The 55,426-nt window shown below is 67.3% G+C and carries 54 protein-coding genes and 1 riboswitch (2 of these 55 running past the window's edge); of the genes, 21 read left to right on the top strand and 33 right to left on the bottom strand.

The window, feature by feature from the left end:
• Nucleotides 1-822, top strand: partial view of an NADPH:quinone oxidoreductase family protein gene (locus DV704_RS02490; RefSeq protein WP_114797952.1) — the 3' portion only. The gene continues 150 nt to the left of window position 1, outside the view; 822 of the gene's 972 nt are visible here — the last part of the coding sequence; its start codon lies beyond the left edge, outside the window; its stop codon occupies nt 820-822.
• On the opposite strand, the gene DV704_RS02485 is transcribed toward DV704_RS02490, so the two are convergent.
• Nucleotides 806-2,179 carry an acetyl-CoA hydrolase/transferase family protein gene (locus tag DV704_RS02485; protein WP_114797951.1) on the bottom strand — a complete coding sequence of 458 codons (1,374 nt, stop codon included), beginning with the start codon at nt 2,177-2,179 and terminating at the stop codon, nt 806-808. The two genes, DV704_RS02490 and DV704_RS02485, sit on opposite strands and share 17 nt — an antisense overlap.
• Nucleotides 2,180-2,181: 2 nt before the next feature.
• The gene (locus tag DV704_RS02480; RefSeq protein ID WP_369910842.1) at nt 2,182-2,790 is read right to left on the bottom strand and encodes a thymidine kinase; all 609 of its coding nucleotides are present in this window, start codon (nt 2,788-2,790) and stop codon (nt 2,182-2,184) included.
• 70 nt (nt 2,791-2,860) lie between these two features.
• On the opposite strand from DV704_RS02480, the gene DV704_RS02475 reads away from it, so the two are divergent.
• From DV704_RS02475 to DV704_RS02455, 5 genes are read left to right on the top strand one after another with little or no spacing between them, the layout of a single operon-like run.
• Entirely contained in the window at nt 2,861-3,529 is a 669-nt protein-coding gene (locus tag DV704_RS02475; RefSeq protein WP_114797950.1) for a response regulator transcription factor, read from the top strand.
• Nucleotides 3,530-3,535: 6 nt separating this feature from the next.
• Complete coding sequence (locus DV704_RS02470) at nt 3,536-4,495, top strand: sensor histidine kinase KdpD (RefSeq protein WP_114798023.1); 960 nt, start codon at nt 3,536-3,538, stop codon at nt 4,493-4,495.
• A gap of 15 nt (nt 4,496-4,510) precedes the next feature.
• On the top strand, nt 4,511-5,173 hold the full coding sequence (gene phoU / locus DV704_RS02465) for a phosphate signaling complex protein PhoU (protein ID WP_114797949.1): 663 nt from the start codon (nt 4,511-4,513) through the stop codon (nt 5,171-5,173).
• A 39-nt stretch (nt 5,174-5,212) separates the two neighbouring features.
• Complete coding sequence (gene ubiE / locus DV704_RS02460; protein ID WP_114797948.1) at nt 5,213-5,941, top strand: bifunctional demethylmenaquinone methyltransferase/2-methoxy-6-polyprenyl-1,4-benzoquinol methylase UbiE; 729 nt, start codon at nt 5,213-5,215, stop codon at nt 5,939-5,941.
• Complete coding sequence (locus DV704_RS02455; RefSeq protein WP_114797947.1) at nt 5,931-6,464, top strand: hypothetical protein; 534 nt, start codon at nt 5,931-5,933, stop codon at nt 6,462-6,464. The genes ubiE and DV704_RS02455 overlap by 11 nt, the downstream gene beginning before the upstream one ends.
• Here the strand turns inward: DV704_RS02455 and DV704_RS02450 are convergent, their stop codons facing one another.
• A complete protein-coding gene (locus DV704_RS02450) occupies nt 6,465-6,935 on the bottom strand; it encodes a peptidylprolyl isomerase (protein ID WP_114798022.1) in 471 nt (156 codons plus the stop codon).
• Between the two features lie 99 nt (nt 6,936-7,034).
• On the opposite strand from DV704_RS02450, the gene cysK reads away from it, so the two are divergent.
• Nucleotides 7,035-7,976 carry a cysteine synthase A gene (cysK, locus tag DV704_RS02445; RefSeq protein WP_114797946.1) on the top strand — a complete coding sequence of 314 codons (942 nt, stop codon included), beginning with the start codon at nt 7,035-7,037 and terminating at the stop codon, nt 7,974-7,976.
• Here the strand turns inward: cysK and DV704_RS02440 are convergent.
• Nucleotides 7,966-8,244, bottom strand: coding sequence for a hypothetical protein (locus tag DV704_RS02440; RefSeq protein ID WP_114797945.1), 279 nt, complete (start codon nt 8,242-8,244; stop codon nt 7,966-7,968). The genes cysK and DV704_RS02440 overlap by 11 nt on opposite strands.
• 162 nt (nt 8,245-8,406) lie before the next feature.
• Here DV704_RS02440 and DV704_RS02435 point away from each other — a divergent pair, with 162 nt between their 5' ends.
• Nucleotides 8,407-9,507 carry a type IV pilus twitching motility protein PilT gene (locus tag DV704_RS02435; protein ID WP_114797944.1) on the top strand — a complete coding sequence of 367 codons (1,101 nt, stop codon included), beginning with the start codon at nt 8,407-8,409 and terminating at the stop codon, nt 9,505-9,507.
• Here DV704_RS02435 and DV704_RS02430 read toward each other — a convergent pair.
• Nucleotides 9,504-11,603, bottom strand: coding sequence for an ATP-dependent helicase (locus tag DV704_RS02430; protein WP_114797943.1), 2,100 nt, complete (start codon nt 11,601-11,603; stop codon nt 9,504-9,506). The genes DV704_RS02435 and DV704_RS02430 overlap by 4 nt on opposite strands.
• Nucleotides 11,604-11,656: 53 nt before the next feature.
• Between DV704_RS02430 and hisA the strand changes: the two genes are divergently transcribed.
• Genes hisA through DV704_RS02415 form a run of 3 tightly spaced genes read left to right on the top strand, consistent with a single transcriptional unit; the run spans nt 11,657 to nt 14,663 of the window.
• A complete protein-coding gene (gene hisA / locus DV704_RS02425; RefSeq protein WP_114797942.1) occupies nt 11,657-12,370 on the top strand; it encodes a 1-(5-phosphoribosyl)-5-[(5-phosphoribosylamino)methylideneamino]imidazole-4-carboxamide isomerase in 714 nt (237 codons plus the stop codon).
• On the top strand, nt 12,367-12,675 hold the full coding sequence (locus DV704_RS02420) for a LapA family protein (protein ID WP_114797941.1): 309 nt from the start codon (nt 12,367-12,369) through the stop codon (nt 12,673-12,675). Before hisA ends, DV704_RS02420 begins: the two co-directional genes overlap by 4 nt.
• Nucleotides 12,672-14,663 carry a DHH family phosphoesterase gene (locus DV704_RS02415; protein WP_114797940.1) on the top strand — a complete coding sequence of 664 codons (1,992 nt, stop codon included), beginning with the start codon at nt 12,672-12,674 and terminating at the stop codon, nt 14,661-14,663. The genes DV704_RS02420 and DV704_RS02415 overlap by 4 nt, the downstream gene beginning before the upstream one ends.
• On the opposite strand, the gene pdxS is transcribed toward DV704_RS02415, so the two are convergent.
• From pdxS to DV704_RS02380, 7 genes are read right to left on the bottom strand one after another with little or no spacing between them, the layout of a single operon-like run.
• A complete protein-coding gene (gene pdxS, locus DV704_RS02410; protein ID WP_114797939.1) occupies nt 14,621-15,502 on the bottom strand; it encodes a pyridoxal 5'-phosphate synthase lyase subunit PdxS in 882 nt (293 codons plus the stop codon). The genes DV704_RS02415 and pdxS overlap by 43 nt on opposite strands.
• Before the next feature lie 44 nt (nt 15,503-15,546).
• Complete coding sequence (locus tag DV704_RS02405) at nt 15,547-16,710, bottom strand: polysaccharide deacetylase family protein (RefSeq protein WP_233498211.1); 1,164 nt, start codon at nt 16,708-16,710, stop codon at nt 15,547-15,549.
• Nucleotides 16,711-16,719: 9 nt separating this feature from the next.
• Entirely contained in the window at nt 16,720-17,436 is a 717-nt protein-coding gene (locus tag DV704_RS02400) for a glycosyltransferase (RefSeq protein WP_114797938.1), read from the bottom strand.
• A gap of 9 nt (nt 17,437-17,445) precedes the next feature.
• Nucleotides 17,446-18,513 (bottom strand): phosphoglucomutase/phosphomannomutase family protein, encoded by a 1,068-nt coding sequence (locus DV704_RS12260; RefSeq protein WP_114797937.1) that lies wholly within the window; start codon nt 18,511-18,513, stop codon nt 17,446-17,448.
• A gap of 25 nt (nt 18,514-18,538) precedes the next feature.
• The gene (rocF, locus tag DV704_RS02390; RefSeq protein WP_114797936.1) at nt 18,539-19,438 is read right to left on the bottom strand and encodes an arginase; all 900 of its coding nucleotides are present in this window, start codon (nt 19,436-19,438) and stop codon (nt 18,539-18,541) included.
• 4 nt (nt 19,439-19,442) lie between these two features.
• On the bottom strand, nt 19,443-20,180 hold the full coding sequence (locus tag DV704_RS02385; RefSeq protein ID WP_114797935.1) for a 2-phosphosulfolactate phosphatase: 738 nt from the start codon (nt 20,178-20,180) through the stop codon (nt 19,443-19,445).
• Between the two features lie 9 nt (nt 20,181-20,189).
• Complete coding sequence (locus tag DV704_RS02380; protein ID WP_114797934.1) at nt 20,190-20,867, bottom strand: Crp/Fnr family transcriptional regulator; 678 nt, start codon at nt 20,865-20,867, stop codon at nt 20,190-20,192.
• Nucleotides 20,868-20,960: 93 nt separating this feature from the next.
• Between DV704_RS02380 and DV704_RS02375 the strand changes: the two genes are divergently transcribed.
• Genes DV704_RS02375 through DV704_RS02355 form a run of 5 tightly spaced genes read left to right on the top strand, consistent with a single transcriptional unit; the run spans nt 20,961 to nt 24,245 of the window.
• On the top strand, nt 20,961-21,545 hold the full coding sequence (locus DV704_RS02375) for an ABC transporter ATP-binding protein (RefSeq protein ID WP_233498210.1): 585 nt from the start codon (nt 20,961-20,963) through the stop codon (nt 21,543-21,545).
• Between the two features lie 41 nt (nt 21,546-21,586).
• Entirely contained in the window at nt 21,587-21,868 is a 282-nt protein-coding gene (locus DV704_RS02370; RefSeq protein ID WP_114797933.1) for a hypothetical protein, read from the top strand.
• 3 nt (nt 21,869-21,871) lie between these two features.
• On the top strand, nt 21,872-22,654 hold the full coding sequence (locus DV704_RS02365) for a nitroreductase family protein (RefSeq protein WP_114797932.1): 783 nt from the start codon (nt 21,872-21,874) through the stop codon (nt 22,652-22,654).
• A complete protein-coding gene (locus tag DV704_RS02360) occupies nt 22,651-23,679 on the top strand; it encodes a type III polyketide synthase (protein WP_114797931.1) in 1,029 nt (342 codons plus the stop codon). Before DV704_RS02365 ends, DV704_RS02360 begins: the two co-directional genes overlap by 4 nt.
• Complete coding sequence (locus DV704_RS02355; protein WP_114797930.1) at nt 23,673-24,245, top strand: isoprenylcysteine carboxyl methyltransferase family protein; 573 nt, start codon at nt 23,673-23,675, stop codon at nt 24,243-24,245. Before DV704_RS02360 ends, DV704_RS02355 begins: the two co-directional genes overlap by 7 nt.
• On the opposite strand, the gene cimA is transcribed toward DV704_RS02355, so the two are convergent.
• The 14 genes from cimA to metX form a co-directional block, all read right to left on the bottom strand.
• Entirely contained in the window at nt 24,184-25,767 is a 1,584-nt protein-coding gene (cimA, locus tag DV704_RS02350; RefSeq protein WP_114797929.1) for a citramalate synthase, read from the bottom strand. The two genes, DV704_RS02355 and cimA, sit on opposite strands and share 62 nt — an antisense overlap.
• A 13-nt stretch (nt 25,768-25,780) precedes the next feature.
• Nucleotides 25,781-27,340 (bottom strand): 2-isopropylmalate synthase, encoded by a 1,560-nt coding sequence (locus DV704_RS02345; RefSeq protein ID WP_114797928.1) that lies wholly within the window; start codon nt 27,338-27,340, stop codon nt 25,781-25,783.
• A gap of 8 nt (nt 27,341-27,348) precedes the next feature.
• Nucleotides 27,349-28,365: a ketol-acid reductoisomerase gene (gene ilvC, locus DV704_RS02340; RefSeq protein WP_114798019.1), complete on the bottom strand. Its 1,017-nt coding sequence runs from the start codon at nt 28,363-28,365 to the stop codon at nt 27,349-27,351.
• Between the two features lie 37 nt (nt 28,366-28,402).
• Nucleotides 28,403-28,912, bottom strand: a complete 510-nt coding sequence (gene ilvN, locus DV704_RS02335; protein WP_114797927.1) for an acetolactate synthase small subunit — start codon at nt 28,910-28,912, stop codon at nt 28,403-28,405.
• A gap of 9 nt (nt 28,913-28,921) precedes the next feature.
• Nucleotides 28,922-30,607 carry a biosynthetic-type acetolactate synthase large subunit gene (ilvB, locus tag DV704_RS02330; RefSeq protein WP_114797926.1) on the bottom strand — a complete coding sequence of 562 codons (1,686 nt, stop codon included), beginning with the start codon at nt 30,605-30,607 and terminating at the stop codon, nt 28,922-28,924.
• A 179-nt stretch (nt 30,608-30,786) separates the two neighbouring features.
• Nucleotides 30,787-31,710 carry a peptidylprolyl isomerase gene (locus DV704_RS02325; protein WP_114797925.1) on the bottom strand — a complete coding sequence of 308 codons (924 nt, stop codon included), beginning with the start codon at nt 31,708-31,710 and terminating at the stop codon, nt 30,787-30,789.
• Nucleotides 31,711-31,782: 72 nt separating this feature from the next.
• Nucleotides 31,783-32,139: a winged helix-turn-helix domain-containing protein gene (locus tag DV704_RS02320; protein WP_114797924.1), complete on the bottom strand. Its 357-nt coding sequence runs from the start codon at nt 32,137-32,139 to the stop codon at nt 31,783-31,785.
• Nucleotides 32,139-32,822: a 5'-methylthioadenosine/S-adenosylhomocysteine nucleosidase gene (mtnN, locus tag DV704_RS02315; RefSeq protein ID WP_114797923.1), complete on the bottom strand. Its 684-nt coding sequence runs from the start codon at nt 32,820-32,822 to the stop codon at nt 32,139-32,141. Before mtnN ends, DV704_RS02320 begins: the two co-directional genes overlap by 1 nt.
• Nucleotides 32,823-32,825: 3 nt before the next feature.
• The gene (locus tag DV704_RS02310) at nt 32,826-33,299 is read right to left on the bottom strand and encodes an S-ribosylhomocysteine lyase (protein ID WP_114797922.1); all 474 of its coding nucleotides are present in this window, start codon (nt 33,297-33,299) and stop codon (nt 32,826-32,828) included.
• A 16-nt stretch (nt 33,300-33,315) separates the two neighbouring features.
• Nucleotides 33,316-34,791 carry a TrkH family potassium uptake protein gene (locus DV704_RS02305; protein ID WP_114797921.1) on the bottom strand — a complete coding sequence of 492 codons (1,476 nt, stop codon included), beginning with the start codon at nt 34,789-34,791 and terminating at the stop codon, nt 33,316-33,318.
• 4 nt (nt 34,792-34,795) lie between these two features.
• The gene (locus tag DV704_RS02300; protein ID WP_114797920.1) at nt 34,796-36,280 is read right to left on the bottom strand and encodes a TrkH family potassium uptake protein; all 1,485 of its coding nucleotides are present in this window, start codon (nt 36,278-36,280) and stop codon (nt 34,796-34,798) included.
• Nucleotides 36,255-37,592, bottom strand: coding sequence for a Trk system potassium transporter TrkA (trkA, locus tag DV704_RS02295; protein ID WP_114798018.1), 1,338 nt, complete (start codon nt 37,590-37,592; stop codon nt 36,255-36,257). Before trkA ends, DV704_RS02300 begins: the two co-directional genes overlap by 26 nt.
• A gap of 113 nt (nt 37,593-37,705) precedes the next feature.
• Entirely contained in the window at nt 37,706-39,046 is a 1,341-nt protein-coding gene (rimO, locus tag DV704_RS02290; RefSeq protein WP_114797919.1) for a 30S ribosomal protein S12 methylthiotransferase RimO, read from the bottom strand.
• Nucleotides 39,047-39,099: 53 nt separating this feature from the next.
• Complete coding sequence (gene metX, locus DV704_RS02285) at nt 39,100-40,239, bottom strand: homoserine O-acetyltransferase (RefSeq protein WP_114797918.1); 1,140 nt, start codon at nt 40,237-40,239, stop codon at nt 39,100-39,102.
• A 179-nt stretch (nt 40,240-40,418) separates the two neighbouring features.
• Nucleotides 40,419-40,593: riboswitch (SAM riboswitch) on the bottom strand.
• Between the two features lie 126 nt (nt 40,594-40,719).
• Between metX and DV704_RS02280 the strand changes: the two genes are divergently transcribed.
• The gene (locus tag DV704_RS02280; protein WP_114797917.1) at nt 40,720-41,589 is read left to right on the top strand and encodes a helix-turn-helix domain-containing protein; all 870 of its coding nucleotides are present in this window, start codon (nt 40,720-40,722) and stop codon (nt 41,587-41,589) included.
• On the opposite strand, the gene DV704_RS02275 is transcribed toward DV704_RS02280, so the two are convergent.
• The gene (locus DV704_RS02275; protein WP_158539590.1) at nt 41,586-42,080 is read right to left on the bottom strand and encodes a hypothetical protein; all 495 of its coding nucleotides are present in this window, start codon (nt 42,078-42,080) and stop codon (nt 41,586-41,588) included. The two genes, DV704_RS02280 and DV704_RS02275, sit on opposite strands and share 4 nt — an antisense overlap.
• Nucleotides 42,081-42,151: 71 nt before the next feature.
• Between DV704_RS02275 and DV704_RS02270 the strand changes: the two genes are divergently transcribed.
• On the top strand, nt 42,152-44,455 hold the full coding sequence (locus DV704_RS02270) for a GNAT family N-acetyltransferase (protein ID WP_114797915.1): 2,304 nt from the start codon (nt 42,152-42,154) through the stop codon (nt 44,453-44,455).
• On the opposite strand, the gene DV704_RS02265 is transcribed toward DV704_RS02270, so the two are convergent.
• A complete protein-coding gene (locus DV704_RS02265) occupies nt 44,452-44,946 on the bottom strand; it encodes a DUF2939 domain-containing protein (RefSeq protein WP_114797914.1) in 495 nt (164 codons plus the stop codon). The genes DV704_RS02270 and DV704_RS02265 overlap by 4 nt on opposite strands.
• A 15-nt stretch (nt 44,947-44,961) precedes the next feature.
• On the bottom strand, nt 44,962-46,464 hold the full coding sequence (locus tag DV704_RS02260; RefSeq protein ID WP_114797913.1) for a carboxypeptidase M32: 1,503 nt from the start codon (nt 46,462-46,464) through the stop codon (nt 44,962-44,964).
• Between the two features lie 66 nt (nt 46,465-46,530).
• Between DV704_RS02260 and paaZ the strand changes: the two genes are divergently transcribed.
• On the top strand, nt 46,531-48,567 hold the full coding sequence (paaZ, locus tag DV704_RS02255; protein ID WP_114797912.1) for a phenylacetic acid degradation bifunctional protein PaaZ: 2,037 nt from the start codon (nt 46,531-46,533) through the stop codon (nt 48,565-48,567).
• Here the strand turns inward: paaZ and DV704_RS02250 are convergent.
• The 4 genes from DV704_RS02250 to pgeF are packed head-to-tail and all read right to left on the bottom strand — an operon-like array spanning nt 48,564 to nt 53,912.
• Nucleotides 48,564-49,922, bottom strand: a complete 1,359-nt coding sequence (locus DV704_RS02250; protein ID WP_114797911.1) for a dipeptidase — start codon at nt 49,920-49,922, stop codon at nt 48,564-48,566. The two genes, paaZ and DV704_RS02250, sit on opposite strands and share 4 nt — an antisense overlap.
• An 18-nt stretch (nt 49,923-49,940) precedes the next feature.
• A complete protein-coding gene (locus tag DV704_RS02245; RefSeq protein ID WP_114797910.1) occupies nt 49,941-52,595 on the bottom strand; it encodes an ATPase, T2SS/T4P/T4SS family in 2,655 nt (884 codons plus the stop codon).
• Between the two features lie 36 nt (nt 52,596-52,631).
• The gene (locus tag DV704_RS02240; RefSeq protein ID WP_114797909.1) at nt 52,632-53,165 is read right to left on the bottom strand and encodes a YqeG family HAD IIIA-type phosphatase; all 534 of its coding nucleotides are present in this window, start codon (nt 53,163-53,165) and stop codon (nt 52,632-52,634) included.
• A 24-nt stretch (nt 53,166-53,189) separates the two neighbouring features.
• On the bottom strand, nt 53,190-53,912 hold the full coding sequence (gene pgeF, locus DV704_RS02235) for a peptidoglycan editing factor PgeF (protein WP_233498209.1): 723 nt from the start codon (nt 53,910-53,912) through the stop codon (nt 53,190-53,192).
• A 49-nt stretch (nt 53,913-53,961) separates the two neighbouring features.
• Between pgeF and DV704_RS02230 the strand changes: the two genes are divergently transcribed.
• Both DV704_RS02230 and gap read left to right on the top strand, forming a co-directional pair.
• Nucleotides 53,962-55,110 (top strand): A24 family peptidase, encoded by a 1,149-nt coding sequence (locus DV704_RS02230; RefSeq protein WP_114798016.1) that lies wholly within the window; start codon nt 53,962-53,964, stop codon nt 55,108-55,110.
• Nucleotides 55,111-55,235: 125 nt separating this feature from the next.
• A protein-coding gene (gene gap, locus DV704_RS02225) for a type I glyceraldehyde-3-phosphate dehydrogenase (RefSeq protein ID WP_114797908.1) crosses the window boundary here: on the top strand, nt 55,236-55,426 show its beginning. It continues 802 nt past the right edge of the window; only the first 191 of its 993 coding nucleotides appear in the window; its start codon is at nt 55,236-55,238; the stop codon falls past the right edge of the window.

Below are 55,426 nucleotides of genomic sequence, written 5' to 3'. Positions count from 1 at the left end.
TACCTGGTGCGCACCCGATACCCCACCGTGCCCGGCATGGAGCTGGCCGGGGTGGTCGAGGCCCTGGGCGAGGGGGTGGAAGGCCTCAGGGTGGGCCAGCGGGTGGCCGCTTTGGTAGGGGGTGGGGCCTTCGCCGAGTACGCCCTGGCCCCCGCCCGTTCGGTCCTGGCTGTCCCCTCCCAGATGAGCCCTTACGAGGCCGCCGCCTTCCCCGTCTCCTACTTCACCGCCTACTTCGCCCTGGTGACCCAGGGCCAAGCCCGGCCCGGGGAGTGGGTGCTCATCCAGGCTGCCGCCGGAGCCCTGGGCACCGCGGCCATCCAGGTGGCCCGGGCCCTGGGCCTGCGGGTGGTGGCCCTGGCCAGCCAGGAGGAAAAGCTGGCCCTGTGCCGCCGCCTGGGGGCCGAGGTTACCCTCCTCAGCACCCAGGACGACCTGGTCAGGGCCGTCCGGGAGGCCACCGGGGGCCATGGGGTCGACATCCTGATGGAGGTGGTGGGCGGGGACGGCTTCGCCCAAAGCCTCAAGATGCTGGCCTACCGGGGCCGGCTGCTGGTGATCGGCTCGGCCTCCCGCACCCTGGCCCAGATGCGCCCGGTGGAGCTCATGAAGGGCAACCAAAGCGTGATCGGGGTCTGGCTCACCCCTTTCCTGAACGACCCTGCGGCCCTGCAGGCCGCCCAGGCCTTCCTCACCCCGCTCATAAGCTCGGGCCAGATCCGCCCGGTGGTGGGGGAGCGCTTCCGGCTGGAGGAGGCCGCTCGGGCCTTCGAGTTCATGCTGAGCCGAAGAAACACGGGAAAGGTCATCCTCGAGCCGTAGGCCCAAACCCCGGGTAGCCCCGGGGTAAAAGCCCCCGCTCGAAGGCTGCCTGGCTCAGGGCCTCGCGGTAGCTGGGATGGGCAATCTGGATGAGGGCCTGGGCCCGCTCGCGCAGGCTCTTGCCGAAAAGCTCGGCCACCCCGTACTCGGTCACCACGTAGTGCACGTCGGCCCGGGTGGTCACCACCCCTGCCCCCGGCTTGAGCATGGGCACGATCCGGCTCAGGCTGCCCCCCTTGCCGGTGCTGGGCAGGGCGATGATGGGCTTACCCCCGCGGCTGGCGGCGGCCCCTCGGATGAAGTCGAGCTGGCCCCCGAAGCCGGAGTAGATCCGAATACCCAGCGAATCGGCGCAGACCTGGCCGGTGAGGTCCACCTCCAGGGCCGAGTTGACGGCCACCATCCGCTCGTTGCGGGCGATTACGAAGGGGTCGTTCACCCAATCGGCAGGGCGCATCTCAAAAAGGGGGTTATTGTGCACAAAGCGGTAAAGCCGCTCAGAACCCAGCACGAAAGTCCCCACCACCTTGCCCGGTAAGAGGGTCTTGCGCTGGCCGGTGACGATGCCCCGCTCCAGCGCTTCCATCACCCCGTCCGAGATCATCTCGGTGTGAATGCCTAGGTCCTGCCGGCCCGAAAGATGGGCCAGCACCGCGTCGGGAATGGCCCCGATGCCGAGCTGCAGGGTGGCCCCATCCTCGATGAGGTCGGCCACATACCGGCCGATGCGGGCCTCCACCTCGCCGTAGGGGTCGCGGGCTAGGGTGGGCAGAGGGAATTCCACCTCCACAAAAGCGGCAAACTTCGAGATGTGCACGAAGGCATCCCCCAAGGTGCGGGGCATCCGCCGGTTGACCAGGGCGATGACCCGCCGGGCTGTCTCGATGGCAGCCTTGGTGGCGATAACCTCCACCCCCAGGCTCACAAAGCCAAACTCGTCGGGGGGGGAGACCTGGACCAAGGCGTAGTCGAGCGGCAACACCCCCCGTTTGAAGAGCCAGGGAACCTGGTGCAGCGAGATAGGCACATAGTCGGCCCGGCCGCTGTTGACCGCTTCGCGGTCGGCGGGGCCCACAAAAAGCGAGCGCCGGCGGAAATGCCCCTCCATCTCGGGGGACAGAAAGGGGTCCGGCCCGAGCTGGAGCACATGCACGAGCTCCACCCCCTCCAGCTCGTCCTTGCGGGCGGCCAGGGCCTCCAGGAGGGGGGTGGGGGTGGCGGCGTTGCCTGAGACGTAGACCCGGGTGTGGCTTCGCACCATCCCCACGGCGGTCTCGAGGTCCACCCGCTTGCTGCGGTAGAGCTTCTGCACCTCGCTGCGGCCCAGGGCCTTGCCAGTACGGGAAAGCTTCTTCATACCTAGAGAATCTCCTGCACCTCCGGCGCCACCACCACGTGGCAGCGGCGGCAGCGGGGCTCGTAGGTCTCGGCCGCCCCTACCTGGATCACCGGGTCGTCGTAGCGGGCGGGCTTGCCGTTCACAAAGCGCTGGGTACGGGTGGCCGGGCCACCGCATACCGGGCAGACCGCGAAGAGCTTCTGCACGTACTCGGCCCGGGCCAAAAGCTCGGGCATGATGCCAAATGGCTCCCCACGGAAGTCCATGTCCAGCCCGGCGCAGATGACCCGCACCCCCTGGTCGGCCAGCCCCAGCAGCAGCTTCACCAGGCCGGCGTCGAAGAACTGGGCCTCGTCCACCGCCACCACATCGGGCAGCGGCTCGCTCAGGTGGGCCCTGAGCTCGGCCGAGTCCCGCACCGCAATGGCCTCAGCGCGCCTTCCATCGTGGCTAAAAACGTCGCTGATGTGGTAGCGGTCGTCCAGGCGGGGCTTGAAGACCATCACCCGCTGGCGGGCAAACAGGGCCCGCTTGACCCGGCGGATGAGCTCCTCCGACTTGCCCGAAAACATGGGGCCGACCACCACCTCTATCCAACCCGGATGGTGGGGCAGATGCGGCAGGCTCATGGAGGCCTAGCATACCAACCCGAGCGAGGCATGACACTGGGTTGACCGGGCCGGCGCTAGACTGTAGCTGATGTCAAAGCTGCTCCTGGTTGAGGACGAGCCCTCCGTGCGGATGGGCCTGCGGCTTTCACTCTCCAAGGCCGGTCACCAGGTGCTGGAGGCGGCCTCGGTGGGCGAGGCCTGGGAAAAACTGGCCCTGGCCGACCTGGTTATCCTGGACTGGATGCTACCGGACGAGCCTGGCATCCGGCTCCTGGAGCGGCTCCGGCGGGACGGGCGCTACGAGCACCTGCCGGTGCTGATGCTCACCGCCCGGGCCGGGGAGAACGACCGGGTGGAGGGGCTGAACCGCGGGGCCGACGATTACCTGACCAAACCCTTCTCCACCCCTGAGCTCATCGCCCGGGTGCAGGCCCTCCTGCGCCGGGTGGGCAAGAGCGGGCGGATCGAGCGGGGTGCGCTTTCCTTGGACCTCGAGCGGCACCAGGCCTTCCTAGAAGGCCACCCCCTGGAGCTTACCCGGCGCGAGTTCGACCTGCTGGCCTTCCTAGCCCGGCACCCCGGGCGGGTATACACCCGGGAGGAGCTCCTGGAACGGGTCTGGGGCCAGGAGTTCTTGGGCACCGTGCGCACGGTGGACCAGCATGTGGCCCAGCTCCGCGACAAGCTGAACGAGGACCCCAAGAACCCCCGCTTCCTCGAAACCCTGCGCGGGGTGGGCTACCGCTTCAAGGAATAGCGTATGCTGGGCACCCTCCTGCATAACGCCTGGGAAGCGGCGCGGGAGGGGGTGCTGCTCTTCCAGGAAAACCGGGTGGTCTACCTGAACCCGGTGGCCGCCCACCTTCTGGGCGTCGAGCGGGAAAAGGTGGTGGGCCGCCCGCTTCTGCTGGCCTTGCGCGACCACAAGCTGGAGGCGCTGTGCCGCGTGGGGGGAGAGGCCACGGTGGAAAGCCGGGGCCGCACCCTTTGGATCAAGGCCCGGCCGGGCATCCTCCTTTTGTGGGACCAGACCGAGGAGAAGAACCGCCTGGAGGCGCTGGAGGAGTCGAGCCGGGTCCTGGCCCACGAGTTCCGCACCCCTGTGGCGGGGATGCTCTCGCTGCTGGAGGCCCTGCAGGGGGGGCTTAGGGGGGAAGAGGCCGAGGAGGCCCTGCAGCTTCTGTACCAGGAGACCCAGCGGCTCCGCCGGCTGGTGGAGGACCTGCCCCTCACCAAGCACCCCGGCCTGGAGCGCACCTTCGCGCTGGAGGAGCTGCAGGGCCGCCTCGAGCGCTTTCTAGCTCCCCTTTTGGCCGAGAAGTCGGCCTGGATTCGCTGGCAAACCCCCCACACGGTGCGGGCCAACCCCGATGCGGTCTACCAGGCTTTGCTCAACCTGCTCGACAACGCGCTAAAGTACGGCAGCGGAAGGGAGATACAGGTGGTGAGCGAGGAAACCGCAGAGGGCATACGGCTCGAGGTCCGCAACGAGGGGGAACCGCTGAAGGAGTTCGAGCGGCTCTTCCAACCGGGCCAGCGCGGGGTGCACGCGGCCAACGTGCGGGGCACGGGGCTGGGGCTGGCCCTGGTGCGGCGGCTGGCCGCTAGCTGGGGAGGGCAGGCCTACGGGCGGCCTTTGGAGGGGGGGAATGCCTTCGGCTTCACCTTCCCCCTCCAGGCCGAAAGCCGAGGCCAGCAGCGGGCCACCTCGAGGCCCGTGTAAACTAAGGAGAAAGCTATGCGCGAAGGACTCGACCGCGAACTAGGCCACATCACCGAACAGACCATCCGCATGATCTCGATAGTGCGCGAGATGGTGGAAAAAAGCGCCAAGGCCCTGGCCGACCAAGACTCCGGGCTCGCCCAGGAGGTCATCGCCCAGGACAAGCAGGTGGACGCCCTGGAGATGGAAATTGAGTCAGAGGCCATCGCCATCATGGCCCGCCAGGCCCCGGTGGCCTCTGACCTGCGCTTCACCTTCACCATCATCAAGGCCCTGACCGACCTCGAGCGGGCCGGCGACTATGCGGCCCACGTGGCCGAGGATGTGGTCATCCTGACCAAGGAACCCCCCCTCAAGAACTACATCACCCTGCCCGACATGGGCCGCCGGCTTACCCTGATGCTGGACCTCATCTCCAAGGCCATCGCCGAACGCGACCTGGAGGCGGCCAAGGAGGTCTTCCGCCGCGACGACGAGATCGACGGGCTTTATGAGGAGGTCTCGCGCGAGCTGCTCACCTACATGATGGAGGACCCCCGCACCATCACCAAAGCCCTCACCCTAGGCCGGGTGGCCCGCAGCTACGAACGCCTGGGCGACCACCTGGAAAACATCTCCGAGCGGATCATCTACTGGCTCACCGGCAAGATGGAGAAAAAACCCGAGGACGTCTACTAGCACCTATACCACCTGCCCCAGCCGTGCTAGACTCTCCCCGTGTCGCGCGAGGAGAAGGCCCAGGCTGTGCGGCGGATGTTCTCCGAGATTGCCCCCCGCTACGACCTGCTCAACCGCATCCTTTCAGCAGGCATCGACCGCCGCTGGCGCCAGGCCCTGGTCAGGGCCGCCTTGGAAAAAGCCCCCCAAAGCGTCCTCGACCTGGCCACCGGTACCGGCGACGTGGCGCTCCTGCTCAAGCGGCAGGCCCCCCAGGTTGAGGTGGTGGGGGCCGACTTTGCCCCGCCCATGCTCGAGCGCGCCCGCCAGAAGGCCCGAAAAGCAGGCCTGGATATCCTCTTCTTGGAAGCCGACGCCCTGGCCCTGCCCTTCCCCGACGGGCGCTTCGAAGCGGTGACCATCGCCTTCGGCTTCCGCAACTTCGCCGACCACACCAAAGCGCTGGAGGAGCTCCACCGGGTGCTGGCCCCTGGGGGGCGGCTCTGCCTCCTCGAGTTCCCCCCGCCCCCCAAGACCGGGCTGGGGCGGCTCTACCGCCTCTACTTCACCCGCCTGCTGCCCCTCATCGGCGGCCTCGTCTCCGGCAACCCCCAGGCTTACCGCTACCTGCCGGAGTCGGTGGAGCACTTCCCCGACCCCCCCACCCTGGCCGCCATGATGGACCGGGCCGGCTTTGATACCCGCTACCAGCTCTTCACCGGCGGTATAGCCGCCCTCCATATCGGGGAAAAAAGATGGCCCCGTCGCGGAGGTATTCATGCCGCATAACCTGGAGATAGACCCCCAGCCCCTCCTTCTGCAAAGCCTGGAAACCGGCGAGCTACCCGACCTAGAGGGGATGTCGCTGGCGCGCGAGTATGCCCGCGAAAAGGCCCAGGGCCACGCCGGGGAAAACGAGATTGTGCGCTGGTCGCACGGGCCTGGGGGGTTCTACTACGAATTCAAAAAGCTCCCCGCCGCCTTCTATGCCCGGCTGGGCCCCATCCAGGGGCAGTATCTTAGCGCGAAGGAGGCCCAGGAGCTGGTCTGGGAGGCCCTGGTGCGGGCCGAAAAGGAACCGGTCGAGCTGGTGCTCTTCTACACCCCTCAAATGCAAGACCCCCAGGACTTCTACCTGGCCTACAACCTGGGTCACACCCGCATCGAGCGGGGAGAACCCCGCTACGCCCTGCCGCTTTTCCTGCGCCTGAAGGACCACCAGCAGCTTTGGGTGATGCTGCGGGATAAAAACGCCTTCCTGCTTTTTCGGCTCGAGCAGGGCCAGCCCCTGCTGGGCGGGCTTGGAGCCTGATCAGTGCGGGTGGCCGTGCAGGTCGTGGACGTGGCCGTGCTCGAGCTCCTCCGGGGTAGCCGGCCGCACTGCGGTCAGGGTCACGTCGAAGTCAAGGGTCTCGCCGGCCAACGCGTGGTTGAAGTCAATGGTCACGCTGTCGCCATCCACGGCCAGGACGGTGAAGGGCATGGGGTTCCCCTGCGCGTCCTCCGCGTAGAACATGGCCCCTTCGGCCAGCTCGGCATCTGGGGGGAAGGCCGCCCGGTCCACCACCTGCACCCCTTCGGGGTCGTAGAGGCCGTAGCCCTTCTCGGGGGGCACCGAAACCACCACCCGCTCCCCCACCGCCTTGCCCTCCAGGGCCTCCTCCAGCCCCGGCACGATGTTGTGGTAACCGTGCAGGTAGGCGAGCTCGCCCTGGTCCACGATCTCCTCGTCCACGCGCAGGGTGTAGCGGATGGAAACCACCTGGCCTTTGCTTGCAGTCATACACACTTCCTTTCTCCCGAGAAACCCCGAGATGCCCAAGTATAAACCCTGGGGATGAAACCGGCCTAAGCCGGGGCTATACTGCCCCCGGGAGGCGTCATGTTTGTCGAAGATGTGATTGGCAAAACGCCCGTGGTGAGGCTGCGGCGCATCGTGGAGCCCGGCATGGCCGAGGTCTGGGTCAAGCTCGAGGGCAACAACCCCGGCGGCTCCATCAAGGACCGCACCGCCTGGTACCTGATCAAGGATGCCGAGGAACGGGGCATCCTCAAACCCGGCTCGGGCCAGCTCATCGTGGAGCCCACCAGCGGCAACACCGGAATCGGCCTGGCCATGGTGGCCGCCAGCCGCGGTTACCGGCTCATCCTGACCATGCCGGCCCAGATGTCCGAAGAGCGCAAGCGCATCCTCAGGGCCTACGGGGCCGAGCTTATCCTGACCGACCCCAGCCGCCGCATGCTGGCCGCCATCGAGGAGGCCCAGCGCATCGTGGCCGAGACAGGGGCCTTCATGCCCAACCAGTTCGACAATCCCGCCAACGCCCGCGCCCACTACGAGACCACCGGCCCGGAAATCTTCGCCCAGATGGAAGGGCGGCTGGATGCTTTTGTGTACGGCTCCGGTACCGGGGGCACCATCATGGGGGTGGGGCGTTACCTGCGCGAACGGCTGCCCAAGGTGCAGATTATCGCCTGCGAGCCGGCCCGCAGCAACGTGCTCTCGGGGGGGCAGATGGGGCCCCACCAGTTCCAGGGGATGGGACCAGGCTTCATCCCCCCCAACCTGGACGTGAGCCTCCTCGACCGGGTAATCCAGGTGCTGGAGGAGGACGCCTTCCCCCTGGCCAAACCCCTGGCCCGCCAGGAAGGGCTTTTCGTGGGCATGAGCGCCACCGGCATGATCTGGGCCGCCTTGCAGGTGGCCCGCGAGCTGGGACCAGGCAAGCGGGTGCTGACCATCGCCTGCGACTCCGGCATGAAGTACCTGTCCACCCCCCTATTCGCGGAGGAGGCCGGAGTGGCCCAGCCGGTCACTTCTTAGCCGGAGGACGGTAGTTGCGCACCGGGCCGAAGATGAAGCGGTTGAAGATGATGTAGGCGGCCAGGTAAACCCCCATCTGCACCCAGAAGTTGTTGAAGAGGGTGACCCCGCTGGCCCCCAGGTAGCTCATCAGGAGCGAAAGGGGCAGGATGACCACAAAGGCCCTGAGGAAAAGGCCCGGAAAAAGCCGCAGCATATCCCGCCCCGTAAGCGGTACCCGCTGTTGCGCCCGACGCTTGAGTTTTTCCTCGCGACGTCTTTTGCCCACGGGGTAGAGTGTAACCGTCTTCCCCGCCAAACACCAGATGTGCATTTGGACCAAGAGGCCTAGCGGCGTGCCCTATACTAGCCTAGGCAGGCGGTCCGGTAATATCCGGCTGCAATCATACAATAAACTGCCCTGGCCGCCTGTTCCTGCCGAGGAAGCCCCATGAGCACCACCCAAACCCCCACCCCCATCACCGAGATGCTGCGGAGCATGGTGGAGGCCCGGGCCTCTGACATCCATCTCCAGGCCGGCGCACCGCCCACGGTGCGGATCGACGGAAAACTCAAGCCCTTCACCACCAAGACCCTCTCCCCCAGCGATGTGGCCCAGATTGTGCGCAGCCTGCTCAGCCCGGCCCAGCTCGAGGAGCTCGAGTACAAAAAGGAGATGGACTTCGCCTACACCATCCCGGGCCTGGCCCGCTTCCGCTGCAACCTGCTGCACCAGCGGGGCAGCCTGGGCCTGGTTATGCGGGTAGTATCGGAGAACATCCCCAGCTTCGAGGCCCTGGGCCTGCCCCGGGCGGTGATGGAACGGCTGGCTGCCAAGGAGCGCGGACTGGTCCTGGTTACCGGTCCTACCGGCTCGGGCAAGTCCACCACCCTGGCCGCCCTCATCGACCACATCAACCTGCACTACCCCAAGAACATCGTCACCATCGAGGACCCCATCGAGTTCCTGCACAAGCACAAGAAGAGCCTGGTGGTGCAGCGGGAAGTAGGGGTGGATACCGACTCCTTCGCCTCTGGGCTCAAGTACGCCATGCGGCAGGACCCCGATGTGATTCTGATCGGTGAGATGCGCGACCGCGAAACGGTGGAGGCCGCCATCATGGCCGCCCAGACCGGCCACCTGGTCTTCTCCACCCTGCACACCCTGGACGCCATCCGCACCATCAACCGCATCATCGACTTCTTCCCTCTGCACGAACACCTGCAGATCCGCATCCTTCTAGCAGAGTCGCTGCTGGGTATCCTCTCGCAAAGGCTCCTCCCCAGGGCCGACGGACAGGGGCGGGTGCTGGCCCTGGAAATCCTGCTGGCCACCCCCTTCGTGCGCGAGCTCATAAAAGACGAGCACAAAACCCCCCAGATCAAGGACGCCATGCTGCAGGACAACCTGCACGGCATGCAGACCTTCGACCAGCACCTGGTGGAGCTCTACACCCAGGGCCTCATCAGCCTGGAGGACGCCGAGGCCTCGGCCACCAGCCCCCACGAGCTCAAGCTGATGCTCACCAAGGCCACTGGCCGGGGCTACTAGTCCAGGCGCTCCAGGCCGGCAAACCTCACCGCCAGGCGCTTGAGGCCCACCCCCGGGAACATCACCGTCACCTCGCCCCCCATGGCCGCCACCACCGTGCCCTGGCCAAAGCGGGGGTGGCGCACTTTTTCCCCGCCCCTGAACTCCGCTGGCCGGGCTTCGGGCCTGGCGCGGGGCATCTTCGGCTCGTCGAAGAAGCCCACCTCCTGAAGCAGCTCCCGGGGTATATCCTCCAGAAAGCGGCTTGGGCGGGTGGGCTCGCGCCGGCCGTACACCTCGCGCTCCTCGGCATAGGAGAGGTAGAGCCGCTCCTGGGCCCGGGTGATGCCCACGTAGAAAAGCCGCCGCTCCTCCTCCAGGTCCTCCAGGCGGCTCAGGCTGTTGCGGTGGGGCAGGAGGTTCTCCTCCAGGCCCACCAGGAAGACGACGGGGAACTCGAGCCCCTTGGCGTTGTGCAGGGTCATCAGGGTGACCGCCTCCCCTGCTGCCTCGCCCTGCGGCTCCTCGGCCTTGGCCGTGAGGGCCACCGCGTCCAGGAAGTCCGCCAGGCTTCCCCCCTCCTCCCGTTCCCAGTCGCGCGCTGCCCGCAGAAGCTCCTCCACGTTCTGCAGGCGGTCCTCCCCATCCGGCTCCTCGCGCAAAGCCTCCAAAAGACCGGTCTCGTCCAGCACCCGCTCGAAAAAGGCAACCGGCCCACTCTCGAAGGCCGCCTCCCGCAAACCCTCCAAAAGCTCCAGGAAAGCCTCCACCGCCTGGGGCCGGCTCAGCACCGAGGAGGCCGCGCGAAAGGCCTCGTAAAGGCTTATCCCGTTGGCCTGGGCGTGCTCGGCCAGCTTGGCTATGGTGCTGGCCCCAATGCCCCGGGGGGGAGTGTTCACAATCCGGCGCAGGTTGAGGGCATCGGCGGGGTTGACCGCCACCCGGGCGTAGGCCAGCAGGTCCTTGATTTCCCGCCGCTCAAAGAAGCTCACCGCCCCCACCAGCCGCACCGGCACCCCTGCCCGTCGCAGGTGCTCCTCCAGCAGGCGGGACTGGGCGTTGGTGCGGTAGAGCACCGCAATACCGGCATAATTGCCCAGCCTGCTGACCTCCCGGGCCACGAAGGCGGCCTCCTCGCGGGCGTCGGGGGCCCTGTAGAGCCGCACCGGCTCCCCCCCTGATTTGGTAGGACGAAGGACCTTTTCCAGCCGGAGGGTGTTTTTCTCGATCACCGCGTTGGCCACCCGCAGGATGCTGGCGCTCGAGCGGTAGTTCTCCTCCAGGCGTATCACCCTGGCCTCCGGGTAGTCCTGGGTGAAGCGAAGGATGTTGTGCAGGTCGGCCGCGCGAAAACCGTAGATGCTCTGGTCGGGGTCGCCCACCACCATCAGGTTGGGCCGCTCTCCGGCCAGAAGCCTGACCAGGCGGTACTGCACCGGGTTGGTGTCCTGGTACTCGTCCACATGGATGAACCGGGCCCGCTGCCGCACCTTTTGCAGCACCTCGGGGTGGGTCTCGAAAAGCCGGATGGTGAGGAGCAATAGATCGTTGAAGTCCACCGCGCTCTGCGCCTGCAGGGCGGCCTGGTACCTGCGGTAGACCTCGGCCGCCTCTGCCTTGGGCACCCCGCCGATGAAATCGGGGGCCTCGCGCAAGAAGGCCTCCAGGCCCTGGCCCTGGTTCTTGAGCCGGTCCAGCATGGCCCTGAGAGGCCCCGGCCTGGCCTCTATTCCAAGCTCCTTCAGGACCTCTTTCAGCAGGGTGTTCTGGTCATCGTCGTCGTAGATGACGAAACCCGGCCTGAGGCCCACGTACTCGCCGTAGACGCGCAGAATGCGCACCGCTGCCGCGTGGAAGGTGGAGACCCAGAGGTCCTTGGCCTGGGGGCCCACCATGGCCACCAGGCGCTCCTTCATCTCGCCGGCGGCCTTGTTGGTAAAGGTCACGGCCAGAATCTCGCTGGGGTAGACGCGGTGCTCCCGCATAAGGTAGGCGATGCGGTGCACCACCGTGCGGGTCTTGCCAGAGCCGGCCCCGGCCACCACCAAAGCCGGGCCGTGGAGGTGCCGAACGGCCTCCTGCTGGGCCGGATTCAGGGAGGAAAGGAGGTCGGACATGCGTTAGAAGTCTAACACCTGGCCGAGGACCGGGGGATTGGTAGAATCCGGAAGTGCTGGTGATACCTGCGGTGGACATCCAAGGCGGGCGGGTGGTAAGGCTCTACGAGGGCGACCCCAGCCGCGAGACGGTCTACTTCAACGACCCGGTGGAAGCAGCCCTCCACTGGCAGGCCCAGGGGGCCCCGATGCTGCACCTGGTGGACCTGGACGCGGCCACCGGCCGGGGGGAGAACCGAAAGGTCATCGCAGACATCGCGCAAAACCTCGGGGTGCCCTTCCAGGTGGGGGGCGGGGTGCGCAGCCTGGAGGCGGCCCAGGCCCTGCTGGCCCTGGGGGCCCAGCGGGTGGTGGTGGGCACCGTGGCGGTGAAGGCGCCTGGGGTGCTCGAGGCCATGCTAGAAACGTTGGGCCCCGAGCGGGTGGTGGTCAGCCTGGATGCCAGGGGGCTGGAGGTGGTGGTCTCGGGCTGGACCGAGGCCACACCCCTGCAGGTGCCGGAGGCCTGCCGGCGCTTCTGGGCGGCCGGGGTGCGCACCCTGATCTACACCGACGTGCGGCGGGACGGCACCCTGAGGGGCCTCGACCAGGGGCCGGTGCGGGTGGTGCGGGCGGCCTGGCCGGGCCAGCTCATCGCGGGGGGTGGGATTGCCTCGGAGGCCGACCTCGAGGCCCTGCGGGGGCTGGGGGTGGAGGGGGCCCTGGTGGGCAGGGCCCTGTACGAGGGGCGGATCGACCTCGGGCGTTGGGGTAGACTGCTAGCATGAGGGCGCTGAGCGGGCTGGCCTTTCTGGTTGTGCTGGCGGTGGCCGCCGGTACCTGGGGGCTCTACACCTTAGAACCCAACCTCCTCCTGGGGAGCCCCTGGGGGCCGGTGCACGTGGCCTTTCTGGTGCTGGCCGCCTTTGGGCTGGGCCTCGTGGTGATGGGCCTTTATGTGCTCTCGGGCTGGCTGGGGGCACAGGCCGCTTTGCGCCAGCGCCACCGCGAGCTCAAGCAGGTGCGCGCCGAACTCGAGGCCCTCAAGAGGCAGCACCCCGAGGAAACCCCGGTCATTCCCGACCGCCTATGAGCTGGAGGTTCCGCCCCTGGCCTCCTTCGGAGGAGCTCCGGCGCCTGGTGGAGGAGCTCGCCATCCCCCCTCTGGCCGCCGCGGTGCTGTGGAACCGGGGCTTCCGGGGAAAAGCAGACCTCTTCCCGCCTCTCGCGCCGTTGCCCCTCCCAAACCTGGAAAGCGCCGCCAAGCGACTCCTTCAGGCCCTGGAGCGGGGCGAGCGCATCCGCGTCCACGGCGACTACGACGCCGACGGCCTCACCGGTACGGCCATCCTGCTCAAGGGGCTCGAAAACCTCGGGGCCTGTGTCCACCCCTTCATTCCCCATCGCCTGGAGGAGGGCTACGGGGTCCTGATGGACCGGGTGCCCGAGCACCTGGAGGCCTGCGAGCTCTTTATCACGGTGGATTGCGGCATCACCAACCACGCCGAGCTAAAAGAGCTGGCCGAGAACGGCCTCTCGGTGGTGGTCACCGACCACCACACCCCAGGCCCCACCCCGCCCCCCGGCCTCATCGTGCACCCTGCCCTCTCGCCCGCCCTCCAGGGCCAGCCCCACCCCACCGGGGCAGGGGTGGCCTTTCTGCTTTTGTGGCAGGTGCACGACCTGCTGGGGCTGCCTCCTCCCCTCGAGTACGCCGACCTGGCCGCCATCGGCACCATCGCCGACGTGGCCCCTCTGCAGGGCTTCAACCGGGCCCTGGTCCAGGAGGGCCTGCGCCGCCTCAGGGAATCGGCCCATCCGGGGCTCAGGGAGCTGGCCCGGAAGCACTGCCGCGCCTACAGCGCCCACGAGGTGGCCTTTCGCATCGCCCCCCGCCTCAACGCGGCCTCGCGGCTGGGCCAGGCCGAGCTGGCCCTGGAGCTCCTCACCAGCGAGGACCCGGCGCGGATTCCCCTGCTAACCGAGACCCTGAACCGCCTCAACACCGAACGCCAGCGCATCGAGGAGGCCATGCTGGCTCGCCTGGAGGCCCAGCTCGACCCTTCCCTCCCGGCTTTGGTCCTCCACGACCCTGAGGGCCACCCCGGGGTGATGGGCATCGTGGCCAGCCGGCTCTTGGAGCGGCACCACAAGCCGGTCTTCATCATCGCCCAGGGCAAGGGCTCGGTGCGCTCCACCCCCGGCATCAGCGCGGTGGGGGCCCTGCAGCACGCCAGGGCCCACCTGAAGCGCTTTGGCGGGCACGCCCAGGCGGCCGGCTTTGCCATCGAGGAAGCCGAGATTCCCGCCTTCACCCGCTCGGTCCAGGCGTACGTGGGCCGGTTCCCTGCGCCCGTGCCCGAGATTCTGCTCGACGGCTGGCTGGAGGGGGAAGACTTAGGAGGGCTGTACCGGGCCTTAGAGCTCCTGGAGCCCACCGGGGAGGGCAACCCCAAGCCCCTCTTCTATCTGCGGGGGCGGCCCGAAGGGGTGCGCACCCTGAGCGAGGGCCGGCACCTCGCCTTCCGCCTGGGCGGCCTGCGGGTGGTGCGCTGGCGCGATAGCGGGGAAAACCTGCCCGAGCAAGTAGAGCTGGCCGCCGAACTGGTTCTCAACCGGTGGAACGGGGAGGAGTATCTGGAACTCCGGGCCGAGGCCTACCGGGAGGCCCTGCCCGAGGGGGCTTTAGGGGAGGTCTGGGCCCTGCCGGTGCCCTTCCGCCAGGGACTAACCCGGGCCCTGACGGAAAAAGCCCGGGTGTACGTGCGGCCCGAGGGGGCCTCCTGGTTCAGGGCTCAGGGCGTCGAGGTGGTACCCCCCGAGGAGGCCGCTTACTGGTTCAGCCTCCCACCCACCCCCTGCCGCCCCCCCCGGGTCTTCCTGGCCCTTTCGGAGAAGGCGCTGGAGGAACTGGAAACCCACCCCAATCCCATCCTGGGAGCTTTGGGGCGGCAGGTGGTCTCCGCCTACCGTTCGGGGCTGGCGGCGCTTTTGGGGCACAGCCTCGAGCGCTACTGGCAGACCCTGGCCGCCGCGGTCTACCAGCCCCGCCGGGCGAGCCGCTCCTCCTCGGAGAGGTAGTCCAGGTTGATGCCGACCATGGGCTCGCCCAGGTCTTCGGAGACCTCGGCCAGCACCTCGGGGTTGTTGTAGTGGGTCACCGCCCGCACGATGGCCCGGGCCCGTTTGCGCGGGTCGCCCGACTTGAAAATCCCCGAACCCACAAAAACCCCGTCCATCCCAAGCTGCATCATGAGCGCAGCGTCGGCAGGGGTGGCCACCCCGCCCGCGGCGAAGTTGACCACCGGCAGCCGCCCGTGCTCGTGCACCCAGAGCACCAGCTCATAGGGGGCCCCCAGGTTCTTGGCCAGGGTCATCAGCTCCTCGCGGGGGGTGGCCTGGATCTGCCGGATGCCCCCGAGCACCTTGCGGGCGTGCCGCACCGCCTCCACCACGTTGCCGGTGCCAGCCTCGCCCTTGGTGCGGATCATCGCGGCCCCCTCGGCGATGCGGCGCAGGGCCTCGCCGATATCGGTGGCCCCGCAAACGAAGGGCACCTTAAAGGCGTGCTTGTCGATGTGGAAGGACTCATCGGCTGGGGTGAGCACCTCCGACTCGTCGATGAAATCCACCCCGATGGCCTCCAGGATCTGGGCCTCCACAAAGTGGCCGATGCGGCACTTGGCCATCACCGGGATGGAGACCGCAGCCATAATCTCCTTGATCAGCTTGGGGTCAGACATGCGGGCCACGCCGCCCTGGGCACGAATATCGGCGGGAACGCGCTCCAGCGCCATCACCGCCACCGCCCCAGCCTCCTGGGCAATCTCGGCCTGCTGGGCGTTGACCACGTCCATGATCACGCCCCCCTTGAACATCTCGGCGAATCCGGTTTTGACCCGCAGGGTTCCTTTCTCCATTCCTTCCTCCAACCACCTAGGATACGGGGTTTACCCCTGGCTTCCTAGGGGGATAAGCTACCTTCAGCCTCCGCTGGGGACTTATCCCAGCGCGCCAGGAACTCTTCGCGGGGGCTGTAGCCGAGCTGGGCGATGGGCACCCCGCGCTTGGGGGCCTCACCCCTGTAAAGCCACAAAAACCAGGTGCTGGCCGCACCGTAGACCAGGCGCTGCCACAGGGTAACCGGCGCCAGGCGGAAGCCAAAGACCCTGAGGCCCGTAGCGGCCTGGGAGATGCCCCAGACCCCCCGGATCTCGGGGTGCTGCTTCAGGTACTCGGCCAGCAGGGTAAAGCCCCGCCGCCCCTGGCGCAAAAGCTGCACCTGGGTCATGGCCGGGGTGCGCACCGAGTCGAGGTGCACCTCGAGGCTGGGCTCTCCCTTGCGCAGCCCGGGCTGGCTGGGCCCTGGGAAGGCGCAAGGGCTTACCGCCAGGTAGTCGAAGGGCCCCAGGCCAAGCCGCATCACCCTGTTCTTGATGAAATAACGCTCGTGGCTGCCCTGGCTGGCCCGCATCAGCCCCTCGCGCCAGGAAAGGGGCCGGGCTTCCAGCTCGTCCAGGCGCACCATCTGGTAGCCCAGGGCCTTGAGGCGCGGAAGAATCTCGTCCAGGATGGCCAAAGTAGCCGGGAAGCGTTCGTTGTCGTGCAAGAGGATGATAGAGCCTGGCCGGCACCAGAAAACAACCCGCTCAGCTAGGGCCTTGGGGTCTTCCCGGGTCCAGTCGCGCGACTCCAGGTCCCACAGGGCCACCCGCTTGCCGGCCCACCCTGCCAGGAGGCGGGTCCAGGGGGTGTGGATGCCATGGGGCGGACGGTAGTAGCGGCCCGGGACTGCCCGGATCTGCCGGGCCTCCTGCCAGGGTAGAAGCCAGAAGGCCGGGCGGTGCACCTCCCCGTGCGACTCGACCTGGTGCCCTTCAGCCCGGAGCCTTTCCAGGAGATGGGGGTACTTCCGCGCCTGTACCCCCAGCACGAAGAAGGTGGCCTTCACCCCATGCTCCCGCAAGCGGGCCAGAATGGCCTCGGTGTGGGGGCCGGGCCCGTCGTCGAAGGTGAGGGCCACCTGGGGGCGGCCCCGGTGGCCCCAGGCAATGGCCCCCACCCCCATCCAGCGGTAGAGCAGGTCGGCGGCCAGGTAGGCGGCGAGCAAAAGCGCCAGCAGCTCCACCGCCACCCCCTAGCGCCCGGGCCGCTCCCGGTCGGCATAGTAGTCCGGGCCGTAGTCCTGCGGCAGCCCCCGCAGGCGGGCCCAGATGTTCTTGAGGTGCACGCCGTACATCTTCCATCGCCCCCGCTTCAGGCGCCGCCCCGAGGTGAGCACCCGGGCCTTGGGGGTGTAGACGATGCGGCCTTTTTGCCTGAGCTTCTGCATCAGGCGCAAATCCTCGCCAAAGGGCACGTCGTAGCCCCCCACCTCCAGGGCCACCTGCCGCCGCACCGCGTGGTTGCCCCCGGCGGCGTTGGGCTGGCCCAGCCGGTCCATGAGGGCCAGGAACAAGGGGTAGCCATAGCGGGAGAGGAGCCGGTCGAAAAGGGGCCCATCGTAAAACTCCAGGGGGCCGTAGGCCTCCACCACCTCAGGGTCGCAAAAGGCCTCCTGGATGGCCGCCACCCAGCCCGGCTCCACCCGGCAGTCGGCGTCGGTGGCCGCCACCACCTCGCCCTGGGCGGCCTCGAGCCCGGTCTGGCGCGCGATGTGGAGGCCTGGATTGGGCTGGTAGACCACCCGCACCCCCAAACGCCGGGCAATCTCGGCGGTGCGGTCGGTGGAGCCGTTGTCCACCACGATGACCTCATCGGGCCGGGGTTCTTGCTGCAGGATGGACTCCAGGCAGGGCCCGATGTACTCCTCCTCGTTGCGGGCCGGCACCACCACGCTAATGCTGGGCTTCATCGCCGGGCCTCATTCTACCAGGCCGGCCAGGAGCGCCCCCAGGCCCTGGCCACGGCGGGCCAAGAGCTCCAGGAGCAACACCCCCGCCTGCAGGCCGTCGCTCTGGGGGTGGCCGAAGTAGAGGCGGCCGGTGCCATCGCCCCCAAGCAGCACCCCTTCCTGGCACGGCCCTGCCCGCACCACCTCCAGCCCCAGCCTCCGGGCTACCCCTTCGACCAGACCCCCCTCCTTCGGCCAGACCACCTTGCCCCGCCGGCCCTTGTGGTAGAGGTGGAAGACCAGCAAAGCCGCCACCTCCTCCGCCGAGAGGAGCCGCCCGCCGGCCAGCCCCACCCCAAGCCGGCTACCATCGCCGTCGTGGATCAGGGCCAAGGTGGGCTCCTGCTCAACCTTGAGGAGGGCAGTAAGGGTGAAGAGGTTCTGGGGCTCAGGGCTCGGGACCACGCCGTAGAAAAGGGCATCGGGCACCGCGTGCAGCTCCCGCAGCTCCAGCCCCAGCCCCGCTTCCTTAACCAAGCCCGAGAACCAGCCGGCGGTGGCCCCCCCCATCGTCTCGTGGTAGACCACCCCCGAATAGGCCCGGAGCGCTTCCAGGTCGAGCGGGGCCAAAAGCGCCTGGTAGTAGGCCTTGCGCACATCCAGCACCTGGAGCCGGCCCTGGCCCTCGGGGGCAGGCTGGCCCAACCGGTCCTCCAGGAGGGCCCGCGCCTCCGCGGCCAGCCCCCCCCCGTCCCGGTCCAGGAAAACCAGGCCGGCGTACTCCGCCGGTCGGGCACCTCCCGTCACCATCACACCCCCGTCGGCCCCCAGATGCCGCAGGGCGAAGGCCAGGGCTGGGGTGGGCAGGTAGCCTTTGGCCAGGTGCACCTCGAGGCCACAGCCCACCAGCACCTCGGCCACCCGCTGGGCAAAACGGGCGCTCAGGAAGCGGGTGTCGTAGCCCACCACCGCCCTCTGGCCCCCGCGCCCCAGCAAGTAAACCGCATAGGCCCGGGCCAGCCGGGCCACGTTTTCGAAGGTAAAACCGTCGGCGATTACAGCCTGCCAACCTTCCTCGGTGAGGCGAATATCGGTCATACCTGCCCCACTATACCGGGCCCGGCTAGTAAATCCTCTTTCCCAAAAGGCTCCCTGCCAGCTCCACCATCATCCGCGCGGTGCGGTTGGCCACGTCCAGGATAGGGTTGACCTCGACCAGGTCGAGGCTGGTGACCATGCCCGCGTCGTAGAAAAGCTCCATCAGCAGGTGGGCCTCGCGGTAGGTCAGGCCCCCCGCCACCGGCGTGCCCACCCCGGGGGCGATCTCCGGGTCCAGCACATCGGCGTCCAGCGAGAGGTGCACCCGGCGGAAGCCCCGCATTCGCTGGGCCACCGCCTCGGCGATGGCCGGGATGCCCATCATGTCGATCTCCTTCATGGTGTAGACCGTCACCCCCCGCTCGCGCAGCAGGCCCACCTCCCCCGCGTCCAGGCTGCGAACACCGATGAGCACCACATCCTCCGGGCGCACCCTGGGCCCGGGCCCCCCCAGATGAACCAGGCGCGGGTCGCCCAGGCCGCACAGGTGGGCCAGCGGCATCCCGTGGATGTTGCCGCTGGGGCTGGTCTCGGGGGTATTGAAGTCGGCGTGGGCATCCACCCAGATGACCCCCACCCGCTCCCCCCGGCTGGCCCCTGCCACCGAACCCATGGCGATGGAGTGGTCGCCCCCCAAAACGATGGGGAAGACCTCCTCGGGCATCTGGTGCAAAACCTCCAGCACCTCCAGGCAGGCCAGGCGGATGGCCTCGAGGTAGCCCAGTCCCCCAGGAGCCCCGTGGCCCTGGCGGCGCAGGCTCTCCACCACCGGCACCCGCACATCGCCATAGTCCTCCACCGCGTAGCCCAGCCCCTCCAGCAACTCCTGCAAACGGCCGTAGCGCAGGGCGCTGGGCCCCATGTCCACCCCCCGCCGCCCCTGGCCGAGGTCCATGGGCACCCCTAGGATGGCGACCGGCCTCATATGCTCAGGCCTGGGGGGCCACCGGGTGCTGCACCCGCTCGAAGATAAGGGCCTCCCCCACCCGGCCCGAGAGCATGCCCACCGCGGGCGAGACCGCCACCTGGGCGCAGAAGGGGACGTCGGCTTCGAGGCCCACCTGCCGCAGCGCCCCTGCCGCGGCCGAAAGGCTCAGGGGCTCCAGGGGGTCGGGGTAGGTGCGGCGGGTGGTGAGGGCGATGAGGGCTCCATCCTCCAGCTCGTACGAGCCCATAATTTGCAGGTACTCGGCCAGCACCCCAGCGGTATAGACGTCATCCAGGCCGATCCGGCCCTCCTTGCCCGCGCAAAGGATGGCCACCTCCTCAGTGGCGAGCTGGTGGGCCAGGCGGGCTGCGGCATGGGCGTTGTAGAGCGAGGCCAGAAGCACGTGCTTGGCGCTGCGGGCGGCCAGGTGGGCTGTGCGGGTGCCGTTGGTGGTGCTCATCACCACGATCTTCCCCCCCACCGGGGCCTCGCGGGCCTCGCGGGGAGAGTTGCCGTAGTCAAAGCCCGCCGGCCTAAGCCCTCCCTCCTCCCCGGCCAGCACCACATCGCTGTCGCGGAAGGCTCGGGCGCTCTCGAGGCTGGGGGTCAGGTAGAGCGCCCGGGCCCCCGCTTCCAAAAAAGCCGCGGCGGTGGTGGTGGCCCGGATCACATCCACCACCAGCACCACGTCCAGATAGCTGAGGCCCTCTTGGGGCACCAAGTCTACCCGCAAGCGCATACGGCGTCCTCAGCGCAGCCCAAAGAGGACCTCTTCCAGGCCGGCCGGGTCCAGAATCTCTATGTAGCCCGAGCCCACCCGCACGAGCTGCTCCTCCCGCAAAGCGTGGAGCACCCGGGTCACGGTCTCGCGGCTGGTGCCCGAAAGCTGGGCCAGCTCCTGGTGGGTGAGCTTCATCCGGGTACCATCGCCGTAGCGCTGCTTGCGCAGCTTGGTCAGGGCGTAGGCCACCCGGCCCCGGGCCTCCTCGAAGGAGAGCACCTCCAGCTCGAGGTCGGCCTCGCGCAACCGGCGGGCCAGGATGGTGGCCAGGTTGTGCAGAATCTCGGGCCACCTGCGCACCAGGCTCCAGTAGGCGTCCTGGTACAGCACCAGGAGCACCGAGTCTATGGTGGTCTCAGCCGAGGCGCTGCGGGGCTGGTCGTCCAGCAGGCTCATCTCGCCGAAGACCTCGCCTGGGCCCAGATAGGCGAACATGCGCTCCCGGCCATCCAGGTAGGTGCGGTAGATGCGCACCTGCCCGCTTTGCACGATGTAGAGCGCCGCGCCCATGTCCCCAGCCTCGAAGATTTTCTTGCCGGCCGGGTATTTGCGGCTGACAAAGGCTTCCCGGGCGACCTCGAGGGCCTGGGGAGGCACCCCCTGGAAAAGGGGGGTCTTGGCCAGCACCTGGGTGTCCGCCAACATCAGGTACACTCTACTAGGGGGCGTAACGGTTTGCCAATAGCATGTAACACTCCGGTTTTAGAAGCTACAGGCCTCGGTTTTCGCTATGGTGAGGTGGAGCTCTTCCGTGGGCTGGACCTTACCCTGCACAGAGGCCAGGTGCGGACCGTGCTGGGCCCATCGGGCAGCGGCAAGACCACCCTGCTGCACCTTCTGGCGGGCCTTCTAGCCTTGCAGGAGGGGGAGGTGCGCTGGGAGGGAGTGAGCATCCGGGGCCAGGGCGAGGAGCGGCTGGCCCGAAGGCGGCTCGGGACCGTAGGGCTGGTTTTTCAGCACGCCTACCTGCAGCCCGAACTCACCGCCCTGGAAAACGTGCTGGTCCCAGGGTACCTGGCCGGCCGGGTGGACCGGGCCTGGGGGATGGCGCTGCTGGCCCGGGTGGGGCTGGAAGAGCGGGCCCACCTCCGGCCCAAGGCCCTCTCCGGAGGGGAGCGCCAGCGGGTGGCGCTGGCTCGAGCCCTCTACAACCGCCCTCGCCTCCTCCTGGCCGATGAGCCCACCGGCAGCCTGGACCGGCGCAACGCCGAGCGGGTCATGGAGCTGATGCTCTCCCTTAGCCGCGAGCTGGATACCGCCCTCGTGGTCGCCACCCACGACGAGCACCTGGTGGCCGGCCTGCCCGAGCTCCGCCTGGGCTGAACCACACTCCCGCAGGAAGGGATTGGGCTAAGCTTAGGGCGATGTCCCCCTGGTTCCACCTGGGCTTCGCCCTCTACCTCCTCAACCTGCTGGTAGGCCTGGCGGCCCAGCTGGGGTTGGGCCCCTTCGGCCTCTGGCACCACCTGCTCTACCTGGGGGTCTTTCTGGGCACCCTGGCCGCTCTGGCCGCAAGCCGGGAGGCCTGGCTCTGGCTTACCGTGGCCTGCCTGGCCCTTTTCCCCAAGGCCCGGCCGCGCACCTGGCTCCACCCAACGCTGGGGGTCCTGGGCCTGCTGGGCTACCTGCTGGCCCTGAGGGGGTGAACCGTGGAGTTTTGGGAAGTCCTGCGCCGGCGTAAGACCACCAACGGCCCCTTCCTGGATAAGCCGGTCTCGAAGGAGGACCAGCACCGCCTGATGGAGGCGGCCAGCCGGGCCCCCAGCCACTTCAACTCCCAGCCCTGGCGCTTCATCCTGATCGAAGACCCCGCCCGTCGGGAGAAAATCGCCGAAATCGGGGGCCGCACCATGCGGCAGCTTATCGCCGAGGGGAAGTTTTTCGAGCGCTACCGCAAATACTTCCGCTTCAGCCCAGAGGAGATGGCCCGCCGGCGCGACGGCATCCTGATCGACCAGCTCCCAGCCCCCCTGCGCCCTTTCACCCGCCAGGTGATGCAGCCCTGGGCCACCCGCCTTCTACGCCTTTTGCGGGTGCCTGAGATTCTGGGGGAGGACAACCGCAAGCTGATTGCCGGCTCGCCCTTGCTGCTGGCAGCCCTGCTGGACAAAAGCGAGTACCGCCCAGGGGAGCTTTCGGGGTTCTACAGCCTGCTGGCCCTGGGCATGGCCATCGAGAACATCTGGCTCGCCACGGTCGAGCTGGGGATGGGCATCCAGTTCATCTCCACCCCCATGGAAATCCCTGAGGCCTGGGCCGAGATCAAGCGGCTTTTGGAGGTACCGGATGAGCTGGAGCTCATGGCCCTCTACCGGCTGGGCTACCTGCCCCCGGAGCCCCCGCGCCCCCGCATCGACTGGCAGTCCCATGAGCGCCGGCCCATCCCCCAGTTCGTATTCCGCGAAACCTGCGCCAGGCCGGAGGAGGAATGAGGCCCCCGCGCATCCTTTCGGTCACCACCGCCACCCCCCCTTACTGCGTGACCCAGGAGGAGGTGGCCGCGGCGGTGCGAACCCTCTTCGCCCCTATGGAGGGGCTGGAGCGGCTGATGACCGTTTTCAAGAACAGCGGCATCCAGCGGCGCTTCCTCTCCGCCCCGTTGGATTGGTTCCAGCAAGAACGCAGCTTCGTCGAGAAAAACCAGCGGTGGTTCGAGGTGGCCCTATCCCTCTGCGAGCAGGCCGGCCGCCAGGCCCTGGCCCAGGCTGGGGTGCCGCCCCACCGGGTGGGGGCGGTGGTGCTGGTGACCACCACCGGGATTGCCACCCCCAGCCTCGAGGCCTACCTGGTCCAGCGCCTGGGCCTGCCCGCCGGGGTTCTGCGCCTACCCCTCTGGGGCCTGGGCTGTGCTGGAGGGGCAGCGGGGCTGGCCCGGGCTGCCGAGCTGGCGCGGCTGCACGGAAAGGCGGTCCTGCTGGTGGCGGTGGAGCTCTGCAGCCTGACCTTTTTGAAGGGGGACCTGAGCAAGGGCAACCTGGTGGCCACCAGCCTCTTCGCCGACGGGGCCGCCGCAGCAGTGCTGGGCGAGGGGGAGGGCCCGGCGGTGCGGGGCAGCTTCAGCCGGCTCCTCCCCGAAAGCTACGAGGTGATGGGCTGGGACCTGGTGGAAGAGGGGCTAAAAGTACGCTTTTCCCAGAGCATCCCGGCTTTGGTGGAGGGCCGGCTGGGCCCCCTTCTGGCCGAGGGGCTGGCCGAATGGGGCCTCTCGGTCGAGCAGGTGGCCACCTGGACGCTGCACCCCGGCGGGGCCAAGGTACTCCTGGCCTTCAAAAGCCTAGGGGTAGATGAGGAAAGCCTGGAGGTCTCCCGCGCGGTGCTGGCGGCCTACGGCAACATGTCCAGCCCCACCGTGCTGTTCGTTTTGGCCCGGCAGATGGGGCAAAACCGGCGCGGCCCCGGCCTTCTGCTCGCCCTGGGCCCGGGCTTTGCCCTGGAAGGGGTGGTGCTCGAGTGGTAGGCCTCTGGCTGGCTTTGGGGTTTGTGCTGCTCCAGCGGGGGTTGGAGCTCATATGGGCCCAGAGAAACTACCGCTGGGCACAAGCCCGAGGGGCTCGGGAATACGGGCAGGCCCACTACCCGCTTTTTTTCCTGCTGCACATAGGCTGGCTGGTAGGGTGGCTCCTGGAGGGGCTGGCGCGCAACCAGCCCTCCCCCATCTGGGGGTTCTGGCTGGGCCTTTTCCTCCTGGCGCAGGTTCTTCGCTACTGGGCCATCGCCACCCTGGGGCCTTACTGGAACACCCGCATCCTGGTGGTGCCGGGGGGACGGCGCATCCGGGAGGGGCCCTACCGCTATCTGCGCCACCCCAACTACCTGGCGGTCTCGCTCGAGCTGCTCGCCCTGCCCCTTGTTTTCAACGCCTGGGCCACCGCCCTGCTGGCCAGCCTGGCCAACGCCTGGCTCCTCCTCCGGGTGCGCATACCCGCGGAGGAGGAAGCCCTGAGGGCCTACGAGGAGGCCCCTAGCGAAACACCGGCTGGTTCTTCACCAGCGGATAAGCGTAGCCGTCGGCAAGGGCCTTGAGCGAGGCCTCCAGATTGTTCTTGCTGGCCCCCACCGTGCTCCAGCGCTCCTTTCCCCGGTGCATCTCGATCATCACCCGCACCCCCGAGGCGGTGCCCGCCTCCTGGCCCGAGAGGATGCGCACCTTGTAGTCCGAAAGCTCAATCTCGGCAATCTCGGGGTAGAAGGGCTCTATGGCCTTGCGGAAGGCCTTGTCCAGGGCCGAGACCGGGCCATACTGGCTTTCGGCGGCGGTGTGCTGCAAGGTCTCGCCCACCCGCACCCGCACCGTGGCCTCGGCCCAGGTGGGGGTCTCGGGGTCGGCGTCGTTCACGTGCACGAAGACCGTGAAGCCCTCGAGGCTGAAGGGCATCTGCCCCCCCTTGAGGCGATGGGCCAGCAGGAAGAAGCTGGCCTCAGCCCCCTCAAAGGCGTAGCCGGCGTGCTCGAGCTGCTTGACCTCCTTCAAAAGGACGCCGGTCATCTCCTTGGGCACCTCTACCCCGGCCTCGGCCAGCTTGGCCAGCAGGTTGCTGCGCCCCGAGAGGTCGGAGACCAGAATGCGCCGGGTGTTCCCCACCGCCTCGGGCGGCACGTGCTCATAGGTGCGGGGGTCCTTGAGCACCGCCGAGACGTGGATGCCCCCTTTGTGGGCAAAGGCCGCGTCGCCCACGTAGGGGGCCCGCAGATTGGGGGTCAGGTTGGCCCGCTCATCCACAAAGTGCGAGAGCTCCCGCAGCTCCCTGAGCTTTTCCCGGTCCAGCCCCACCAGCGGCAGGCCGCACTTCAGCATCAGGTTGGGGATGGCGCTGGTGAGGTTCAGGTTGCCGCAGCGCTCCCCGTAGCCGTTGATGGTGCCCTGCACATGGGTGGCCCCAGCACGCACCGCAGCCAGGGCGTTGGCCACCGCAAGCTCCGCATCGTTGTGGGGATGGATGCCGATCACCACCTGCGGGAAGGCCTCCCGTACCCTCCGGGTAATCTCGTGGACCTCTTCGGGCAGGCTTCCCCCGTTGGTATCGCAAAGGCAGAGCGTATCGGCCCCCCCGCGCACCGCGGCCTCCAGCGTCGCCATGGCGTAGGCAGGGTTGGCCTTGTAACCGTCGAAGAAGTGCTCGGCGTCGTGGATCACCCGCCGGCCCCGCCCTACCAGATAGCGGTAGGTCTCCTCAATCATGCGGAGGTTCTCTTCCAGGGAGACCTCGAGCGCCTCGGTCACATGGAAGTCCCAGCTTTTGGCCACCACCGTGACCACTGGGGTCTCCGCCTCCAGCAAGGCCGTCACCGAAGGGTCGTCCTCAGGACGCATCCCCTTGCGCCGGGTGGAGCCAAAGGCCACAAGCCGGCTTCCCCCCAGGTCCACCCCCTTCATCCGGGCGAAGAACTCGGCGTCTTTAGGGTTGGAACCGGGCCAGCCCCCCTCGATGAGGGGGATACCAAAGGCCGCCAGACGCCTGGCAATGGCCACTTTGTCGTCTACGGAGAGGCTTACGGCCTCGCCCTGGGTGCCATCGCGCAGGGTGGTATCGAGGATTTCGATCATGACCGCCCCCGCCTCACTTGCCCGGCCCCGAGCGCTGCACCTCCTCGATGGAGCGGGGGTGCCGGGCGGCCTGGCCAGCCGCCAGCTTGTTGGCCGCATCCAGGTAGGCCCGGGCCGAGGCCTCGATGATATCGGGCGAGACCCCATGGCCGGTGGCCAGCACCTCCCCCAGCTTGAGCTTCACCGTCACCTCGCCCAGAGCCTCGGTGGTGCCGGTGACCGCTTCTACTCGGTAAAGCTCGAGCTCCGGCTTGAAACCGATGGCCTCGGCCAGGGCTTTGTATACCGCATCCACCGGCCCGTCCCCGATGGCCGTGGTGGTGACCACGCCCTTGGGGGTCTCCAGGCTTACCGTGGCGGTGGGCAGCATCCCGTAGCCGGAGAAGAACTGGAGGCGCTCGAGCTTGAAAAGTTGGGGGGTGTGCACCGACTCGCTTTCGACCAGCGCGCGAAGCTCCTCGGTCTCGATGGGCCCCTTGCGCTCCACGATCTCGCGGAAACGGGCGAAGATGACCCCAATCTGGGCGTCGTCCAGCTTGTAGCCCAGGTCGGCCAGGGCCTTCTTGACCGCAGCCCGCCCGGAGTGCTTGCCCAAGACCAGCACCGCCGGCTGACGGCCCACCAGCTCGGCGTTCATGATCTCGTAGGTCTCCTTGTTCTTGATCACCCCGTCCTGGTGGATTCCCGACTCGTGGGCAAAAGCGTTGTCCCCCACGATGGCCTTGTTGGGCGGCACCACCATGCCGGTGTAGCGCTCCACCATCCGGCTCATGCGGTAGAGCTCGCGGGTGTTGATCTGGGTATAGGCCTGGTAGTGGTCGCGCCGCACGTACAGGGCCATCACCACCTCCTCCAGGCTGGTGTTCCCGGCCCGCTCTCCGATGCCGTTGATGGTGCACTCAATCTGCGTGGCCCCGTTCTCCACTGCGGCCAGGGCATTGGCCGTGGCCAGGCCCAGGTCGTCGTGGCAGTGGGCCGAGATATGCACCGGCCGACCCCGCACCACCTCCTCGTGGATACGCCGGATGAGGGCCCCGTACTCCTGGGGGGTGCCGTAGCCGGTGGTGTCGGGGATGTTGATGGTGGTGGCGCCGGCTGCGATTGCGGTTTCGTAGAGCTTCAAAACGAAGTCTATGTCCGCCCGCATCACGTCCTGGGCGCTAAACTCCACATCATCGGTAAACTGTCTGGCGTAGCGCACCATCTGGTCGGAGATTTCCAGGATTTCCTCAGGGGTCTTCCTGAGCATGTACTCCAGGTGCACCCGCGAAGCGCTGGTGAAGACGTGTATCCGCTTCTTCTCGGCCTTCTCCAAAGCAGCGGCCGCTCGATCGATGTCGAGCTTGTGGGTGCGGGCCAGAGCGCAGATCACCGGGCCCTTTACCTCGGCGGCGATCCGGGATACGCACTCGAACTCGCTGGCCCCGTTCACCGGGAAGCCCGCCTCGATGATGTCCACGTTGAGCCGGGCCAGACCGTGGGCAATCTCCAACTTTTGCTGGAGCGAAAGGGCTACCCCTGGGCTTTGCTCCCCGTCCCGCAGGGTGGTGTCGAAGATCCGGATATGCCGCATAGGACCTCCTACTGGGCTACTTCTTCCTTTATGCGCGACTTGAGGAAGGGCATCATGGCCCTGAGCTTGGGCCCCACCTGCTCGATGGGGTGGTTCTTCCAGTAGTTGCGGTTGGCATTCAGGGTGGGCTGGCCCACCAGGTTCTCCAGCATCCACTCCCGGGCAAACTCCCCTTGCTGAATCTGGCGCAGCACCTCGCGCATGCGGGCCTTGGTTTCCTCGCGGTCGATGACCCTGGGCCCCCGGGTGTAGTCGCCGTACTCGGCGGTGTTGGAGATGCTGTAGCGCATCCCGGCAAAGCCCGACTCGTAGATCAGGTCCACGATCAGCTTTACCTCATGCAGGCACTCGAAGTAGGCCATCTCGGGGGGATAACCGGCCTCCACCAAGGTCTCGAAGCCCGCGGCGATAAGCTGGGTCAGCCCACCGCAGAGCACGGTCTGCTCGCCAAACAGGTCGGTCTCGGTCTCGTCCTTGAAGGTGGTGGCAATCACCCCTGCGCGGGTGCCGCCGTTGGCCTTGGCGTAGGCCAGGGCGGTGGGAAAGGCCGAGCCCGAGGCGTCCTGGTGCACCGCTACCAGCGAAGGTACCCCCGAGCCCTTCTCGTACTCTGAGCGCACCAGGTGGCCGGGGCCCTTAGGAGCCACCATCCAGACGTCCAGGTCGGGCCGGGGCTTGATCTGGCCGAAGTGGATGTTGAAGCCGTGGGCAAAGGCCAGCGCTGCCCCTTCCTTCAGGTTGGGCTCAATCTCAGCCCTGTAGACCGCTCCTTGGGTCTCGTCGGGCAGCAACACCATCACCACATCGGCCCGCCGCACCGCCTCGGCCACCGGCAGGACCTCGAGCCCTGCCCTACGCGCCTTCTCCTCGTTGCGGCTGCCAGGCCGGAGGCCCACCACCACCCTCACCCCTGAGTCGCGCAGGTTGAGGGCGTGGGCATGGCCCTGCGAACCGAAGCCCAAGATGGCCACCGTCTTGTCCTTGATGAAGCCGATATCCGCGTCCTGGTCGTAATAAATTTTCATCTCCACTCCCCAAACCAAAGGGTGGGCCAAGCCCACCCTAGACCGCCTTCTTTTCCCGTACCCTAAGCACCTGTTCGCCGCGGGACATCCCTACCGCGCCCGTGCGCATGACCTCCAGCAGCCCATAGGGCCGCAGGGCCTCGATGAAGTTGTTGACCTTGGTGGTGTCGCCGGTGAGCTCGAAGATGATGGAGCGCTTGGCCACGTCCACAATGCGCGCCCGGAAAGCCTCGGCGATGTCCTTGACCTCCATGCGCTCCTCCAGCCCAGCGATGCTTACCTTGACCAGGGCCAGCTCCCGCTCCACATGGGGCTCGTCATGGTCGGTGACCTTGATGACCTCGATGAGGCGGTTGAGCTGCTTCTCCACCTGCTCCAGGACCGCATCGTCCCCCGAGACCACCAGCGAGATGCGGGAAAGCCCCTCCAGATGGGTGCGCCCCACGGCCAGCGACTCGATGTTGAAGCCCCGCCGGGCCAGCAGGCCCGCAATCCGCTGCAGCACGCCGGGGCGGTCTTGCACCAGAACCGATACCAGGTGTCGCATACGCCTCCCCTAATCCCCGGCCACCGCCTCCCGGGGGTTCTCGATGATCATGTCCTCGGCCGCCCCACCCGAGGGAATCATGGGGAAGACCCCCTCCTCGTGGTAGACCCGGGCGTCCAGCAGGACCGGCCCCGGCTGGGCCAGGACCGCCTTGACCGCGTCCTGAAGCTGGGCCTTGTCGGTGAGGGTGAGCCCGGGGATGCCGTAGGCTTCGGCCAGTTTGGCAAAGTCGGGGTTGGAGTCGGCCAGATAGACCTCGCTGTAGCGCCGCCCGTGGAACAGGTCCTGCCACTGCCGCACCATGCCCAAAAAGCCGTTGTTGAGGATGACGATCTTCACGTTCAGGTTGAGCTTCTTTAGGGTGGCCAGCTCCTGCAGGGTCATCTGGAAGCTGCCATCGCCGTCGAAGTCAATCACCAGCTCGTCCGGCCGGGCCAGGGCCGCTCCGATGGCGAAGGGCAGGCCCACCCCCATGGTGCCCAGCCCGCCCGAGTTGATCCAGGTGCGGGGTCGGTCGAACTTGAAGAACTGGGCCACGAACATCTGGTGCTGCCCCACCCCCGAGGTCACCACCGCCCGGCCCCGGGTGGCCTCCCAGAAGGCCTGGATTACCTCCTGGCTTTGCAGGTAGGGCTTGGGCTTCCAGGCGAAGGGGTACTTGGTCTTCCACTCCTCGAGCTGCGCCCACCACTTGCTTAGGTTGAGCTTCTTGGCCCCCTTGACCAGCTCGGCCGCCACCCACTTGGCATCCCCCACCACGGGGATCGAGGTCTTGACCAGCTTGCCGATCTCGGCCGGGTCAATATCCACGTGGATAACGGTGTGGGCATGGGGGGCAAAGCGGGAGATTTTGCCGGTCACCCGGTCGTCGAAACGAAGCCCGATGGCCAGGATGGTATCGGCGTACTGGATGGCCCGGTTGGCCGCCACCGAACCGTGCATGCCCGGCATCCCCAGGCACTGGGGGTGGGTACCGGGGAAGACGCCCAGGCCCATCAGGGTGGGAATCACCGGCAGGCCGGTCTTGAGGGCCAGCTCGGTAATCTCGGCCGAGGCGTGCTGGGCCCCGCCGCCCACCATCAGCACCGGACGCTCGGCCTTGCCCAGGGCCTCCAGCGCCCGTTCAATCTGGCGGGGGTGGCCCTTGTAGGTGGGCTTGTAGCCCGGCAGGTCCACCACCACATCGAAGCTCCCGGTAAACTCGGCGAGCTGCACATCCTTGGGGAAGTCGAGGAGCACGGGGCCAGGCCGCCCTGTGGAGGCGATGTAGAAGGCCTCGGCGATGGCCCGGGGGATATCGTTGACGTTGCGGACCTGCATGTTGTGCTTGGTCACCGGCTGGGTGATGCCCACCACGTCGGCCTCCTGAAAAGCGTCGGTGCCGATGAGGTGCTGGGGAACGTTGCCGGTGATGGCCACCACCGGGGTGGAGTCCATCAGGGCGTCCTGCAAGCCGGTGACCAGGTTTAGCGCGCCCGGCCCCGAGGTGGCCATGACCACCCCCACCCGGCCCGAGGCCCGGGCATAGCCGGTGGCGGCGTGGATGCCTCCCTGCTCGTGCCGCACCAGCACGTGGCGGATGGACGAGTCGTAGAGGGCATCGTAGGTGGGCATGATGGTACCCCCTGGATGGCCGAAGATGAGCTCCACCCCCTGCATCTCCAAGGCTTTCAGTATGGCTCTGGCTCCGTTCATGGTCTCTCCCCAAAAAGCTGCCCCCCGGTGGTGCGGGGGGCGATTGGACGCGTTCTAAGGCTGCGCTACGCCATATCCCCCCCGGGCCCAGTAATCACTAGGCCTACTACAGGTAGGGATAGGCGTGCGGAGAGCATCTTGGGCTAGAGTTTACGCCGTTTGGTATACCGTGTCAACCCTCAGAGGTTCTCGGGGTAAAGCCGGCTGGGGGTCCGCTGGGCCAGGCTGGTGAGCAGCTTCTGCAAGGCGAGGTCCTGGACCCTTCGGCTCAGCAGGCTCTGGACCTCCTCGTAGGGTTGAATTTCCGGCATCAGAACGCGCACCAATAGGATGACGTGGAAGCCAAACTCGGTCTGCACAGGGGTTTTTGACACCTCGCCGGGCTTGAGGGCCAGGAGGGCCAGCTCAAAGGGCGCCACAAAGGTACCCCGCGGCTCGCAGCCCAGGTTCCCCCCCTCGGCCCGGCTGCCGGGGTCCTGGGAGAGGGCCTTGGCCAGGTCGGCGAATTTTTCACCCCGGTTGAGCCGGGCGATGACCTGGCGGGCCTCCTGGGCGGTTTTGAGTAGGATATGGGCCGCGCAGTAGCGCTGGGGCAGGGTGAACTGGGGCTTAGAAAAGAGGTACAGCAGCCTGAGGGCTGGCTGGCTTACGCGAAGCCTGGCCGAGAGGTGCTCGAGGTAGGCGTCGTAGGTCAGGACCTCGTAGACCAAGGCGCGGTAGGCCTCCAGGTCGGGAATCCCCGCTTCCTTCAGGGCCTGCTCGAAGACCTCCTCCCCTGCAAACTCGGCCTTCACCTCCTCTATGGCCCTCTCCACCGCCTCCTTCTGCGCAGCAAACCCCGCCTGCTCGGCAGCCAGGATCACCGCCCGGTCCTGCACCATGCGCTTTAGGTACTCGGCCCGGTAGGGGGCAAACAGCTCCAGGGCCTCCGGGGTATAGGGCTGGCCCCGCTGGCGCAGGAAGTCCCGCACAAAAAGGCCAAACTGTATCTCAAAATGGCTTTTGCGGATGGTGGTATGCCCCACCACCGCCACCACGGGGTCGGCCTGGGCCAGGGCCAGCCCAAAGAACCCCCACAGCAAAACCAGGACCCGTCTGAGCATCCTTACGCTCCTTCCCACAGCCCCTTCCAAGGCCAGGCTCGGAAATGGCCGCGATGAGGCCATGCTAGCACGTCACCGGCGCACCTGCCCTGGCCGGCCACCAAAGGCCGCGCAAAAGCGGGCCTCCAGCTCCTCTTCCAACCCCTCCAGGAAGCGCTGGTAGCCCTCGAGCAAAGCCCAGGCCTCAGGGGTCAGGATGCTCCCCCCTCCCCCCTCGCCCCCCGAGTGGCGCTGGAGCAGGGGAAAGCCCAGCCCTGCCTCTGCCCGCCTGAGCCGGGCCCAGGCCGTGCGGTAACCGAGCCGCAGGCTCCGGGCCGCGGCCTTCAGGCTGCCCTTCTCGGCCACTGCCCCAAGCAGGCGCAGGGTGCCCGGGCCAAGGAGGAACTCCCCCTGGTCGGACTCGAGCCAGAACTTCGCCCGTATACGCATCACTCGCCCAACGCCCGGCGCATCAGGGCAGCGAGCCGCTCGGCCGCACCCTGCAAGAAGGCCTCAAAGGCCGGAGGGGCGTCGTGCCCCGCCTGGTCGGTAATGCTCCGCACGAGGGCCATGGGCAGGCCCACCCGGCGGGCCGTCCACAAGGCCGCAGCCCCCTCCATCTCCACCGCATCGGCCCCAAAAATCGAGCGCACCTCCTCCGCCTGCGCACGGTCGGCCAGAAAGCGATCCCCGCTGGCAATGCGTCCAAGGAAAACCGGCAACCCCATGAGGGTGGCCGTGCGCGCCAGCCGGGAGGTGAGCACCGGATCGGCAGGGATAAAGCGCTCGCCGGTTGCCAGCTCCCCCGGGGAGCGGCCAAAGGCGGTGATGTCCACGTCGTACTGCACCGCATCCTGGGCCAACACCAAATCGAGGGGCTTGAGCGCGGGGTTGAGCGCGCCAGCCACCCCCAGCCAAAAGGCCTGCGCTGGGCCGAAGCGTGCCCTGGCATAGGCCACGGCAGCCGCTGCGGCCACCTTACCCACCCCGGTCTCGATGAGCACCACAGGATAACGGCCCACCTCCCCCCGGTGGATGGGCCAAGGCCCGTCCACCACCTCCTCCAAAGCAAGGGCGCCGCGCAACGCCTGGGCTTCAACCCCTTCGGCAGCGAAAAGGGCCACCGGAGCCATACCTCAAGCGCCCTCGATCTCCACGGTCTCCTGCACGCGCAGACCCTGCTCGAGCACCCGCCTGGCCCAAGCCCGCGCCCCTTCAGGGTTGTGGTCGCGGTAGTTGCCGCACTCCAGCTCGCTCACCCCCGGTACCACCTGGTGCTGCACCGCCGCCTCCAGGCTGGCCCGCAGGGCCTCCAACACCTGATGGGGCCCTGGCTCCCCCAGCACCACCAGGTAAAACCCCGTGCGGCAACCCATGGGCGAGACGTCCACCACCCCTTCCAGGTGGCGGCGCAGGTAGGTGGCCAGCAGGTGCTCTAAGGTGTGCAGACTACCGGTATCCAGGGCTTCCTGGTTGGGCTGGGCCAGCCGCAGGTCGTACTTCTCGATGCGGTCCCCCCGAGGGGTCTCCACAACCCCCGCCAGCCGCACGTAAGGAGCCCGAACCCTGGTGTGGTCCAGGCGAAAGGACTCAGGCACCGAACCCGCCATAAGGCTCAGTTTACCGCTAACCCTTGACCTTCTTCCAAAGCTGCGGGAAAAACAGGAGCAAAACCGGGAAAAGCTCGATGCGCCCGGCCCACATCTGGAAGATCAGCACCAGCTTGGAGAGAGGATGCAGGCCGGCATAGCTGCCCATCGGCCCCACCTCGCCCAGCCCCGGCCCAATGTTGCCCACCGCCTGGGCGCTGGCGGTAAAGCCCACCACCAGGTCGTTCTCCAAAAGCGCGATGCCAACAGCCCCCAGCGCCACAAGCCCCAGGTAGAGCACCACGAAGGCCGCCACCGAACGCACCACCTCTTCCCCCAAGTTCTTATGCCCCACGCGCAGGGGGATGACCGCCTGCGGATGCAAAGCGCGCATCAGCTCCCGCCGCACCATGGCCCCCACCACCAGCCAGCGAATCAGCTTAATGCCCCCGGCCCCTGAGCCCGCACATCCCCCCACGAACATCGCCGCCACCAAAATAGCCTGGGCCGCAGGAGTCCACAGGGCGAAGTCGGCGCTGGCGTAGCCGGTGGTGGTGATGATGGAGGTCACGTTGAAAAAAGCGTGGCGCAGGGCATCGGGCCAGGCGTAGTTCATATCCTTGGCGTGGTGGGTCATTAGGAAAAGGGCCAGCATCGAGCTGAACGACAACACGATGAGGGCATAGGCCCGCAGCTCCACGTCTTTCAGCAGGGGCCTGGGGTCGCGGGTGAAAAACAAGCGGTATTGCAGCACAAACCCCGCCCCCCCCAAGAACATGAAGAGGGTGCCAAACCACTGGGCCAGAGGGCTGTAGTCCTCGAAGCTGCGGGGGTTGGGGCTGAACCCGGCCGCGGGCAGGGTGGTCAGGGCGTTGCAAAGGGCCTCGAAGGGCGGCATCCCCGCCCCCCAGTAGCACAGGGCCGCGGCCAGGGTGAGGGCAGAGTAAACCTTGAGAATGCTCTGCGCCGCTGTGCGCAGGCGCGGGGTGAAGGGCTCCTTGTGCAGCCCGGTGCTCTCGGTGATGAAAAGCGGGCGGCCCGCCACGGCCAGGTGGGCCAGCAAGGCCGCCACCAACACCAAAAAACCCACCCCACCAAACCACTGCATGAGGCTCCGCCAAAAAAAGAGGCTGTAGCCGAACTGGCTGAAGTCGGCCAGCGCGGTGGCTCCCGTGGTGGTGAAGCCCGACATGGCCTCAAAGAATGCGTCCAGGTAGGACATCCCCCCCGAGACCCAGAAGGGTATAGCCCCCAGGGCCGGCACCAGGAGCCAGATCAGGGCGATGGAAAGCAAAGCCTCGGCCCGACCGGGCTCGTGCCGGGGGTCGCCCAGCCAGCGAAAGCCCGAACCCAGCAAAAACCCCACCACCGCCCCCAGCAAAAACCCCCAGGGCGACTCCCCCAAAACGAGCGAGATGAGTTCCAGGCCCAACATGACCAAGGCCATCGCCAGGTAGAGCACGCCCAAAACGTAGTAGGCGAAGCGAAGGTGCTCGAGCCACCAGGGTCGCATAACCTCAGGCCCTGAGCCTGCGCCAAAGCTCCGGGGTGAAAAGGGCAAAAACCGCGATAAGCTCAATGCGCCCAGCCCACATCTGGAAGATCATCATGGCCTTGGAAACAGGGTGCAGCTCGCCGTAGTGGCTCATGGGGCCCACCGCGCCCAGCCCCGGCCCCACATTCCCGATGGCCGCTGCCGAGGCGGTGAAGGCCACCACGAAGTCCTCCTCGAGCACCCCTATGACCAAAACCCCCAGGGCGAAAAGGCCCACATACAGGGTGATAAAGGCCGCAACCGCCCGCAGCACATCCTCGCCGATGTTCTTGTGGCCCACCCTCAAGGGCAGCACCGCCTGGGGGTGCAGGGCCCGCTGGAGCTCGCGCCGAACCAGCGCAGCAATAATCAGCCAGCGGATGACCTTAATGCTACCCCCCACGCTACCGGCGCTGCCCCCTATGAACATCAGCATGACCAAGAGCACCTGGGCTGGCACCACCCACTGGGCGAAGTCGGCGGAGGCAAAACCGGTGCCGGTGATGATGGAGGTGGTCTGAAAAAAAGCGTGGCGCAGGGCCGCTTCTGGTGGGTATTGCTGGCGCAAAAGCAAAATCAGGGCAATTCCCAGACCCACCAGGACGACAATCAGGGCATAGGCGCGGAACTCGGGATCGCGCAAGGGGGCGGCAAACTCGCGCCCGAAGACGACCCGGTACTGCAGAAGGAGGTTCACCCCGGTCAGGAACATCACCAAGGTGGCCGCCCACTGGGTGAGGGAGGAATAGGCGGCGAAGCTCTCGGGGTTGGGGCTGAAGCCCCCCGCCGAGACGCTGGACAAGGTGTTGGTGAAGGCTTCGAAGAAGGGCACCCCGGTCAGCAGGTAGGCGGCCAGGGTGAAGCCGGTGAGCACCAGGTAGACCCGCAGGATGTTGGTGGCCGTCTGGCGCAGTTTGGGGGTGAGCTGCTGCTTCTGCACCCCGGTCACCTCGGCGAAGAACATCTGCCGCCCGGCCAGGGCCAGGTGAGGCAAGACCACGATGAAGAGGAGCAAGATACCCATCCCGCCAAACCACTGGCTCAGGCTGCGCCAGAAGAAAAGCCCATGGCTGAGCTGGTTGAAGTCGGAAAGAACAGTGGCGCCGGTGGTGCTAAAGCCCGAGGTAGCCTCAAAGAGCGCGTCCAGGTAGGACATTCCCCCCGAGACCCAGAAGGGTATGGCCCCCAGGGCCGGCACCAAAAGCCAAAGCCCCGCCACCGTAAGCAGAGCCTCGGCCCGGCGGGGCTCCGCCTGGGGGCTGCCCAGGCGGCGCAGCAGCAGGCCCAGGCCAAGCCCCACCAGCGCCCCTGCAAAAAACCCCTCTGCCTCCTCGCCCAAAAGGGCATCGACCAGGCCCAAAACCGCCATCACCAGGCCCAGGGCCACATACACCGTGCCGGTCATGTAGGTGGCTACCGGGATGGGATTGGCGGCCTTGGCCTTAGCGAACCTGGGCCAGGACTTCATCGGCCACCTGCCGGTCGGCGAGCACCAGGAGCTTGTCCCCTCCTGTAACCGCCAGCATGGGCGAGCGCAGGTAAACCCGGGTGCCGCGCTCCAACGCCACCGCCACCGCCCCCTTGGGCAGCGAGAGCTTCTCAAAGGGCGTCTCGCGGAAGCCAGGGGGCAGCTCAAACTCCAGAAGCTCCACCTGGTCCTCTATGAGGGCCAGGTGGTCTACGTTGTCGGGTGCAATCCAGTCCACCACCTCGCGCACCGCGGCCGCCCGGGGGGTAAGGGGAATATCGATGCCCACATGCTCGAAAAGGCGACGATTCTCCCCCCGGTTGACCCGGGTAATCACCTTGGGCACCCCCACCTGCTTGGCCAGCAGCGAGACCAGAAGGTTCTTCTCGTCGTTCTCGGTAACGGCCACCAGCACATCGGCGTAGTCAAGCCCCTCCGACTCCAAAAGTTCCAAATCGGTGCCGTCCCCTTCCAGCACCAGGGCTCCTGGCAGGTGTTCGGCCAGCCAGGCGCAGCGCTCCGGGTTGTGGTCGATGATGGTTACCTCGAGCCGGTGCCTCAAAAGCTCCTGCGCCACCATATACCCCACGCTGCCCCCACCCACCACCATCACCCGCCGTACCCGCTCCCGGGGGGCAAAGCAGGCCTGGATGACGTCGAAGCCCTGGGGGGTGGTCATGAAGAAGATGCGGTCCTCGGGCCTTACCACCAGCCCGCTGAACTCCGGGTCGGTAGCGGCGATGAACTTCCCCTCGCGCATGATGCCGGCCAGAAAGCTCCCCTCGGGCCAGTCCAAATGGGCCAGCCCCTCGCCTACGTAGGGGCTCCCCTCGCGCACCTGGTACTCCACGAAGCGCAGCCGCCCTCCCGCCAGCACCTCGGTGTCCACCGCCCCTGGGATGCGTATCACCTCAACGATCTCCTTGGCCAACGAGCGCTGAGGCCAGAACACCTGGTCAATCCGGGTGCCCAGAATCTCCACCGTGCGGGGGTCGGTCAGGATATCCACGTAGGACTGCTTCCCCACGAAGCACAGGACCTCCTTGGCCCCGAGGCCTTTGGCCAGCATGCAGGCAATCAGGTTGACCTCGTCCCAGTTGGTGGCGGCGATAAAGGTGTCGCAGAGGTCCACCTTGGCCTCGCGCAGGACCTCAGGGTCGGTTACGCTGCCGATCACCACCTGGGCATCTACCCCGCTGAGCCGCTCCTTGGCTTCTGGGTTGGTGTCCACCACCACCAGGTCGTGCTGGGTATGGAGGGCCTTGGCAATCTGCGAGCCAATCTCGCCGCCGCCTGCAATCACGATGTACATAGGCCGCTCCCGCAAAAGCCGCTGCAACGCTGAGGGCCACTTGGAAGGAACAGGTTAGGGGGGGAATCCTCGGGCATGACCTGTGAAGGTTCCATAGCCAAGCCGGCTTCAGCTTACACCCGGAGGGTTCCGCTGTGCACCCGACCCACCATCTCCCCATAGAGGTCGTAGGGCCCGGCCTCGCCAACCCGCACCCGGATGATGTCGCCTATCTTGACCGTGCCGTCGGTCTCGGCGTACACCAAGCCATCGATGCCCGGCGCGTCGTACTTGGACCGACCCACCACCTGGCCCGGCAGCCCGCCATAGTCGTCCACGATTACCTCCAGGGTGGTGCCCACCCGGGCCCGGTTTTTCTCCAGGCTGATGGCCTGCTGCAAGGCCATCAGGCGGGCCTTGCGCTCTTCCTTGACCTCCTCCGGCACCGCCCCCGGCAAAGCGTTGGCCTCGGCCCCCTCCACCTCGGAGTAGGTGAAGGCCCCCACCCGGTCCAGCCGGGCCTCCTTGAGGAAGTCCAACAAAAGCTGGAAGTCCTCCTCGGTCTCGCCCGGGAAACCCACGATGAAGCTTGAGCGAATGGCCAGGTCGGGCATAATAGCCCGCCACTCGGCGATGGTCTTGAGGTGGCTTTCCGCCCCTCCCGGCCGCCGCATGGCCCGCAGAATCTTGGGGCTGGCGTGCTGCAAGGGTACATCCAGGTAGGGCAGCAGCTTGCCCTCGGCCATCAGCGGGACCAACTCGCGCACGTGGGGATAAGGGTAGACGTAGTGCAGCCGCAGCCAAACCCCCAGCCCCGCCAGCTCGTTGACCAGGTCCACCAGGTGGGCCCGCACCGGTTTGCCCGCGTAGTCCGAGGGGCGGTGGTGGATGTCCACCCCGTAGGCCGAGGTGTCCTGGGCAATCACCAGCAGCTCCTTGGTACCGGTGGCCACCAGCCGGGCCGCCTCGGCCAGCACCTCTGCCGCATCGCGGCTGCGCTGCGGGCCCCGCAGCTTGGGGATAATGCAAAAGCTGCAGCGGTGGTTGCAACCCTCGGCGATCTTTATGTAGGCGTAGTGGCGCGGGGTGAGCTTGACCTGGGGGGGGATGAGGGCGGTGTAGGGGTTGGGGTCCGGGGGCAGCACCCGGTGCACCGCCTCCAGCACCCTCTCTATCTCGCCTGGGCCGGTGACCTCGAGCACCTGAGGGTGGGCCGACCGAATCACCTCAGGCCTGGCCCCCAGGCAGCCCGTGACGATGACCCGGCCGTTCTCCGCCAGGGCCTCGCCAATGGCCGCCAGCGATTCCTCCACCGCCGGGGTGATGAAGCCGCAGGTGTTCACCACCACCACCGCAGCTTCCTGGTAGGTGGGGGCGGTCTCGTACCCTTCGGCCCTGAGGCGCGAGAGAATCTGCTCCGAGTCCACTAAGGCCTTTGGGCAACCCAGGCTTACAAAGCCAATCTTTCCTGCCATCTCGTCTCCTGCGCCTCGCGCAACAAACGAGTATAGCAGGAGTTCCCCCTAACCTAGAGGAAGTCCCCCAGAATGCGTTCCACCTGATCGGTCTCAATCAAGAAGGCGTCGTGGCCGTGGGGGCTTTTAATCTCGCGGTACTGCCCCCCCGCCAAGGCGGCCATCTCGCGCACCTCCTCGGCGGTGTAGAGGAAGTCGGTGTCGATGCCCACAAAAAGGCTTGGAATGCTTCTCAACCGGCGCAAAGCGGCCTCCACCCCTCCTCGGCCCCGCCCCACATCGTGGGTGTCCATGGCCTCGGAAAGCACGATATAAGCGTTGGCATCGAAGCGCCGGGCAAACTTTTCACCCTGGTAGAGCACATAGCTCTCGCCCCGCTCAGGGTGGGCCCCCCAGCGCAGGCGGAAGGAGGCGGGCGAACGGAAGGAAAGCATGGCGATGGCCCGGCCTAGCTGAAGGCCCGGAGGTGAATCGGTGTAATACCCCCCCTGGTAGGCCGGATCGGAGAGCACCGCTTCGCGCGAGAGGCGGTTGAAGGCCCGGGCCCAAGGGCCGTGGACCGCCGGGGCGGCCAGCACCACCAGCTTATTCACCCGCTCGGGAAAAAGCAGGGCAAACTCCAAGGCCACCATGCCGCCCAGGCTTCCCCCCAACACCACCACCCGCTCGATGCCCAAAAAGTCCAGCAGCCGGGCCTGGGCTCGAGCCAGGTCGCGCACGGTGAGCCGGGGGAAGTCGGGGCCGTAGGGCCGGCCGGTGGCGGGGTTGAGCGAAAGGGGGCCGGTCGAGCCGTAGCAGCTTCCAATATGGTTGGCGCAGATGACGAAGTAGCGCTCGGTATCCAGCATGCGGCCCGGCCCGGCCAGCTCGTCCCACCAGCCTTCTGGGCCGAAAGCCTGGTCGAGCTTGGGCAGGCGCCGCAGGGTCTCGGGGGTGTAGGTGCCGGCCAGATGGGCCGAGCCGGTCCAGGCATGGAAAACCAGCACCGCGTTGTCGCGCGCTGCGCTCAGGCGGCCATAGGTCTCGTAGCGCAGGTGCACCTCGGGCAGCATGCCGCCATACTCGAGGTGAAACCGGGTGGCCACCAGGGCCTGGGCCGGCACCGGCGGGGGCACCCGCCCTTTGCTCTTGGGGGGCTTGATGAGAAGAGCCTCGTGGTCGCCCCATGCCTCCTGAACGAGCAGGTCCGTCATACCACCTCCTCAGGAAGCCGGGCAGGCGCTGGTGCGGGGCGATAGCCAAACAATCCTGCGAAGCGCGATGGACTAGGCATACTCCTCCTACCGCGGGGGCTTGGGCGCTTGGGGGTAGGAGAAACCCCCCAACCAGACGTTCTTTTACTGGAAGGGGGTGCGCTTCTTGGGTTCCCCTTCTCTTATCTTCCTCGAGCCGCGCGCTATGCCCAGCGCTTGGCCCCGTGTGCCTACAGGGCCTGGCGGTCGAGCCGGAATTAGCACCGTGCAAAGGACCGCTGGCGATGAACAGAGGTCCTTTGTGGGTTGCTGCGGCTTCGTTGGGCCGGTTCCCTCCACCGCTCTGGATAAAAGAACGGTTTGCTTGTGGCCGCGCCCCAGCGCGGATAGCTGCGAGTCTACAAGGAGGGGGGCGGTCCGTCAATCCCCCGCGTTACTTCCGCAGCCGATTCATAAAACCTGGCTATAGAATGAGGTGAAATGTGCGAGCTAGGCCGGCGGCTCAGGGAAGCCCGCGAGCGCAAGGGGCTGACGCTGGCCCGTGCGGCCGAAGCCCTTAAGGTGCGGCGCAGCATCCTGGAAGCGCTGGAGGAGTGCCGCTTCGACGAGCTGCCCGAGCCTGCGCTGGCCCGGGGCTACCTGAAGCGGTACGCCCAGCTTTTGGACCTCGAGCCCGGCCCCTTGCTGGCGCTGTACCCAAGCCACCCTACCGAAACAATGCCGCCACCCCCTGCCCGCCCGCAAGGCCGGCCCCGCTGGGCCTGGTCTCTCCTCCTCCTCCTGGCGGTGGGGGCCTGGCTCGGCTTTCGCGCTCTCAGCCCCTCTTCTCCGGCCCCTCCACCCACCACCCCCAGCAGCCCACCCCCTCCTCCACCCCCCAAGCAGGTCAGCCTGCGGGTGAACACCGAGCCCCAGGGGGCCCGGGTCTATCTGGATGGCTTCCTGCTGGGGCAGGCTCCCCTGGAGGTCCGGGTCGAGGCAGGAGAGCGCCGGCTGCGCGTAGAAGCCCCCGGCTACCAACGCTACGAACAGGTGCTTCGCCTGCAAAGCGACCACAGCCTGAGTCTGAGCCTTCGGCCCCTGCCGACCAGCCCCGCTCCTTCCCAGCCCCCTGCCGGCCGCGGGCTGGTGCTGCGGCTGGAAGGCACCAGCTGGCTCCGCATCACCGACGGGCGTGACGGAAGGCTGCTCTACGAGGGCACCGTGCGCGCCGGGACCGAGCTCAGTTATCCCCTCCCGGTGGTGGTGCGCGCGGGCAACGCCGGGGCGGTACGGGTGGTGCTCGATGGCCGCGACCTGGGCCTGATGGGCCAAACCGGGCAGGTGGTCACCCGGCGCTTTGAACCCTAGCGCAGCCGGCGGCTTTCCCACAACGCGTGCAGGTTGAGATAGTAAAGCCAGGCCCTGGTGGATAGCGGCCCCAAGGTGTTGTGGGGGATGTAGGTGGGCTCGATGGTGCCTTTGAGCAGGTCTACCAATTCGAGCGTCTGGATGCGGGTCTTGCGGAACTCGTAGAGGAGCTGGACTTTGTCCATCCCTTCAGGCGGCCTGTAGGCCTGGGGCTCGTCCTCCGGCAGCGGCTTGCCCAACGCCACCTCCAGCCGGCGCTGCCCCCACCGCTCCACCCCGATGATGTGCCGGACCACTTCCTTGCTTTGGGGCAACTCAGCCCTGCTGATGCGGCCCTCCACCGGCTCAACGGTCTGCACCAGCGCCACCTTGTGCTGGTCCAGGCTCAGCTCGTAGGCCGGCCTTTCCAAAAGAAAGGGCTTGGCCAGGCGCAGAACCGGCTCTGGCAAGCGCACCCGCAGGAGAATGTTGCCCTCGAGCAAAGGGGGCATAAGGCCCTCCATATTTGGGGGATAGTATACGCCGAAAAACCGAAAAACTGGCGCTATCCTGGTTGGCAGGTATGCCCGAGCGCTACATCCCTCCCCCCACCCCCCAGTACGCCCTCGAGTCCGGCCCCATCCTGCTCAAAGATGGCCGTACCGCCACCCTGCGTCCGGCCCGGCCCGAGGACCGCCCCCTGTTCGTGGAGTTCCTGAGGCGATTATCCCCCCAGGCCCGTACCTTTCGCTTTTTCTCCGAGATCGACCCCGAGACCGCCGCCGACCTCCTCCTGCGCCAACCCCCCGACGAGGACAAGGTTACCCTGGTGGTTCTCACCGGCGACCCTGAGCGCATCATCGCCACCGGGGAGTACGTACAGGAGGGCCCCGGCTCCACTTCCGCCGAGGTGGCCTTCCTGGTCGACGACTGGTACCAGGGCCGGGGGCTGGGGTCCTTGCTGCTGGAGCGGCTGGCCCTGATTGGGGTGCGCCGGGGCATCCGCCGTTTTCACGCCTACACCCTGGCAGAGAACCGGCAGATGCTCGATGTGTTCAAGGCCAGCGGCTTCAAAATCGAGGCCCACAACGAGGCCGGTGAGGTGGAGGTCAGCTTCGAGATTGAACCCAACCCCGAGATGCTGGCCCGCTTCGAGCTGCGCGAGCGGGTGGCCACGGTGGCCTCGCTGCTGCCGGTGCTGCGGCCGCGGGGGGTGGCGGTGGTGGGGGCCTCGCGCGACCCAGAGAGCGTGGGCTACAGGGTGCTGGAGCACCTGGTCCTGAACCGTTTTCAGGGCCCTGTCTACCCGGTGAACCCGGCGGTGGCCCCGGCAGCCGGGGAGGTGCCGGTGGTGGGCTCCATGCTGGCCTACACCTCGATCAAGGCAGTGCCCGGGCCGGTGGACCTGGCGGTGGTCACCACCCCGCGCGAAAAGGTGCTGGAGGTCGCCGAGGCCTGCGGGCAGCGGGGGGTGCGGGCCTTGATGGTGATAACCACTGACATGGAGCCCGCCCAGACCCGAACCCTGGTGAAGGTCTGCCGGCAGTACGGTATGCGCCTCCTGGGCCCCGGCTCGCTGGCCCTCATGACCACCAGCCCGGAGGTGCAGCTCTGCGCCGGGCTGGCCCCCAGGCTTCCCCTGCGGGGCCGCATCGCCATGTCCAGCCAAAGCGGGGCGGTGGGGCTGGCGGTGCTGGAGTACGCGCGGGAGATGGGGCTGGGTTTCTCCAACTTCGTCTCGCTCGGGGCCAAGGTGGACATCTCCTCCAACGACCTCATCCAGTATTGGGAGGAAGACCCCGAGACCGGGCTGATCCTCCTTTACGTGGAGTCCTTTGGCAACCCCCGGCGCTTCGCCCGGCTGGCGCGGCGGGTGGGGCGCAAGAAGCCCATCCTGGCGGTGCGGCCAGGGCGCGACCCGGTGGTGGAGGCCCTCTTCAAGCAAACCGGGGTGGTGCGGGCCGAGAATCTGGAGGAAATGTTTGACATCGCAGCGCTGCTGGCCCACCAGCCCCTGCCCGAGGGCCCGCGGGTGGCCCTCCTGACCAACGCCTCGGGGCCGGCCTACCTGGCCAGGGACGCCCTCGAGACCGAGGGGCTTCTGGCCGAGGTGCACGACCTGGGCTCCCGGGCCTCGGCCGAGGCCTACCAGGCAAAGGCGCAGGAGGTTCTTGAGGCGGGCCCCCACGCGCTTCTGGTGCTCTTCGTGCCATTGGGCTATGCCACGGTGGAGGAATTGCAGGCCGCGCTGACCCAGGCCTTCCACCAGGCCCGAGAAAAGGGCATCGGCATCCCCCTGCTCACCTGCTTCATGACCGCCGGGCGGCCCCGGGTGGAGCTCAGGGGGGAGTGGGTACCCACCTATCGCTTCCCCGAGTCGGCCGGCCGGGCCCTGGCCGCGGCCTATGCCTACGCCCGGTGGCGCCAGACCCCCCCTGGGGAAATCCCCAACCACGAGGTGCAGGAGGACGAGGCTCGAGCCCTGGTGGGGCGGTCCCGAGGCCGCCTTGGGCCCAAGGAGACCAGCACCCTCCTGGGCTACTTCGGTCTTCGGCTGGGGCCCGCCTCCAGCCCGGGCATCCCCCTGGCCCTGCGGGTCCAGCACGACCCCCTGTTCGGCCCGGTGCTCTCGCTGGCCCTTACCCACCTGCCCCTGGGCGAACAACCTCTGGGCCTGCGCATCACCCCCCTTACCGACCGCGAGGCCCGGGAGATGCTGGCCCCCCTCGAGGGCAAGGCCCATCTGGAAAGCCTGCTAGACCTTTTGCTGCGGGTCTCGCGGCTTTTGGAGGAGCTGCCCGAGGTGGAGGGCCTGGAGCTTAGCCTAGCGGCCAGCCCCGAGCATACCGCCATCACCCAGGCCCAGATACGGCTCAGGCCGGCCTAGTCCATCTGGCCCAGCTCGAGGCGCACCACCTGCCAGCCCAGCCCCTTGCGCCGCATTACCAGCCCCTCGTCGGGGTTGCCCTTCTGGTGCACGAAAACCTCGGAAAACCCAAGCCGCCGCACCTGCCACCCGCGCACCGCGCCCACCTCGGCCTGGCCCGGCTCCATACCCGTTCCTATGGCGGCCAGCCCCTCAGGGGTCACCAGGGCCTCCACCAACGGGTCGATCAGGGCCCCGGCGAAAAGCAGCCCCAGGGCTCCAAATCCGCTGGTGTCCTTCTGCGCCTCCTGCGCCATCCTCGCCATAAGCTTGCCCTTGAGGTCCTCCTTCACAGCGGGAAAATCCACATAGCGCTCAATGGCCCGGGTGTCTTTTCGCTCAATGGCCCGCTGCAGCCCTCCCAAGGCCAGCAGGGGCGAGAACCAAAAGTAGAGCACCCCGCCCCCCAGGACCGCCAGCGCTACAATCCCAATCCACCGTTTTCCTTTCATACACGCACCTCAGGGCTAACCGTACAAGGCACCGAACTTGCTCTCCAGGTAGCGGATCAGGTAGGCCGGGTTGATGTCCTCCCCTGTTACTCGCCGAAGAAGCTCACGCGGCCAGTAGCGGCTACCCTGATGGTGGATTCTATCCCGGGTCCAGGCCAGAAACGGTGCAAATGCCCCTTGGGCAAACTGGGGCTCCAGGGCGCCGAGCTCCCGCTCGGCCTGGGCAAAGAGCTGGGCAGCGTAGAGGTTGCCCAGGGTGTAGGTGGGGAAGTAGCCGATGAGGCCCGCGGCCCAGTGCACATCCTGCATCACCCCGTCCTTTATCTCGGCCGCCTTCACGCCCAAGTAGGCCTGGTACTTCTCGTCCCAGGCCATGGGAAGCTCGTCCAGGCTAAGCTCGCCCCGCAGCAGGGCCAGCTCGAGCTCGAAGCGGATGAGGATGTGCAGGTTGTAGGTCACCTCGTCGGCCTCGACCCGTATGAGGCTCGGCTCAACGGCATTGATGGCGAAGTAAAAGTCCTCCAGCGCCACCCCGCGGAAGGCCTCGAAGTGGTGCTGGGCCCGGGGCCAGAAGAACTGCCAGAACCCCAGGCTGCGCCCCACCCAGTTCTCCCAGGTGCGGCTTTGCGACTCGTGAACCCCAAGCGAGACCTCGGTGCCCATGGGGGTGCCGAAGTGCTCGGCCAACAGCCCCTGCCCATAGAGGCCGTGCCCCATCTCGTGCAGGATGCCGAAGAAGCCCGCGCTGAAGAAGTCCTCAAAGTAGCGGGTGGTCAGGCGCACATCCCCGGGCCCAATCCCCTGCATGAAGGGGTGGGCCACCACGTCCAGGCGGCCGGCCTCGAGGTCGAACCCCAGCCGCTCCAGGACCTCCTTGCCGAAGGCCTCCTGGGCTGCTTGGGGAAAGTGGCGGTGCAGAATCGAGCGGTCGGGCCGACGGCGGCTACCCTGGATGCGCCCCAGCAGCTCCACGGTGGCTGAGCGCAAAGGGGCAAAGACCGCCTCTACCTGCCTGGCCGTGGCCCCCGGCTCATAGAGGTCCAGCAAGGCGTCGTAGGGCTCCTCCTGGTAGCCCAGGGCCGAGGCCAGCTCGCGGGTCAGGGCGAATATGCGCTCTAAAGCCGGCTTGAAACCCTCCCAGTCGTTCTTGGGCCGGGCTTCCTGCCAGATGGCCTCCCCCTGGCTGGTGGCCTCGGCCAGCTCCACCGCCAGCCGCTCGGGGATTTTAGTGGCCTGGTCGTAGGCCCGCCGCCATCCCCGCACGTTCACCGCCTCCACCGAGTCCTGGCCCCCCAGGTCCGAGGCCTCCACCACCGCCAGCATCTCCCCTATTCGAGGGTCGGTGGCCCGCTGGTGCAGCAGCCGGGCCAGCGCGGCCTGCATCCTGGCCCGGTGGGCCTGGCCCTTGCGGGGGAGGTAGGTGGCCTGGTCCCAGCCGGCCAGCTTGCCGAAAGACTCCAGATAGGCGCTCTCACGATAGTGTTGCAACAACCACTGGTAGGCCTCCTGCGCGGTCATACCCGCCCATCATAGGGGATGGGCGGGCCCGACCCTTGTCAAACAAGCGTTTGTTAGAATGGGGACATGAAGCTTAAAAGCTACGCGGTGGGCGCCTGGTACGAAAGCCCGGCCCCCGGGGTGGTGGTGCGGGACGCGGTCTATGGGGAGCCGGTGGCCGAGGTCGGCAGCGAGGGCCTGGACTTCGCCGAGATGGTCCGCCATGCCAGGGAGGTGGGCGGTCCCAACCTGCGGCGCCACACCTTTCACGAGCGAGCCGCCATGCTGCGGGCGCTGGCCGAGTACCTGCACAGGCGCAAGGAGGAGTTCTACCCCCTCTCCCACAAGACCGGGGCCACCCGGCAGGATAGCTGGTTCGACATCGACGGAGGCATTGGCACCCTCTTCAGCTACGCCTCCCTGGCCCGCCGGGAGCTACCCAACCGAAAATTCCTGCTGGAAGACGAACCCATCCCGCTCTCCAAGCAGGGCGGCTTCCTGGGGCGGCACCTTCTGGTGCCCAAGGAGGGGGTGGCGGTGCACATCAACGCCTACAACTTCCCGGTCTGGGGGATGCTGGAGAAGCTGGCCCCCAGCCTTATCGCGGGGGTGCCGGCCATCGTCAAACCCGCCACCCAGACCGCCTACCTGACCGAAGCGGTCTTCAGGGCCATCCTGGAGTCGCGCATCCTTCCCGAAGGGGCCGTCCAGCTCGTTTGTGGGGGCATCGGCGACCTCTTCGAGCACCTAAACGAGCAGGATGTGGTGAGCTTCACCGGCTCGGCGGCCACCGGGCGCAGGCTCAAGGCCCACCCCAACCTGATCGCCCAGGCGGTGGCCTTCAACATGGAGGCCGATAGCCTGAACTGCGCCGTCCTGGGAAGAAGCGTGGAGCCGGGCGAGCCCGAGTTCAGGCTTTTTGTAGAGGAGGTGGTGCGGGAGATGACCATCAAGGCCGGGCAGAGGTGCACCGCAATCCGGCGGGTCATCGTCCCCATGGAAAAGGCTGAAGCGGTGCTGGAAGCGCTCAAAAAGGCCCTGGCCGAGACCACCCTGGGCGACCCCCGCCGGGAAGAGGTGCGGATGGGGCCCCTGGTGGGCACAGCGCAGCGGGCGGAGGTGCGGGCGGTGCTCGAGGAGCTTCAGGCCAAGGGCTGCGAGCTGGCCTTCGAGGGGGAACTCGAGCTGCGGGGAGGGGACCCTGAAAAGGGCGGCTTCATGCCCCCCACCCTGCTCTACAGCCCCAAGCCCTGGGAATCGGGGGCGCACGACCTCGAGCCCTTCGGCCCGGTGGCCACCCTGATGCCCTACCGGGACCTAGACGAGGCCATCGCCCTGGCCCGGCGGGGCCGGGGCAGCCTGGTTGGGACCATCGTGACCCACGACCCCCAGGAGGCCCGCACCCTCTTCTTCGGGCTGGCCACCCACCACGGGCGGCTGCTTTTGCTGAACCGGGAAAACGCCAAGGAGTCCACCGGCCACGGCTCACCCCTGCCCCCCTTGGTGCACGGGGGGCCAGGCCGGGCCGGCGGGGGCCAGGAGCTGGGGGGGGTGCGGGGCCTCCAGCCCTACCTTCAGCGCTGCGCAGTGCAGGCCGACCCCACCACCCTGATGGTCCTTAGCGACGAGTACGTGCGGGGGGCCCGGGTCAAGGAGGATGTGGTCCACCCCTTCCGCAAGTACTTCGAAGACCTGGAAATCGGGGAGAGCCTCCTCACCCATCGCCGCACCGTGACCGAGGCCGACATCGTGAACTTCGCCAACGTGACGGGCGACTACTTCTACGCCCACGTGGACGAGCTGGGGGCCAAGGACTCCATCTTTGGAAGCCGGGTGGCCCACGGCTACTTCCTCATCTCCATGGCCGCGGGCCTCTTCGTACACCCAGCCCCGGGGCCGGTGCTGGCCAACTACGGCCTGGAGCGGCTGCGGTTCATCGAGCCGGTGAGGGCTGGCGACACCCTTCAGGCCCGGCTTACGGTCAAGTCCAAGACCGCCAAAGACCCCCGCCCCGGCGAGCGGCCCGCTGGGGTGGTGACCTGGGCGGTGGAGCTCACCAACCAGGAGGGCAAAACCGTGGCCCTATACGAAATCCTGACCCTGGTAGCCCGCCGCCCGGCCTAGCGGGCCAGGCGCAACAGCAGCATGGCGTAGCCCCGCTGCCCCCTCTCGAAGCTGGAAAGGCGGAAGAACTCGTTGGGCGAGTGGATGAGCTCGTCCTCGAGGGCAAAACCAAAGCTCACCGGGTCGTGGCCCAGCATCCGCTTGAGGGTGGAGAGGATGGGCACCGAACCGCCGAACATGGTCTCCACCGGCGGCACGCCGTAGAGCTCGGTGAGCACCTCCTTGGCCGCCTGTACCACCGGGTGGTCGGCCCGCATGCGGAAGGCGGGAGCCCCGGACTCCATAGCGCGCACCTCCAGGCGCACCCCTTTGGGAAGGTGTTCTTCCAGGTGGGCCTTCACCAGCGCCACAATCCTCTCGGGGTCCTGGTGCGGCACCAGGCGGCAGGTAATCTTGGCATGGGCGCTGGCGGGGATCACGGTCATGCTGCCCGGGCCCGTATACCCCCCCCACATCCCGTTGACCTCTAGGGTCGGCCGCCCGGTGATCCGCTCCCAGGCGGTGTAGCCCTCCTCGCCATAGAACTCGGGCACCCCAAGCCTGGCCCGCATCTCCTCTTCGTTCCAGGGAATTCTCCGGTACCACTCGCGCAGCTCGGGGCTCAGAGGCTCCACCTCGTCATAAAAGCCCCGCACTGCTACGCTGCCATCTTTTCGGTGGAGCGAGGCGATGAGCTCGGCCAGGGCGTGCAGAGGGTTCTGCACCTGGCCGCCCCAGGAACCCGAGTGCAGATCGTGGCTGGGGCCAAGCAGGTCGAATTCCAAGCCGCATATGCCCCGCACCCCCAGGCTTATGAGGGGGGTGGTCTCGGAGAGCTGGCCGCTGTCGCCGTTGATGACCATGTCGCAGCGCAGCCGCTCTCTGTGCTCCTCGACGAAGGCCGGCAGGTGGGGGCTGCCGACCTCCTCCTCCCCTTCAATCAAAGCCTTCACGTTCAGCCCCAGGCTCTGCGTGGCAATGAGGGCTTCGGCTGCCAGCAGGAAGGCCATCACCTGGCCCTTCATATCCGAGGCTCCCCGGGCCACGATGCGCCCATCCACCACGGTGGGCTCAAAAGGGGGGGTGCGCCAGCGCTCGGGGTTATCGGCCGGCTGGACGTCGTAGTGGCCGTAGTAGAGCAGGGTGGGCCGGTCGGGGTAGGGGGTGTACTCGGCCAGGACCACCGGGTGGCCCTGGGTGGGGTATACCTCCGCAGCAAACCCTGCTTTGCGGAAGCGCTCGGCCAGCCAGCGGGCTGCCCGCTGCACCTCGGCCTGGTAGGCAGGCTGGGCCGAGATGCTGGGGATGGAAAGAAAGGTGCGGAAGTCCTCGAGGTAAGCCGCCTGGTGCCGCGCTAGGTACTCCCTCCAGTCCATGGCACCGTGATTCTACCCCTACTCGTTGGTGCGGGCCATCACCTCTTCCAGGGTGGTAATGCCCAAAAAGGCCTTCTGGATGCCGTCTTCCCGCAGGGTCTTCATCCCGTTCCTGCGGGCGATTTCCTTGATCTGGGTAGCCGACTGCCCCTCCACAATGGCCCGCCGGATCTCGTCGTCCAGCACCATCAGCTCGTGGATGGCGGCCCGGCCCTTGTACCCCGTGCCGCTGCACTTGTCGCACCCGGTGCCCTTGTAGAGGGTCTTGCCCCGCAGGTCCTCCCGGCTCAGGCCCAGCCGGCGCAGCACCATGGGGTCGGGCTCAACCTCGATCTTGCAGTGCTCGCAGATGCGCCGCACCAACCGCTGGGCCAGCACCCCGATGAGGGCAGCGGAGATGTTGAAGAGCTCCACCCCCATCTCGTCCAAACGGGTAACGGCCCCCGCCGCGTCGTTGGTGTGCAGGGTGGCAATCACCAAGTGACCGGTGAGGGCGGCCTCGGTAGCGATTTTGGCCGTCTCAGAGTCGCGGATCTCCCCCACCATGATGATGTCGGGGTCCTGGCGCAAAAAGCTTCGCAGGGCCTTGGCAAAGGTCAGGCCGGCCACCGGGTTGACCTGGGTCTGGTTGATGCCGGGAATCTCGTACTCCACCGGGTCTTCGATGGTGGTGGTGTTTTTATCGGGGGTGGCGATGCGCTTCAGGATGCTGAAGGTGGTGAAGGACTTGCCCGAGCCGGTAGGACCGGTGATGAGGAAGATGCCGTAGGGCTTGGAGATAACGTCCTCGAAGCGCTGGAAGACGTCGGGAGCAAAACCGAGCTGCTCAATCTCGGGAATATCGGCGGCCTTGCGCAGAAGGCGCATCACGATCTTTTCCCCATATACCGTGGGCAAGGTGGAGAGCCGCAGGTCGAGGTCAATGGAGCGGTCGCGGTAGCGCACCCGCCCGTCCTGGGGCAGCCGGCGCTCGGCGATGTCCAGGTTGCCCATGATCTTGACCCGCGAGGCGATGGCCGGCCCTGCCCCCTTGGGCAGCCGCATGTACTCACGCAAAGCCCCGTCTACCCGGATGCGCACCAGGATATCCGACTGGCGCGGCTCGATGTGGATGTCCGAGGCATCCTGCAAGTAGGCCTCGCGGATGATGCTGTTGACCAGCTTGACCACCGCGTTGTCGTCGAGGGCGCTGGTATCGGTTTCCTCCTCCTTCTTCTTGCCCTCGAACTCCCGGGCCAGCTCCTCGACCCCGGTGGTCCCCCCGTAGAAGCGCTCGATGAGCCGGTTGATGGCCGCCTCGGCCGAGACCGCGGGCATGATGTCGCGCTTGGTAATCATGCGCAGGTCGTCGATGGCCAGGATGTTGCGCGGGTCCTTCATCAAAACCACCAGGGTGTTGCCCTCCAGGTGGTGGGGGAAGATGGTGTAGCGGCGCACGGTGGCCTCGGGCACCATGGTGAGCACCGAGGGGTCGGGGGGCGAGTCGGTGGGGTCGATGTAGGGGTAGCCGAGCTGAGCAGCCAGGCTTTTGGCCAGCATCTCGGGCTTGATCTTCCCCGACTGCACCAGGGTGTCCTCGAGCCGCCCTCCGCCCTGGCGCTGCTTGGCCAGCGCCTCCTCCACATCCTGCGCGGTCACATAGCCGAGCTCCACCAGCACCTCGCCCAGAGGGCGGGTCTTGCCCATGCGGCGTTGCACCGAGAGGGCTGCTTGCAGGGCCGAGCGGTCGATCTTGCCCTCCTGCACCAGGGCCTCGCCGATCCGGCTTTTTTCCGGATAGGCCCGGGCAAAAAGCCCCTCCCACACTTTGGGCAGGGTCAGAACGAAGCGGGTGGGCTTTTCGATGAGCTGGGCCACCGCGTGGCGGTGGCGGGGGTCGGCCAGCACCACGAGCACCTGGGCCCCCTCCTGGCGCACCGGCACCGCCTGGTAGCGCAAAGCATCGGGACGAAGCAGCAGGGCGGTGACCTCGGGCTGGAGCTCGAGGTCCCCCAGCTCAGCCCTAAACTCAATCCCCGCCTGCTCGGCCAGTGCCTGGTAAAGCCGCTCCTCGGGGAGGCCGAACTTGTGGATGAGCAGCCGGCCCAGAAGCTCCCCGGTCTTCTCCTGCTCTACCAAAGCTGCCTCGAGGTCCTCCCGGCGCAGCCAGCCCTTGCTCACCAGAATTTCCCCGAGCTGCATGTCGGCGGGCGAGGCCGCCGAGGGCGGCGGGGGAATGGGCAGACCCAGCTCGGGGTAGTGCAGGGCCAGGGCGTAGCGGAAAGAGGAGGGGGTGGTCAGGTAGGGTTCGATGATCTGGTTGGTAAGCTCCTCCAGCTCTTCCAGCACCAGGTTGTCGAGGGGGTTGAGGAGGGCCACCCGCAGGGTACCCCCCTCCAGGCTGAAGGGAATGGCCCCCAGGTCGCGGGCCCGCTCAGCCGGGATGAGCGACTTGGCCTCAGGGGAGATTTCCATGCCCACCAGCTCCACCATGGGAATCCCGAAGGCCTCCTCGATGGCCTGGGCGATGCGGCGCTCGGAAAGGAGCCCAAGCTCCACAATCACATCGGAGAGGTTGCCGCCCACCTCGCGGTGCTGCTCGAGGGCCCGCTGCAGCTCCTCGTCGCTCAACAGGCCCATTTCCAGAAGGGCTGCTCCCAATCGCTTGTCGCCTATCGTCAGGACGTTTGCCATTCGACCCATCCTCCTCAAAACGCGGCTTCCCCCGCCCTACTCTTTTTTTATTGTGGGGCCTTGGCGGGTCTTGCCCGGGTCAAATTCCTCTGCCAGCAAAACCCTTAGCACAAAGCGCTCCAACCGCCGCACCAGCCGGGTGTAGCCCAGCTCCCGGGAAGAAAGGGGCGGGACCAAAACAGTGTAGGCGCCCACCAGATTACCCCCCAGCACGTCGGTGAAAAGCTGGTCGCCCACCACCGCCACCTCACAAGCCTGAAGCCCCATCCGCCGCAAGGCCGAGCGAAAGCCGCACCAGGGCTTGCCCGCGGGACCCAGCCCCAGCACCCCGAGCTTCTCCCGCCAGTAGCCCACCCGCGCCCGACTCCCATTCGACACCAGCACCAGGGGTATACCCGCCGCCTTCAGCTCCTCCAGCCAGCCCACCAGGTGGGCCGGGGGCTCGCCGTAGAACCCGTAGGGCACCAGGGTGTTGTCCAGGTCCAAAATTACCCCTCGCAGCCCCCGCTCCCTGAGCCAGAGGGGGGTAATCTCGGTGACCGACTGCAGCCGGGCCCGGGGCCAGAGCACCCCTACAGTCTAGCTAAAACCGCCCTAGGTAGGGGCCAGCATAATCACGGCCCACATACGACCGGTGTTCCGCTCGCGGCGGTAGGAGAAAAAGCGGGAATCGGTATAGGTACAGGCTCCCAAAGCCCAGTAGTGGGCTGCTCGCACCCCGGCCTGGAGGGCCTGGGCGCGAATGGCCGCTTCCAGGTCGAGCCGGAAACGGCCCGGTTCGCTATCGGGCCGGTAGAAGGGCAGGCCTGCTTGCTCAAAGGCCTCCACCACCTCTGGCCCCACCTGGTAGCAGCACCCCCCGATGCCCGGGCCCACCGCCACCCGCACCTGGGCCGGGTCGGCGCCGTAGCGCGCCTGGGCCAACGCCAACGCTCTCGGCAGAATCCCCTGCACCACCCCCCGCCAGCCGGCGTGCAAGGCCCCCACCACCCCCCGCACCGGCTCGTGCAGCAAAATGGGGTAGCAGTCGGCCACGCTCACCCGCAGCAAAAGCCCGGGGGTGTGGGTCAGAAGGCCATCGCCCTCCCACTCCCCCGCCGCCTCTACCGCGTGCACGGTGGCGCCGTGCACCTGCCGCAGCCCTGCCTGGGGGGGGTCCCCGAAAAGGGCCAGCACCCGGCGGCGGTTCTCCAGAACGTTCTTCGGGTCATCGGCGGTAGAAAGGCCCAGGTTCAGCGTATCGAAGGGCGGGGGCGAGACCCCTCCTGTGCGGGTGGTAAAGCCATGGGGCACTGCAAGCAACGGGCTCCTGAGCACACCCCAGTTTACCCGCACCTCGAGGCGTAATAATGGCGGGGTGGAGTGGATCTGGCTGGTATACGCCTTTCTTTTTGGCAGCCTCATCGGCTCATTCCTGAACGTGGTGATCTACCGGCTGCCCAAAGGCCTCTCGGTGGTCCGGCCCCGCTCGAGCTGCCCCCACTGCGGCCACACCCTCACCCCCGTTGAGCTTCTGCCCCTCCTCTCCTGGCTGCTCCAGAGGGGCCGCTGCCGCCGCTGCCGGGGCCCCATCTCCCCCCGCTACCCCCTGGTGGAGGCCCTCACCGCCTTTCTCTTCGCCCTCAGCGCCTACCTGCTGGGGGGCACAGGAGGGATTGCCGGGGTCCTGCTGGTGTGGGCCTTCATCGCCCTGCTCATCGCCCTGGCCTTCATCGACATCGACACCAAGACCCTGCCCAACTCGCTCAACTTCGCCGGGGTCTTCCTGGGGCTCATGGCGGCCTGGGCCCTGGGCTTCCCCCAGGGTTTCTCCCAGGCGCTGGAGGGGGGGCTGTTGGCGGCCGGGCTGCTGGCCCTTCTGGCCGGGTACGGGGGGCTCATCTACAACCGCTTCAAGGACAGCCCCCGCGAGGGCCCTTTTGGGGTGCATCAGGTCCATCTAGCCGCCATGGGCGGGGCCTGGGGGGGGATGTGGGGTACGGCGGGCGGGGTCTACTGGGGCAGCCTGGGGCTCCTGCTGGGCTTCCTGAACGCCGCCCTCAACGCCCGCACCGCCCGGGTCCTGGCCCTGCCCGACGGGCTCACGCTGGGCCTGGCGGCCCTGGCCCCGCTGGCCGCCCTGCTGCTGCAGGCCTCTCCTCTGGAGAGCCTGAGGGGCATGCTCCTCTCGGCTGGGGGGCTGGCCCTGGCCGGCATGCTCTACTGGTGGATTCGAAACCCCTCCGACAAGGTAGAGGCCGACAACACGGAGGAAAGCGGCTACGTGAGCGTGATGGGCTACGGAGACGTGGTGCTGGCCGGGTTTTTAGGGGTCTGGCTGGGCTTCGCCCAGTTCCTGGTGGCCCTCCTGATTGCGGTGCTAGCCGGGGCGGTCCTGGGGCTGCTGGCCCAGCGGTTTGGCAGAGGTGGCCAGCAAATCCCCTTCGGCCCCTACCTGGCGGTGGGTGGGGTGGTGGCCTTCTTCTACGGCGAGGCCCTGCTGCGCTGGTACCTGGCCTACCTGGGGCTCGGCTAGGGCTGTGTATTTATTCACAAGAACTCCCCTCCTCTTAAGCGCTGGTTATGGGCTTTTTTTCATCAGGCGGTATATTGGGCAGGGGAACGCTCGAGGCCGCCTCGGCGTTGCCTCTGGGAGGAAGTATGCGTGTAGCCATCAACGGTTTCGGGCGGATTGGTCGTCAGGTGTTCCGCATCCTCTTGGAGCGCGGGGTGGAGGTGGTGGGCATCAACGACCTTTCCGACAACGCCATCCTGGCCCACCTATTCAAGTACGATTCCAACTACGGCCGCTTCCCCGGCACGGTGAGCTACGACGAGGAAAGCATCACCGT

Origin of the sequence: Meiothermus sp. QL-1 (genome assembly GCF_003351145.1) — a bacterium.
Lineage (GTDB): Bacteria > Deinococcota > Deinococci > Deinococcales > Thermaceae > Meiothermus.
This window is presented reverse-complemented; position numbering and strand designations above follow the sequence as displayed.

Excerpts from the sequence above, each read along its gene's own strand:
- DV704_RS02485 (WP_114797951.1), bottom strand. The coding sequence starts at position 2,179 with ATGAAGAAGCTTTCCCGTACTGGCAAGGCCCTGGGCCGCAGCGAGGTG.
- DV704_RS02480 (WP_369910842.1), bottom strand. The coding sequence starts at position 2,790 with ATGAGCCTGCCGCATCTGCCCCACCATCCGGGTTGGATAGAGGTGGTG.
- DV704_RS02475 (WP_114797950.1), top strand. The coding sequence starts at position 2,861 with ATGTCAAAGCTGCTCCTGGTTGAGGACGAGCCCTCCGTGCGGATGGGC.
- phoU (WP_114797949.1), top strand. The coding sequence starts at position 4,511 with ATGCGCGAAGGACTCGACCGCGAACTAGGCCACATCACCGAACAGACC.
- DV704_RS02455 (WP_114797947.1), top strand. The coding sequence starts at position 5,931 with ATGCCGCATAACCTGGAGATAGACCCCCAGCCCCTCCTTCTGCAAAGC.
- DV704_RS02450 (WP_114798022.1), bottom strand. The coding sequence starts at position 6,935 with ATGACTGCAAGCAAAGGCCAGGTGGTTTCCATCCGCTACACCCTGCGC.
- cysK (WP_114797946.1), top strand. The coding sequence starts at position 7,035 with ATGTTTGTCGAAGATGTGATTGGCAAAACGCCCGTGGTGAGGCTGCGG.
- DV704_RS02435 (WP_114797944.1), top strand. The coding sequence starts at position 8,407 with ATGAGCACCACCCAAACCCCCACCCCCATCACCGAGATGCTGCGGAGC.
- DV704_RS02430 (WP_114797943.1), bottom strand. The coding sequence starts at position 11,603 with ATGTCCGACCTCCTTTCCTCCCTGAATCCGGCCCAGCAGGAGGCCGTT.
- DV704_RS02420 (WP_114797941.1), top strand. The coding sequence starts at position 12,367 with ATGAGGGCGCTGAGCGGGCTGGCCTTTCTGGTTGTGCTGGCGGTGGCC.
- DV704_RS02415 (WP_114797940.1), top strand. The coding sequence starts at position 12,672 with ATGAGCTGGAGGTTCCGCCCCTGGCCTCCTTCGGAGGAGCTCCGGCGC.
- pdxS (WP_114797939.1), bottom strand. The coding sequence starts at position 15,502 with ATGGAGAAAGGAACCCTGCGGGTCAAAACCGGATTCGCCGAGATGTTC.
- DV704_RS02400 (WP_114797938.1), bottom strand. The coding sequence starts at position 17,436 with ATGAAGCCCAGCATTAGCGTGGTGGTGCCGGCCCGCAACGAGGAGGAG.
- DV704_RS12260 (WP_114797937.1), bottom strand. The coding sequence starts at position 18,513 with ATGACCGATATTCGCCTCACCGAGGAAGGTTGGCAGGCTGTAATCGCC.
- rocF (WP_114797936.1), bottom strand. The coding sequence starts at position 19,438 with ATGAGGCCGGTCGCCATCCTAGGGGTGCCCATGGACCTCGGCCAGGGG.
- DV704_RS02385 (WP_114797935.1), bottom strand. The coding sequence starts at position 20,180 with ATGCGCTTGCGGGTAGACTTGGTGCCCCAAGAGGGCCTCAGCTATCTG.
- DV704_RS02380 (WP_114797934.1), bottom strand. The coding sequence starts at position 20,867 with ATGTTGGCGGACACCCAGGTGCTGGCCAAGACCCCCCTTTTCCAGGGG.
- DV704_RS02370 (WP_114797933.1), top strand. The coding sequence starts at position 21,587 with ATGTCCCCCTGGTTCCACCTGGGCTTCGCCCTCTACCTCCTCAACCTG.
- DV704_RS02360 (WP_114797931.1), top strand. The coding sequence starts at position 22,651 with ATGAGGCCCCCGCGCATCCTTTCGGTCACCACCGCCACCCCCCCTTAC.
- cimA (WP_114797929.1), bottom strand. The coding sequence starts at position 25,767 with ATGATCGAAATCCTCGATACCACCCTGCGCGATGGCACCCAGGGCGAG.
- DV704_RS02345 (WP_114797928.1), bottom strand. The coding sequence starts at position 27,340 with ATGCGGCATATCCGGATCTTCGACACCACCCTGCGGGACGGGGAGCAA.
- ilvC (WP_114798019.1), bottom strand. The coding sequence starts at position 28,365 with ATGAAAATTTATTACGACCAGGACGCGGATATCGGCTTCATCAAGGAC.
- ilvN (WP_114797927.1), bottom strand. The coding sequence starts at position 28,912 with ATGCGACACCTGGTATCGGTTCTGGTGCAAGACCGCCCCGGCGTGCTG.
- ilvB (WP_114797926.1), bottom strand. The coding sequence starts at position 30,607 with ATGAACGGAGCCAGAGCCATACTGAAAGCCTTGGAGATGCAGGGGGTG.
- DV704_RS02325 (WP_114797925.1), bottom strand. The coding sequence starts at position 31,710 with ATGCTCAGACGGGTCCTGGTTTTGCTGTGGGGGTTCTTTGGGCTGGCC.
- DV704_RS02320 (WP_114797924.1), bottom strand. The coding sequence starts at position 32,139 with ATGCGTATACGGGCGAAGTTCTGGCTCGAGTCCGACCAGGGGGAGTTC.
- mtnN (WP_114797923.1), bottom strand. The coding sequence starts at position 32,822 with ATGGCTCCGGTGGCCCTTTTCGCTGCCGAAGGGGTTGAAGCCCAGGCG.
- DV704_RS02310 (WP_114797922.1), bottom strand. The coding sequence starts at position 33,299 with ATGGCGGGTTCGGTGCCTGAGTCCTTTCGCCTGGACCACACCAGGGTT.
- DV704_RS02305 (WP_114797921.1), bottom strand. The coding sequence starts at position 34,791 with ATGCGACCCTGGTGGCTCGAGCACCTTCGCTTCGCCTACTACGTTTTG.
- DV704_RS02300 (WP_114797920.1), bottom strand. The coding sequence starts at position 36,280 with ATGAAGTCCTGGCCCAGGTTCGCTAAGGCCAAGGCCGCCAATCCCATC.
- trkA (WP_114798018.1), bottom strand. The coding sequence starts at position 37,592 with ATGTACATCGTGATTGCAGGCGGCGGCGAGATTGGCTCGCAGATTGCC.
- rimO (WP_114797919.1), bottom strand. The coding sequence starts at position 39,046 with ATGGCAGGAAAGATTGGCTTTGTAAGCCTGGGTTGCCCAAAGGCCTTA.
- metX (WP_114797918.1), bottom strand. The coding sequence starts at position 40,239 with ATGACGGACCTGCTCGTTCAGGAGGCATGGGGCGACCACGAGGCTCTT.
- DV704_RS02280 (WP_114797917.1), top strand. The coding sequence starts at position 40,720 with ATGTGCGAGCTAGGCCGGCGGCTCAGGGAAGCCCGCGAGCGCAAGGGG.
- DV704_RS02275 (WP_158539590.1), bottom strand. The coding sequence starts at position 42,080 with ATGCCCCCTTTGCTCGAGGGCAACATTCTCCTGCGGGTGCGCTTGCCA.
- DV704_RS02270 (WP_114797915.1), top strand. The coding sequence starts at position 42,152 with ATGCCCGAGCGCTACATCCCTCCCCCCACCCCCCAGTACGCCCTCGAG.
- DV704_RS02265 (WP_114797914.1), bottom strand. The coding sequence starts at position 44,946 with ATGAAAGGAAAACGGTGGATTGGGATTGTAGCGCTGGCGGTCCTGGGG.
- DV704_RS02260 (WP_114797913.1), bottom strand. The coding sequence starts at position 46,464 with ATGACCGCGCAGGAGGCCTACCAGTGGTTGTTGCAACACTATCGTGAG.
- paaZ (WP_114797912.1), top strand. The coding sequence starts at position 46,531 with ATGAAGCTTAAAAGCTACGCGGTGGGCGCCTGGTACGAAAGCCCGGCC.
- DV704_RS02250 (WP_114797911.1), bottom strand. The coding sequence starts at position 49,922 with ATGGACTGGAGGGAGTACCTAGCGCGGCACCAGGCGGCTTACCTCGAG.
- DV704_RS02245 (WP_114797910.1), bottom strand. The coding sequence starts at position 52,595 with ATGGCAAACGTCCTGACGATAGGCGACAAGCGATTGGGAGCAGCCCTT.